Origin of the sequence: Emticicia sp. TH156, assembly GCF_002855535.1 — a bacterium.
Lineage (GTDB): Bacteria > Bacteroidota > Bacteroidia > Cytophagales > Spirosomataceae > Emticicia > Emticicia fluvialis.
The window spans coordinates 57,672-115,342 of record NZ_PKRS01000009.1 but is presented as its reverse complement, the minus strand read 5'-3'; the positions used below and the strand labels follow the sequence as shown (position 1 = coordinate 115,342).

44 protein-coding genes are annotated in these 57,671 nt (G+C 41.8%); 31 read left to right on the top strand and 13 right to left on the bottom strand.

The genetic code is table 11. The features are described 5' to 3' along the window. Positions 1-235: 235 nt before the first annotated feature. A complete protein-coding gene (locus tag C0V77_RS17195; protein ID WP_101727590.1) occupies positions 236-1,444 on the top strand; it encodes a chorismate-binding protein in 1,209 nt (402 codons plus the stop codon). An 80-nt stretch (positions 1,445-1,524) separates the two neighbouring features. On the opposite strand, the gene C0V77_RS17190 is transcribed toward C0V77_RS17195, so the two are convergent. The 3 genes from C0V77_RS17190 to C0V77_RS17180 all read right to left on the bottom strand — a co-directional run bounded on the left by C0V77_RS17190 (position 1,525) and on the right by C0V77_RS17180 (position 5,417). Beyond that, on the bottom strand, positions 1,525-2,382 hold the full coding sequence (locus tag C0V77_RS17190; protein ID WP_101727589.1) for a hypothetical protein: 858 nt from the start codon (positions 2,380-2,382) through the stop codon (positions 1,525-1,527). A 121-nt stretch (positions 2,383-2,503) separates the two neighbouring features. Then, positions 2,504-3,208, bottom strand: a complete 705-nt coding sequence (locus C0V77_RS17185; RefSeq protein WP_101727588.1) for a hypothetical protein — start codon at positions 3,206-3,208, stop codon at positions 2,504-2,506. 1 nt (position 3,209) lies between these two features. Next, the gene (locus C0V77_RS17180; protein ID WP_101727587.1) at positions 3,210-5,417 is read right to left on the bottom strand and encodes a carbohydrate binding family 9 domain-containing protein; all 2,208 of its coding nucleotides are present in this window, start codon (positions 5,415-5,417) and stop codon (positions 3,210-3,212) included. A 351-nt stretch (positions 5,418-5,768) separates the two neighbouring features. Between C0V77_RS17180 and C0V77_RS17175 the strand changes: the two genes are divergently transcribed. The 7 genes from C0V77_RS17175 (at position 5,769) to C0V77_RS17145 (ending at position 11,794) form a co-directional block, all read left to right on the top strand. Continuing rightward, positions 5,769-6,674 carry an alpha/beta hydrolase family protein gene (locus C0V77_RS17175; protein WP_101727586.1) on the top strand — a complete coding sequence of 302 codons (906 nt, stop codon included), beginning with the start codon at positions 5,769-5,771 and terminating at the stop codon, positions 6,672-6,674. A gap of 167 nt (positions 6,675-6,841) precedes the next feature. Next, positions 6,842-7,192 carry an aspartate 1-decarboxylase gene (gene panD, locus C0V77_RS17170; RefSeq protein ID WP_101727585.1) on the top strand — a complete coding sequence of 117 codons (351 nt, stop codon included), beginning with the start codon at positions 6,842-6,844 and terminating at the stop codon, positions 7,190-7,192. Beyond that, on the top strand, positions 7,189-8,169 hold the full coding sequence (locus C0V77_RS17165) for a lysylphosphatidylglycerol synthase transmembrane domain-containing protein (protein ID WP_101727584.1): 981 nt from the start codon (positions 7,189-7,191) through the stop codon (positions 8,167-8,169). The genes panD and C0V77_RS17165 overlap by 4 nt, the downstream gene beginning before the upstream one ends. 263 nt (positions 8,170-8,432) lie before the next feature. Beyond that, entirely contained in the window at positions 8,433-8,912 is a 480-nt protein-coding gene (gene rfaE2, locus C0V77_RS17160) for a D-glycero-beta-D-manno-heptose 1-phosphate adenylyltransferase (RefSeq protein ID WP_101727583.1), read from the top strand. A gap of 53 nt (positions 8,913-8,965) precedes the next feature. Next, entirely contained in the window at positions 8,966-9,664 is a 699-nt protein-coding gene (locus C0V77_RS17155) for a zinc metallopeptidase (RefSeq protein ID WP_101727582.1), read from the top strand. Between the two features lie 110 nt (positions 9,665-9,774). Continuing rightward, complete coding sequence (locus C0V77_RS17150; RefSeq protein ID WP_229236308.1) at positions 9,775-10,911, top strand: iron-containing alcohol dehydrogenase; 1,137 nt, start codon at positions 9,775-9,777, stop codon at positions 10,909-10,911. 133 nt (positions 10,912-11,044) lie between these two features. Then, on the top strand, positions 11,045-11,794 hold the full coding sequence (locus tag C0V77_RS17145; protein ID WP_101727580.1) for a hypothetical protein: 750 nt from the start codon (positions 11,045-11,047) through the stop codon (positions 11,792-11,794). A 56-nt stretch (positions 11,795-11,850) separates the two neighbouring features. On the opposite strand, the gene C0V77_RS17140 is transcribed toward C0V77_RS17145, so the two are convergent. Continuing rightward, a complete protein-coding gene (locus C0V77_RS17140; RefSeq protein ID WP_101727579.1) occupies positions 11,851-12,732 on the bottom strand; it encodes an EamA family transporter in 882 nt (293 codons plus the stop codon). 131 nt (positions 12,733-12,863) lie between these two features. Here C0V77_RS17140 and C0V77_RS17135 point away from each other — a divergent pair, with 131 nt between their 5' ends. Together C0V77_RS17135 and C0V77_RS17130 are read left to right on the top strand one after the other, a co-directional pair. Then, a complete protein-coding gene (locus tag C0V77_RS17135; RefSeq protein WP_101727578.1) occupies positions 12,864-13,364 on the top strand; it encodes a dihydrofolate reductase in 501 nt (166 codons plus the stop codon). A 109-nt stretch (positions 13,365-13,473) separates the two neighbouring features. Further along, positions 13,474-15,153 carry an amidohydrolase family protein gene (locus C0V77_RS17130; RefSeq protein WP_101727577.1) on the top strand — a complete coding sequence of 560 codons (1,680 nt, stop codon included), beginning with the start codon at positions 13,474-13,476 and terminating at the stop codon, positions 15,151-15,153. Positions 15,154-15,186: 33 nt separating this feature from the next. On the opposite strand, the gene C0V77_RS17125 is transcribed toward C0V77_RS17130, so the two are convergent. After that, positions 15,187-16,749, bottom strand: a complete 1,563-nt coding sequence (locus tag C0V77_RS17125) for an NAD(P)/FAD-dependent oxidoreductase (protein ID WP_101727576.1) — start codon at positions 16,747-16,749, stop codon at positions 15,187-15,189. A 22-nt stretch (positions 16,750-16,771) separates the two neighbouring features. Next, complete coding sequence (locus C0V77_RS17120) at positions 16,772-17,467, bottom strand: gamma-glutamyl-gamma-aminobutyrate hydrolase family protein (protein ID WP_101727575.1); 696 nt, start codon at positions 17,465-17,467, stop codon at positions 16,772-16,774. 309 nt (positions 17,468-17,776) lie between these two features. Here C0V77_RS17120 and C0V77_RS17115 point away from each other — a divergent pair, with 309 nt between their 5' ends. The 3 genes from C0V77_RS17115 (at position 17,777) to C0V77_RS17105 (ending at position 23,955) form a co-directional block, all read left to right on the top strand. After that, positions 17,777-20,956 carry a PAS domain S-box protein gene (locus tag C0V77_RS17115; RefSeq protein ID WP_101727574.1) on the top strand — a complete coding sequence of 1,060 codons (3,180 nt, stop codon included), beginning with the start codon at positions 17,777-17,779 and terminating at the stop codon, positions 20,954-20,956. 134 nt (positions 20,957-21,090) lie between these two features. Then, on the top strand, positions 21,091-22,506 hold the full coding sequence (locus C0V77_RS17110) for an inorganic phosphate transporter (RefSeq protein WP_101727573.1): 1,416 nt from the start codon (positions 21,091-21,093) through the stop codon (positions 22,504-22,506). A 132-nt stretch (positions 22,507-22,638) separates the two neighbouring features. Next, positions 22,639-23,955, top strand: a complete 1,317-nt coding sequence (locus tag C0V77_RS17105) for a porin (protein WP_229236307.1) — start codon at positions 22,639-22,641, stop codon at positions 23,953-23,955. Here the strand turns inward: C0V77_RS17105 and C0V77_RS17100 are convergent. After that, positions 23,952-28,436 carry a translocation/assembly module TamB domain-containing protein gene (locus C0V77_RS17100; protein ID WP_143706120.1) on the bottom strand — a complete coding sequence of 1,495 codons (4,485 nt, stop codon included), beginning with the start codon at positions 28,434-28,436 and terminating at the stop codon, positions 23,952-23,954. The two genes, C0V77_RS17105 and C0V77_RS17100, sit on opposite strands and share 4 nt — an antisense overlap. 199 nt (positions 28,437-28,635) lie before the next feature. Between C0V77_RS17100 and tsaD the strand changes: the two genes are divergently transcribed. Beyond that, positions 28,636-29,634, top strand: coding sequence for a tRNA (adenosine(37)-N6)-threonylcarbamoyltransferase complex transferase subunit TsaD (gene tsaD / locus C0V77_RS17095; protein ID WP_101727737.1), 999 nt, complete (start codon positions 28,636-28,638; stop codon positions 29,632-29,634). A gap of 62 nt (positions 29,635-29,696) precedes the next feature. Here the strand turns inward: tsaD and C0V77_RS17090 are convergent, their stop codons facing one another. Then, complete coding sequence (locus C0V77_RS17090) at positions 29,697-31,055, bottom strand: vanadium-dependent haloperoxidase (protein ID WP_173830562.1); 1,359 nt, start codon at positions 31,053-31,055, stop codon at positions 29,697-29,699. 407 nt (positions 31,056-31,462) lie between these two features. Between C0V77_RS17090 and C0V77_RS17085 the strand changes: the two genes are divergently transcribed. From C0V77_RS17085 to C0V77_RS17065, 5 genes are all read left to right on the top strand, one after another. After that, a complete protein-coding gene (locus C0V77_RS17085) occupies positions 31,463-32,701 on the top strand; it encodes an HD domain-containing protein (RefSeq protein ID WP_173830565.1) in 1,239 nt (412 codons plus the stop codon). A 132-nt stretch (positions 32,702-32,833) separates the two neighbouring features. After that, positions 32,834-33,892 carry a UDP-3-O-(3-hydroxymyristoyl)glucosamine N-acyltransferase gene (gene lpxD, locus C0V77_RS17080; RefSeq protein WP_101727734.1) on the top strand — a complete coding sequence of 353 codons (1,059 nt, stop codon included), beginning with the start codon at positions 32,834-32,836 and terminating at the stop codon, positions 33,890-33,892. A 32-nt stretch (positions 33,893-33,924) separates the two neighbouring features. Further along, positions 33,925-35,316: a bifunctional UDP-3-O-[3-hydroxymyristoyl] N-acetylglucosamine deacetylase/3-hydroxyacyl-ACP dehydratase gene (locus tag C0V77_RS17075; RefSeq protein ID WP_101727733.1), complete on the top strand. Its 1,392-nt coding sequence runs from the start codon at positions 33,925-33,927 to the stop codon at positions 35,314-35,316. A 58-nt stretch (positions 35,317-35,374) separates the two neighbouring features. Next, positions 35,375-36,175: an acyl-ACP--UDP-N-acetylglucosamine O-acyltransferase gene (lpxA, locus tag C0V77_RS17070; protein WP_101727571.1), complete on the top strand. Its 801-nt coding sequence runs from the start codon at positions 35,375-35,377 to the stop codon at positions 36,173-36,175. Beyond that, positions 36,165-36,788 (top strand): ATP-binding cassette domain-containing protein, encoded by a 624-nt coding sequence (locus tag C0V77_RS17065; protein ID WP_173830561.1) that lies wholly within the window; start codon positions 36,165-36,167, stop codon positions 36,786-36,788. The genes lpxA and C0V77_RS17065 overlap by 11 nt, the downstream gene beginning before the upstream one ends. Positions 36,789-36,795: 7 nt before the next feature. Here the strand turns inward: C0V77_RS17065 and queG are convergent, their stop codons facing one another. Beyond that, entirely contained in the window at positions 36,796-37,734 is a 939-nt protein-coding gene (gene queG / locus C0V77_RS17060; protein WP_101727569.1) for a tRNA epoxyqueuosine(34) reductase QueG, read from the bottom strand. Positions 37,735-37,900: 166 nt separating this feature from the next. Here queG and C0V77_RS17055 point away from each other — a divergent pair, with 166 nt between their 5' ends. Next, positions 37,901-38,518, top strand: coding sequence for a hypothetical protein (locus C0V77_RS17055; RefSeq protein ID WP_101727568.1), 618 nt, complete (start codon positions 37,901-37,903; stop codon positions 38,516-38,518). Here C0V77_RS17055 and lpxK read toward each other — a convergent pair. Beyond that, complete coding sequence (lpxK, locus tag C0V77_RS17050; RefSeq protein WP_101727567.1) at positions 38,499-39,548, bottom strand: tetraacyldisaccharide 4'-kinase; 1,050 nt, start codon at positions 39,546-39,548, stop codon at positions 38,499-38,501. The genes C0V77_RS17055 and lpxK overlap by 20 nt on opposite strands. 121 nt (positions 39,549-39,669) lie before the next feature. Between lpxK and C0V77_RS17045 the strand changes: the two genes are divergently transcribed. Beyond that, positions 39,670-40,758, top strand: coding sequence for an o-succinylbenzoate synthase (locus C0V77_RS17045; RefSeq protein WP_101727566.1), 1,089 nt, complete (start codon positions 39,670-39,672; stop codon positions 40,756-40,758). A gap of 22 nt (positions 40,759-40,780) precedes the next feature. Here the strand turns inward: C0V77_RS17045 and C0V77_RS17040 are convergent, their stop codons facing one another. Beyond that, positions 40,781-42,289, bottom strand: coding sequence for an McrB family protein (locus tag C0V77_RS17040; RefSeq protein WP_158237973.1), 1,509 nt, complete (start codon positions 42,287-42,289; stop codon positions 40,781-40,783). Between the two features lie 160 nt (positions 42,290-42,449). After that, positions 42,450-43,769, bottom strand: a complete 1,320-nt coding sequence (locus tag C0V77_RS17035) for an alkaline phosphatase (protein WP_101727564.1) — start codon at positions 43,767-43,769, stop codon at positions 42,450-42,452. A 79-nt stretch (positions 43,770-43,848) separates the two neighbouring features. Between C0V77_RS17035 and C0V77_RS17030 the strand changes: the two genes are divergently transcribed. From C0V77_RS17030 to miaA, 7 genes are all read left to right on the top strand, one after another. Further along, positions 43,849-44,739, top strand: coding sequence for a diacylglycerol kinase family protein (locus tag C0V77_RS17030; RefSeq protein WP_158237972.1), 891 nt, complete (start codon positions 43,849-43,851; stop codon positions 44,737-44,739). Between the two features lie 130 nt (positions 44,740-44,869). Further along, positions 44,870-47,266, top strand: coding sequence for a TonB-dependent receptor (locus tag C0V77_RS17025; RefSeq protein ID WP_101727562.1), 2,397 nt, complete (start codon positions 44,870-44,872; stop codon positions 47,264-47,266). Between the two features lie 8 nt (positions 47,267-47,274). Next, positions 47,275-48,273, top strand: a complete 999-nt coding sequence (locus C0V77_RS17020; protein WP_101727561.1) for a DUF4249 domain-containing protein — start codon at positions 47,275-47,277, stop codon at positions 48,271-48,273. A gap of 86 nt (positions 48,274-48,359) precedes the next feature. Beyond that, entirely contained in the window at positions 48,360-48,737 is a 378-nt protein-coding gene (locus C0V77_RS17015) for a DUF3127 domain-containing protein (RefSeq protein ID WP_101727560.1), read from the top strand. A 120-nt stretch (positions 48,738-48,857) separates the two neighbouring features. Beyond that, entirely contained in the window at positions 48,858-50,078 is a 1,221-nt protein-coding gene (lysA, locus tag C0V77_RS17010) for a diaminopimelate decarboxylase (RefSeq protein WP_101727559.1), read from the top strand. 36 nt (positions 50,079-50,114) lie between these two features. Then, positions 50,115-51,326, top strand: coding sequence for an acyl-CoA dehydrogenase family protein (locus C0V77_RS17005; protein WP_101727558.1), 1,212 nt, complete (start codon positions 50,115-50,117; stop codon positions 51,324-51,326). A 76-nt stretch (positions 51,327-51,402) separates the two neighbouring features. Next, entirely contained in the window at positions 51,403-52,332 is a 930-nt protein-coding gene (gene miaA / locus C0V77_RS17000) for a tRNA (adenosine(37)-N6)-dimethylallyltransferase MiaA (protein ID WP_101727557.1), read from the top strand. Positions 52,333-52,729: 397 nt separating this feature from the next. Here the strand turns inward: miaA and C0V77_RS16995 are convergent, their stop codons facing one another. Then, positions 52,730-53,341: a DJ-1/PfpI family protein gene (locus C0V77_RS16995; RefSeq protein WP_310587041.1), complete on the bottom strand. Its 612-nt coding sequence runs from the start codon at positions 53,339-53,341 to the stop codon at positions 52,730-52,732. 109 nt (positions 53,342-53,450) lie between these two features. Here C0V77_RS16995 and cmk point away from each other — a divergent pair, with 109 nt between their 5' ends. The 3 genes from cmk to C0V77_RS16980 all read left to right on the top strand — a co-directional run bounded on the left by cmk (position 53,451) and on the right by C0V77_RS16980 (position 57,615). Beyond that, entirely contained in the window at positions 53,451-54,152 is a 702-nt protein-coding gene (gene cmk / locus C0V77_RS16990) for a (d)CMP kinase (protein WP_101727556.1), read from the top strand. A 4-nt stretch (positions 54,153-54,156) separates the two neighbouring features. Then, complete coding sequence (locus C0V77_RS16985; RefSeq protein ID WP_101727555.1) at positions 54,157-55,227, top strand: FAD-binding oxidoreductase; 1,071 nt, start codon at positions 54,157-54,159, stop codon at positions 55,225-55,227. A gap of 63 nt (positions 55,228-55,290) precedes the next feature. Beyond that, entirely contained in the window at positions 55,291-57,615 is a 2,325-nt protein-coding gene (locus C0V77_RS16980) for a hypothetical protein (RefSeq protein WP_229236306.1), read from the top strand. The last annotated feature ends 56 nt before the right edge of the window (positions 57,616-57,671 follow it).

Below are 57,671 nucleotides of genomic sequence, written 5' to 3'. Positions count from 1 at the left end.
TAATTGTATGACGCAAATTGAGGGTTTGTTAGTCATAATGTGCTTAAAAGGAACGAAGTTTTAAAGAAATGCCAGCCGAATTTGGTACATTTTAAATAAAAAACAACCAAAAAACTTATATCTTAAAAACTTCTGCTTTTTTTTGAGAGGTTTTCAAATCATATTTGTTGTATATTGTAATTGCATAAATAATTACCACATATCTTAGCTTGTGCATAAGGTATAGTTTCAGGATATGACAACAGCGACTTCAAGGACAAACAGTTTCAGGCAAACCCTTTGGAATGCAGCCTTACAAGTAGGATTACCAACCGTGATGTGGCGTTTGCCTAAACAAAATGACAGACATTTTCTTACTTCTTTTCTTAAAAACCCGGAACAGGTAAAGATTGATTTTGAGGAGTTCGGCCCCGGTTTTGCGTTTTCTCCTTTCACCAATCCAGAGGGTAAAGACACCTATTTTATCAAAGCTGATTTACATTACGTTTTTGCAGATACTTCAAATCCTGATAGTTTTGAGGAGATTATCAGCCCGTCTTCAGTTGACCCCGGTTTTATTGAATTAATTACTGCTCAGAGAGCCGGGTTAAAACCTGCCCATACCCATGCCGATGAATCACAGGAAGCATCTACAACCTATGAAGATTTTACTGCCGAAGTGAATGAAGCCATAAGACAGATTGAGGAAGGCAGGTTTCAGAAGGTGGTGTTGTCTCGTATAAAAAAGATGGGTATTCCGGCAGATTTTGAGATTGTTACCTTATTTGATAAACTTTGTACTGCATACCCAACCGCCTTTGTCTCTGTGGTGTCGATACCAAGTTCAGGTATTATATGGATTGGGGCTTCGCCGGAAACTCTGGTGAGCCAGGACGCAGAAGGCAAGTTCCGCACGATGGCACTTGCAGGTACTCAGTCGGCCTATGATGCAGACGGCCACCTGATTAAAACATCAGAGGCACTCTGGCGACAAAAAGAAATAGAAGAGCATGCACTGGTGAGCAGGTATATTGTCAATTGCTTTAAGAAAATAAGGGTGCGTGAGTTTGAAGAAGACGGCCCCAAAACCGTAATTGCCGGCAACCTGATGCACTTGCGAATGGACTTTACAATTGATACCGTTGATATCAATTTCCCACAACTGGCTACGGTTATGCTAGATTTACTGCACCCGACATCAGCTGTTTGTGGCATGCCCAAAGAGCCTGCCAGACAATTCATACTGGATAACGAAAAGTATGACCGCGAGTTTTACAGCGGTTTTCTGGGCCCGGTTAACATCCAGCAGGAGTCACACATCTTTGTTAACCTGCGTACTATGAAATTACAGAACGACATTGCCACACTATATGCCGGATGCGGGATTACCGTAGATTCAAACCCTGAAAAAGAGTGGATTGAGACCGAATTAAAATTGCAGACTCTCGGTAAATACCTTGCCTAGTATTTCCGGATTTCACAAAAAGCGTGCAATAGTAATAGATACCATTGCACGCTCGTATTTAAACGTAAAAAAGCATCCAATTATTTTTTTCCAAATAAGCGGCTCCAGAACCCTCTGGCTTTTTCGGTAACTTTATCTGCCGCTTCAGTTGCTTCATTGGCCAGTTCCTGTGCTTTTACCTTAGCTGTTTCTATGGCATCGGCAGCATCTTCTTTAATATCTTCCAGTTTTTCAGCCGCCTGATTCTTTAACTCATTAATTTTTTCTTCTGAAGCATACTTATTCTTTAATTCTTCAATTTGTTCGGTAGCTTCAGCAGCAAACTCCTGCACCTTGGCTTTTGCCTTGGCAGCTGTTTCTTTTGCTTCTTCCTTAAAGTCTTCAAATTTCTCTGCTACCTCGGCAGCCACTTCTTTGGCCTTTGCAGTTGCCGATGCTGCTGCTTCTTTGGCCTCTGCCTTTAAATCCTCAAACTTATCAGCAGCCTCAGCAGCTGTTTCCTTAGCTTTTCCTTTCGCAGCTCCAATAGCTGTTGCCACATCTTCTTTTATATCTTCCACCTTCTCGCTTAGCTGTTCTTTTACGCCTTCCGCTTTGGCCTCTGCTGTTGCAATGGCATCACTTGCATCAGATTTTAATTCTTCCAACTCAACTGCGGCTTCTAATTTTACTTCAGCCAGTTTTTCTTCTAAAGCTATGGCGGCGGTTTCTGCCTCTGCTTTAAACTCTTCAGCTTTTTCAACAACTTCCTCCTTAACTTCTTCCACTTTTGCTTTAGCTTCGTCTACTTTTTCTGAAATTTCAGCTTTCACTTCCGCCAATTTCTTTTTCCCCTTTCCAACTTTTTCTCCTATGGCAGCCTTGGTATCAGATACTGCATCAGACGTTGTTTCTAATTCTTCTGTCTTATCGGTTTCGGTTTTCTTTTTGGTTGCCATGTTGTAAATGGGTTTAAGCTATTATTGTTTGATAGTGAACTTAATAAACAGATTACAAATAAAAAATAAACAATTGATTTTTAAGCCATTAAGACATTTTTTTATTATTAAAAATGTAATATTACCTGAAACTGATGATAAAATGAGACACATACGGATTCAGTTTTTGGGCATTAGGATCGGTTGAGTCAAAGGCAGAATCACCCAGCAGTTTATCAGCTACGGTTTGTAAGGCGGGATTCTCAAACTCATAAGCAAGAATAACTGACAGCAAACCAGGCGAATGTGGGTCAGCCAGCTTGCCTCCCGCCCAGTCAACCACGGTGCCGCCGTAGTCCCAACCAAACCCGGAAAACCTGAAACTGCCTACGTTTATCTGTTCCAGTTCTTTCAGGGTAGTACCCACTTTTATACCGGTATTAGTAAACCACTTGATCTGGCCTTCTTGTCCGGTTGGGGCAAAGCCTAATTCAACGTATTCGGGGTTTCTGAAATGGGTGGTATCTTTCCATACTATCTGGGCTTCATTTGGTGTACCTTTAAAAAGGATGGTACCAATAGAAAAAAAGCCCTCAGCCCCAAAAACAGTATCATGCGCGCTTACATTCGCGCTACCCAGTTTCCCAATCAGTTCTTGTTCGCTGGTAATAGCAGTAATCACTCCTGCCTTTTCACCTGCAATACACTCCCAGTCTTCTTTGGCCAAAGGCGTAGTGCCGGTGGTGTTGGTTGGCAAAGCAACCGAATCTGGTTTCTGTTCTTTATTTTTTGATGAACACCCATTAAAAAGGCAGATAGTCACAGTTAACAGCAGCAAAAGTCTCATATCAGAATTGTTTTAAATAACTCAATTTGGCAATTACATGGTCTTCTGTCTGCATTTGTTTCAGTTGCAGATTGTCGAAACCTCTATGATTAAAGACAATGTAAATATACGATAAGGGTTGGTATTCCCAAGACAAACGTATATTATAATTCTGCGACCGGTTCTCTGAATTTTTCTGATAAAATCCGATTAACTGTACACGCGGATTAAGTGCAAACCGACCTTCAACACTATAAAGGTCTACGTTGGTGGTAGTCTTCTGCTCGCCTACATTTCTGAAATGATTACGATTATACCTAGCCACAACTGACACATGTGGTATGGGCGCCAGCTGCATACGTATATCGTGCCCGTTTAAACGGCCGTCAAAGTAAGTACCCCAGTTAAACTCTGTATTCAGACTGATAACCTTTGAGGGGTCTGTACTGGCATAAATCTGGTGGCGCACATAATTGTACTCGCCCGGCCCTATGTAAACGCCCAGCGGTTGAAAAGGCTCTGTAAGCCGCTGATAGGTGGGATTAACCAGATAACCAAAATAGCCACCGCGCTGGAAATTAAACCAGATGGGGTTCAGATTCAGCTGGCGCTCAATGAGCTTACCAGTAGAAGCCTGATGATAAAACTCTGTCATGATGCCAGGCTCAAAGGCTCTAACAAATTTCTTGAACGGAATCCACTTACCCCTGTTATAAAAAAATATTCCGGGGGTGGTACCTATAACATCACTTCTGGAAACAAAGCCCAGTTCAGGATTGAAATCTTTGGATACCACAGACTGTGTCCACCACACTTTCAGCTGATTGGTGGTGTAATAGTATTGCGCCAGACCTGAAAACCCCTGTTTACCTCCGTTAGTAGAAGTAGAATAAACCGCCATTGTGTTTAAGGAGTGAGACTCTCCTAGCCGGAAGAACCCGTCAATGGTACCCGTAATATTAGAACCATCAGGCCTGTTTTTTACCGTCATTAATCCACCCAGACGGTTTTGCTTTCCAAAGTTTTCTGAGTACCTGCCTACAAAATAGTTTGTGCCGGGGGTATCACCTACTTCACGCTGGCGCATAGCTATGGCACCATAATTTCTTTTAAGCGAACGGTAAACGAATCGGCCTCCCACATCAATCGGAATCGGATTACCGCTATCATCCAGGCCTATTCTTCGGCTAAAAAATGGCTGTACCCGCATCGTTCCGCCAGCCAAATCATCGCTGGGGCCTATACCTACTCCAAACAAAGAAGCATTTTCAAGAAAAAACTGCCGTCTTTCAGGGAAAAACACAGAAAACCGTGTTACGTTGTTTACCTGCCTGTCGGCATCGGCCTGTGCAAAATCTGTATTGGCTGTCAGGTCAAGAATAGCATTGGGGTTAATGGCCCATTTTATTTCGCCTCCAACCTTCAAATTATTGTCATCAGGTCTGTTGCTGAAATTCCGGTATCTGTCAAATGAAGTCAGCACATAAGGCTGCACTCTGATATTGGTTGATGGTGGCGGTGGCTGCAGATTGGTTAGCGTGCCGGCATAGTCCATGCGTGTATATCTGAACGAGCGCGGATAGGGCGAAAAAGCAGTATGCTCGTTAGTAAGCCTGCGGATTCTATAGAAATTAAAGCCCCAGTCCTGAGTCTGTTGAGCGGTTTTCGGATACCGTAACGTTTGCCAAGGCACTGCCATTTCAGCTACCCAGCCAGAGTCAGTTCTGGTGGTGCGTACGCGCCACAGGCCGTCCCAGTCAAGGTCATAATAAATATCATCAAAAGACAACAGGTCTCGCTGCACACCATAGGGGTTAGTTACAAGCGCCATGGCATTCCGTTTATCATTGAACCCATCAAACGATAAGGCCACCAGGTCGTGCTGTCTGATATTAAAATCTCTTTTAAAATCAGTAGCTCTGATTGCCTTTTTCCCCAGCGAATCGCGGGCAAAAATTCCAAAATAGAGGTAATGTTTATTATACAAAACCCTTACCTCGGTTTTATTACTGGGCTGTTTGCCCTGAAAAGGCTCAATCTGAATGAAATCAGAAACAGGCCTCGCCAGTTTCCATTCGGCATCATTCATTATGCCGTCTACTTTCAGCGAAGAGGTAATTGCTTTGGCTTCAATTGTCTTTTTTATTGAATCAGGCTTGAATACCGATGCGTCCTGAGCAAAAGAAAGATGTGTGATAATAAACAAAAAAGGAAGTAGTTTTCTAATCATACGTGTGTAGCTTTTCAAGGGTGCAAAAGTAATAATAAAGTGGTAAGCAACAGCAGGTTAAATAACAAAAGAAAAAAATATTCTTCTGGTGTTATTTACATTAAACTATGCCTCAGACCAGACTGCCCAAAGTTGGTAAAACCAACCATTTGTTAATTTTCCAATTTGTACAATTCTTATAAACCCGCTTACAGAAAATCGACAAAAACAGGGCAATAACTGGTGTAGATTCGCTATTATGTTTTATTTATTCAATGAAAATTTATATAAATTCAATAAATTTGCCAGTGTTACCAGTCTGCTTGCCTTATACTGGGCAAAGCACCTACAGAAAACAAAAATCACCTGATAATGACGATAATAAAACAAACTTCAACACCAACGCTATGGAGTTTTCTGCTGATGTTGCTTATTTCAAGCTACTATGCAAGCGCTTCAACTGTTGATACCCTCGATGTACCCAGCAAGGTTATGAATAAAGCCTATAAAGCTGCTGTGGTATTACCGTCTTCTTACACAGGCAGCAAAGCTTCTTATCCTGTTTTGTATTTACTCCATGGAGCTTCTGCACACTTCCGCGACTGGCTGAACCAAACGCCAGATAAAATGACTGTAAGAAACCTGGCCGACCAGTATAATATGATTATAGTAATGCCTGAAGGAGAAATATTCGGGTGGTATCTTGACAGCCCGTTTGATGCCGGCAGTAAATTTGAAACCTATATTACCAAAGAGGTAATTCAGAAAATAGATGCCACCTACCGTACTGTAAAAAGCAATAAAGGACGTGTAATAACGGGGCTGTCAATGGGTGGGCATGGCGCTATGTATCTTTCAACGCGGCACCCTGATTTGTTTTGTGCCGCAGGAACCATGAGTGGTGCCATGGACATGAACTGGACGAAGTTTAAAATCAGTGCCGATTACGCCAAGTCAATTAAAGACCGGTTTAACAAACTACTGGGTACCGATAATCCGGAAGATGAGGTTTACACTAAAAACTCGATCATCAATATGGTTGAAATCATCAAGAAAAATGGTATGCCTATCATTATAGATTGTGGTGTAGACGATTTCCTGATTGATACCAACCGGGAATTACACAGAAGGCTACTGTATGCCAATGTTCCCCATGATTACACAGAAAGACCCGGTGCTCATACCTGGCCATACTGGCAGAACTCTTTGCCCTATCATGTGCATTTCTTTTACCAGATTCTGAAAACCAATGGTGTTGTAGTGGCGACTTCAAAATAACCTTTATACATGTTTGTAAACAAAATGAAGGCTCCTTTGGGAGCTTTTATTGTATCCGGGCTGGTGAGTCAGCCTAAATGAGGCGAAAGGAATTTTATTCAATCCCTCAACGTTTGTTTAATGAGCAATTTTATAATTTTGCACCACATTCAAAAAGGAAGATAAATATGCTTGTTAATATTTTTAAGTCGAAAATCCATAGAGTAAAAGTAACTCAGGCCGAGCTCAACTATGTTGGGAGCGTTACAATTGATGAAGATTTGCTTGATGCCGCGGGTATTATGGAGAACGAACGGGTGCAGATTGTGAACAACAATAATGGCGAACGCCTTGAAACGTACGCTATTAAAGGCAAGAGGGGTTCTGGTATTATATGCCTGAACGGAGCCGCGGCCAGAAAAGCCGAAGTGGGAGACATAGTGATTATTATTTCTTATGCCTGGATGTCGCCAGAGGAGGCTAAAACCCACAAACCACTGGTTGTTTTTCCTGATGAGAATAATCGTCTTGTAAAATGAAAAAAATACTGCAGTATGTTATCTCACTGGCTGTAGCAGCAGGCTTATTGTGGTTTGTTTTTAAAGATATAGACCTGAATGCCCTCTGGGAAAAAATCAAACAGGCTGATTATCGCTGGGTGGGTTTATCTGCCATACTGGCACTGGCTGCGCATTGGAGCAGGGCATACCGGTGGGTGTTAATGCTTGAACCCCTGGGCTACAAACCTTCGGTTTTCAGAACAACGCTGGCAGTTCTTGTGGGCTACCTGGCCAATCTGGTTTTTCCGCGGGCAGGCGAATTTGCCCGTTGTGGTACGCTTAATAAGCTGGAGGATATACCTTTTGAAAAATCGTTCGGAGCCGTGGTAGCAGAACGTATTGCCGATGTGCTGGTTTTACTGGTGCTCATTCTGCTCAACTTGCTTCTGGAATTTGACAGATTAAGCACTTTTTTCTTTAATTTCTTTGGTAACAAATTCAAGAATCCGGTTCTGTTGGCAGGTATTGGAACTGCCCTGGTAGTTCTGGTTATTATGGCCTATTTTACCTTTAAACATAATATTGACAGCATTTCGAAACTACCGCTTTATCAGAAAATAAGCGGGTTTATTGGTGGGCTTGCCAGTGGTTTTTTAAGTGTGCGCAATCTTAAAAATCCGGGGGTATTCGTGTTCCATACCGTATTTATCTGGACACTCTATTATATAACCACATACGTATTGTGTTTTGCTTTACCAGAAACCGCTAATCTGTCTCCATTGGCGGCATTGACCATTTTTGTGATGGGCTCTATTGGTATGGCAGCACCCACGCAGGGAGGTATTGGCAGTTACCATTTTCTGGTTGGCAGTATTGTAGTTTTATATGGGCTTTCAGAGCAGGACGGCATCACGCTGGCTACTTTTTTACACGCCATGCAAGGACTGTTCTTTGTGGTTATCTTTGGTGTTACAGCCTTTTTGCTGACGTTTATATTGCCCAGGAAAAAGGCGTAAATTGTTTGATTTGAGGGTAGATTTCTTTAACTTTCTAATAGATTGACAATATTTTACCACAGAGTTACACCGGGTTCAGCACGGAGTTATACTGCTAATTCTGTTCAAAGTCTTTCAACTGTTGCTTCGTGGAACTCAGTGCATTCAACTTTGTGCCACTCTGTGGTTCAAAATTTTTACTGTAATTAATACTTTCTCTTTATTCAATATACAAAATATAAGTACAAGCCTTTAGTTATCATTATTTAGCAATTATAAATCACATGACAGAATCGAAAATACTAAATAAAGAAGAAGCACAAGAACAAATAAAAGAGTGGCAATCTGAAGGCCAGAAAATCGTTTTTACAAACGGATGCTTTGATATTGTGCATCTCGGGCATATCGATTATCTGGAAAAGGCACGTAATCTGGGCGACAAGCTGGTGCTTGGGCTGAATACAGACGCATCGGTAAGCAGATTAAAAGGGCCGAGCCGCCCTGTTGTGAACGAATACGCCAGAGCACGCATGATGTCGGCTCTTGCATTTGTAGATGCTGTCATTTTGTTCGATGAACCCACACCGCAGGAGTTAATTGAGACACTTTGTCCGGATATTCTGGTAAAAGGAAACGATTACAGCATTGAGAACATTGTTGGAGCAGATTTTGTTATAGGCAGAGGAGGAGAGGTAAAGACTATTTCGTTGGTTGACGGATACTCAACTACCTCAATTATTAAAAAAATAAAGGATTTAGGCTGATACCTTAAGTCAAAATCAGTCGTTTAATTAATTATTAACGAAAACTTATCATTATGATTTTTGTAATAAGTATTGTTTTCATGTTACTGGGTCTGGCGGTTTCGTCGAGGCTTAAAAGCAAATTTGCCCAATACTCACAGATTGGCTTATCTAATGGAATGACCGGCGCTGAAATTGCACGGAAAATGCTTAACGACAACGGTATATATGATGTACGAATTACGCAGGTAGAAGGCCAGCTTACCGACCACTACGACCCGCTCAATAAAACCGTAAACCTGAGCTATGATGTGTACAATGGCAACAGTGCTGCTTCTGCTGCCGTAGCGGCTCACGAATGTGGGCATGCCGTACAACATTCTGTTGCCTATGCACCGCTTAAAATGCGCTCGGCACTGGTACCTGTTGTGAATGTGGCCACCAACGCCATGAACTTCTTCTATATGTTCGGGTTCATGTTTATGGCATATATTTTCTCAAGAAATACCCCAATGGCGCAAATGGTTTTACTGGGTTTAATTGCGGCCAACGCTATAATTGCTACGTTTGCCTTAATTACACTTCCGGTAGAATATGACGCCAGTAACCGGGCTTTGGCCTGGATGGAGTCAAGGGGTGTAGTAAACACCCGTGAACACGAAATGGCCAAAGATGCCTTGAAATGGGCTGCCCTTACGTATGTGGTATCGGCGGCGGGTGCAGTAGCTAACCTGCTGTATTACCTGAGTATGTTTCTGGGCAGACGAGACTAAGCCTGTAAGCAAAAAAATAGTGCGAAACCATCAATCAAACGAGCATATTAATTACTTTTGTTTGATTGATGGTTTTTCTGTTTTTTATTCATTCTAATCGTTTTCTCATTGTGATTTTAACCTACAACTTCCCCACTAAAATACGCTTCGGAGCAGGTGCAGTAGAAGAACTTGCCGATTACCTGAAAGACAATAATCTTTCAAAGCCCCTTATTGTAACAGACCCCGTAGTAGCGCAATTGCCCTTCCTGAAAAGAATTGTTGAAAACCTAAACGCCAAAGGTATCAGTACAGAGGTTTTTTCCGACATCCATAAAAACCCTGTCAAATCAGACGTTTACAAAGGAGACGAAGCTTTTCATAGCACCGAAAGAGACAGCATTATAGGTATTGGCGGCGGTGCAGCTATGGACGTTGCCAGAGCCATTGTGCTACGTATTAACCACAGAGAAGACTTATTTAAATATGATGATTTAATTGGTGGAGATATCTACGTTACTAACGATGTGCCGCACTTTATTACCATACCTACTACTTCGGGCACCGGAAGTGAGGTAGGCAGAAGCGCAATCATTGCCGACGACGAGACCCACCAGAAAAAAATACTGTTTTCGCCTAAATTACTGGCAAAAATTGTCTTTGCCGACCCATTATTGACAATGGACCTCCCTCCTTTTGTTACAGCAGCAACAGGCATGGATGCACTCACGCATAATATGGAGGCATTTCTGGCAAAAATGTACCATCCCATTTGCGATGGCATAGCCTTGGAAGGTATTTCATTGATTCATCAGTCGCTTGAAAAAGCAGTGAAGAATCCTGATGTTGAGGCCCGCAGTAAAATGCTTTTAGGCTCAATGATGGGCGCCATTGCATTTCAGAAAGGGCTGGGCGTGGTGCATTCGCTGGCACATCCGCTTTCTTCATTGCTTGATACACACCACGGGTTAGCTAATGCAGTAAACATACCTTATGGCATGCGTTTTAATATAGCAGGCTTTGAAGGAAAATTCCGTAGAATTGCGCAAACACTAGACTTGAAAGATGAATCAGGTGAAGCCGTTGTTAATTATCTGTTTGACCTCAACAGCCGTGTAAATATCCCGCATCGCTTAAGAGACATCGGCGTACGAGATGAACACATAGAAACATTAGCCGACCTGGCCATTGCCGACTTTGCGCACCCTAACAATCCGAAACCGGTTAGCAGAGCCGATTTTAAAGCTTTGTATCTGGAAGCCCTCTAAAAGAGCGAAGTCTGCGCATAGATATTTAAGAATACAACAGCAACCTCCGGAAATACTCAAAGAGTTTCTAGGAATAATGCTTTTTTATCTGTTATTTTTGTTATCGATATTTATTCGTATTCTTTTCAAAACTATGAAAGCACTTCTACTTTTGTTGGCTATGGTGGTTTTGCCACTGTATATTGCAGCGCAAGAATTATATAATCCTGCCAGAAGTTATAATTATTTTATCAGAGAGGCAAAAGCATCTGATAACAACGACACGAGAATTGTTGTGAATGAAAAAGGCGACACTACTCTTGTTGCGCATTATAAATTGCAGCATTCGCTTAATAACTCTTTACAAGAATTTACGAAGGTTTTTAAGGGTACGCCCTTTTTTAAAAACGGGTGGTATAAAGGTAAATTAAGCGCCAAAAGCGGGCAGGATGTAACCTTTCTGATGGCCTATAATATTGAGCAGAATGTGCTTTATATTGTAAAAAATGCCGGTGCTGATGCCGTGGCCATAAGACCAGATGAATTTACTATTGAAGGCCATACTTTCCGCAAATATGACAATGTATTTCTGGAAACCCTATACCTGAGAAAGAACATCTTACTGAAAGGCTATGATTGTGTTTTAAGTTCACGTTTTACTGATAAAACCGGATATGAACCATCAGGAGGCGATGCTGGCTATGAAGGAGAATTCAGGAAATCTCATAAATTTTTTACCATCCAGGATGATATGCTACAGGTAGTATCAACTGGCAGAAAAGCCCTGCAGAGTTTCCCCAAAACACAAAGACCCGTGCTGGAGCAATTTGTGAAACAAAATAACCTTAACCTGAAAACCGAAGCAGGGCTCATTGAGCTTTTCAGATACTACGATACTTTGTAATTTTACTTATTATTCATCAGGCTTATTTCAGCACGTATAAGCCTGATGTTTTTATATCAGAACAAAATTATCAGTACAGAACCTGCAATCATTATAATGGCGCCTATCAGCTTCTTTAGAATATCTTCTTCCTTAAAAATACGGTAACCCAGAAATATATTTACCAGAACCGACAACTGAAACAAAGACAGAGCATAGCCAACGGGCATTCGGCCAAATATAAATCCGGTAGAGAATTGAGCAATACCAATGCAGCACACCAGCAACCAAATGTAAGTTACTGCCCTGGGGTTCAGCTTTTGCATCTCCGCTTTCAAGGGTATTTTATTAAATAACAATAACACAAAAGAAAACAAAGCGCCAAACCAGCACCAGCTGAAAAAGGCCTGCGTAACCGACGAAACCAGAATTACCTTTTTTACAAAAATTGCCTCAGTGGCTGTCAGTATCATGGCCCATATTCTGTATTGTATTTCTTTGCGCTTAAACAGGGCCCACGAGAATCCGTCTTCTGTAGTATTCAGCACAAAATAACTGCCTGCAATTATCAGACCTACTCCTGCCAGCCCTAACACACTTGGGATTTCATTTAAAACAAAAAGCCCGATAAGCATGCTTATTACAGCCTTATAGGCATTAATTGGCCCTAAAACAGAAAGGTCGCCCATCTGCAGCGCTTTTACAAGATAAAGGTTACCCAATGCGCCTAACAATCCCATAATAACAGAATAGACGTAGTATTCAGCGTTAATAGTGTGCCAGTCAAGCCTCAAGCTAAAAATAAGGCAGGCTGCACCTAAAATGAAGTAGGTTAAAAAATTGACCATTAACGCCGAAACCCCGCTAACTGTTAGTTTCTTTTGAAAAACATTGGCCAGCGGATTAGCGACAATTCTTAGCAAAACAGCCAGTAAAAGTATGAGCGTATTGCTGTACAATAGGGTAAAAGGTTAACAGGTGTTCTAGAGCGTATAGCAGCAAAGGTAAAAAAATCAGACACTCAACCGCTTGTTAAAACACAAAAAATGGATATTTTTAAACTTTGTTTTACCTTAACTACTCTTTACACATGCCCGTTGTCTCGTTAATTGCTGCCATGAGTGAAAACCGGGCCATTGGTCTTTACAACGCTTTACCCTGGGAGCCCATTGCTGCCGATTGGGATAATCTGAAAAAGGTAACAAAGGGTAAAAAGATGATTATGGGTCGTAAAAGCTACGACAACCCCCACCGTATCTGGTCTGACGCAGGCAATTATGTTATTACCCGTCAGCTGGATTATGAGGTAGACCCGGGCTTTGAGGTGGTAAACAGTTTAGAAGAAGCCATTGAAAAATGTAATGACCAGCAAGAAGTATTTGTGCTGGGTGGGGAAGAAATCTTCCGGCTGGCTATACCTGTAGCAGACAAAATATACCTCACAATTGTTCATGCCATTTTTGAAGGTGATGCGTTCTTCCCTCTATTTGATGAAAAGGACTTCATGATAACTGAGCGGAAAGAATTCAAGGCCGGCGAAAACACACCTTATGCTATTTCTATACTGACTTATGAAAAAAAACCTGATTAGGCCTATTTAAAAAGGTTTTATGGCATCTATTCCCAAAACTTCCGATTGAATGTTTTAAAGGTCTCTTTCCACCTGTTAACTTGTTTTATGCTTCTTAAACTTTAGCCACATGCGATACCTTACTCTTCTGAACAGCTTGCTTATTGTTCTGATACTTACCTCCTGCCAGCAAAAAGCCAGTTACGATATCATCATCAAAAACGGAATGGTATATGATGGCAACGGCGGTGAACCTCAAAAAACCGATATCGCCATTAATGCCGATACCATTGCTTTTATAGGTAATTTATCGGGCCAGTCAGGTTCCAAACAAACAATTGATGCGCAAGGCCTGGTGGTATCACCTGGTTTTGTAAATATGCTGAGCTGGAGTACCGAAAGCCTGATTCAGGACGGCCGTTCTATGGGCGAAATCATGCAAGGCGTTACGCTTGAAGTAATGGGAGAAGGCACTTCGATGGGACCCTTAAGCGATTCGGTAAAGGCCTATGAACAAAAACTTCAGGGCGATATCAAATACAAAATTGAATGGACAACATTGGGTGAGTATCTGAAATACCTTGAAAAAAAAGGCGTTTCTACCAATGTGGCGTCGTTCGTAGGGGCAGCCACTGTGAGGGCTAACGAGCTGGGTTATGCCAACAGACCGCCAAAACCTGATGAGCTTGAAAAAATGAAGCAGCAGGTTAGAACAGCCATGCAGGAAGGAGCCATGGGCGTAGGCTCATCGCTTATTTACATGCCCGGCACCTATGCCAATACGCACGAGTTAACCGAATTAGCCAAAGCCGCTTCTGAATACGGAGGTATGTATATATCACACATCAGAAGCGAGGGTAATAAGCTGGAAGAAGCCGTAGATGAAATCATTAAGATTGCAAAAGATGCAAAAATACCCGCTGAAATTTACCATCTGAAAGCAGCCGGAAAAGATAACTGGCATAAAATGGATAAAGTAATTACCAGGATTGATAGCGCCCGTAAGGCTGGTATTACCATCACTACCGATATGTATAACTATGTGGCCGGAGCCACTGGTCTTGATGCTGCCATGCCGCCTTGGGTACAGGAAGGAGGCCTGCCTCAATGGCGCAGAAGGCTGAAAGAAAAAGCTATCAGAATAAAAGTTGGTGAAGAAATGCAGGCCAGGCAAAAAGAATGGGAAAACCTATGCCTGGCTGCCGGGCCTGACAAAACCTTACTGATTGGCTTCAAGCAGGATTCCCTTAGAAAATACATAGGTAAAACATTGACTGAAGTAGCAGCCCTAAGAAATAAAACATGGTACGAAACAGCTATGGACTTGGTAATTGAGGATGACTCACGCGTAGACGTGGTATATTTTCTGATGAGTGAAGAGAATGTAAAAAAGCAAATGCAATTGCCTTATATGAGTTTCGGTTCAGATGCCTCCTCAATGGCTCCCGAAGGCGTATTTATTAAATCGAGTGCTCACCCAAGAGCTTACGGCAACTTTACACGCTTAATTGGCAAATATGTACGAGACGAAAAAGTGATTAGCCTGCAGGAAGCCATCCGGAAGCTAACATCTTTACCATGCGACAACCTGAAAGTAAAGAAAAGAGGACGCCTGAAAGTTGGCCACTATGCCGATGTACTGGTGTTTGATTTGGCCAGAATGCAGGATAAAGCCACCTTTGAAAAACCACATCAGTTGTCTGAGGGCATGGTGCATGTGTTTGTAAACGGGCAGCAGGTAATAAATAGCGGCACCCACACAGGTGTTAAGCCGGGAAGATTTGTAAAAGGCCCCGGCTGGAAACCCTAAGATTTGACATAGAAGCGGCTTTATGAGCCGCCCTTATTCATTTATTAATAGCTTTGCGGCATTTCTGCCGGGTATGCCGCTTACTGCACCACCTCTGGCCGCGCCCGAGCCGCAGAGTAATATTTGGTTGCAGGGTGTCTCTACACCCCATTTTCCAACAGCATCATCACTTTCAGCATAAAACCATGACAACCCGTTATGAAAAATATTGCCCCGTGGCATGCCCAGTTCTTTTTCAATATCCACAGCGCTTTTGGCTTCAATGCACCAGTTGCCGTTTTTATCCTGAGCAAGACAATCTTCAATAGGCTCGGCTAAATATTCGTTAATTCCTTTCAGAAATTTGTCTACTACTTCGGCTTTTGCCGCTTCATTGTCTTTAATAAACAACTCATACGGCAAATCAAGCCCGAATACGGTCATGGTATGATAGCCTTGGGCTTGCAGGTCATCTGACAAAATAGATGGATCTGTAAGTGTATGGCAATAAATCTCACAGGCAATGGTATCAGGAATTTTACCTGATGCAGCCTGCCTGAATGTCTCCTGCATTTGAGTAAATGACTGATTGATATGAAATGTACCCGCGAACGCCTGTTCGGGCGTTATGCTTTTGTCTTTTAACTGAGGCAATTTTTTCAAAAGGAGATTTATCTTGAAAGCCGTGCCTTCTTCAATACTTACAGGTGGTTGAGCAGAGTTGCCAAGCAGTTTTTCCAGCACTCGTGGTGCAGCGTTTACCAGTACATCTTTTGCCTTTACCATTTGCTGACTGGTTTGCCGGCTGAATGTTATTTCGGCAACCTCCCCTGTTTTTATGCGCTCGACTGATGCGCCCGTCTTTAGTTCAACTCCCAATTCTTGTGCTTTGTTAATCAGTTGTGCAACCAGATTCCCCATGCCACCCTGTGGCACACGCCACTCACCGGTTTTATTGCCAACAACATGGTAAATAAACGTTCGGTTCTGTAGCAAACTATGGTCGTGCGCATGTGTGTAAGACCCAATCTTGGCATCAGTCATCAGCACTCCGCGGAGTATATCTGACTGCACATTGGTTTCAATTAATTGCCCGATTGGCTCTTCTACAAAGCATTTCCACAGCTCTGCGTGTCCCTTACATTCAAAAAAGGTTTTCCATTCTTCTTTACTTTTCAGTGGCTGCAAAAAAGAATCCCAAATCAACCCGGCAAAAGTTTGTTGTTTTTGCAGTATAGCCTTATACCCCTCCCACTCTGCTTGGCCATATCCTAAATCTAAAACTGATTTTCTCGATACCTCTTCATCTACATTGCTTATCAGTAAGCCCTTGTGCACTCCATCCTGAACGTATGGCGTATAAGAAGCCACTGCTCTGCGGAATAGCTTCACATAAATATTCAGTTCATCAAATATCTCTTCAGGAAATAAACTTACCAGATAAGAATATCGCGACAGGTAGGCCTCATAATCCGGAAATACTCTTTGCGAAGTTGTGCCTCCGCCTATGTAATCATTTTTTTCAAGCACCAGCACCTTCTTGCCTGCTTTAGCCAGATAACAGGCAGCCACCAGCCCGTTGTGTCCACCACCAATAATAACCGAGTCGTAAATCATAGATACATTCAATTATAATAGCTCATCTACCAGAAGCGGCGTTGATAAAAACTTCTCTTATACGGTAATTGAACGGGTTATGCTCATTTTCAATCCGCTCCGGGTGCCACTGCACCAGCGTAAGCGCATGGTCTGACACCGCTTTCCACTCCAGCCCTTCCACAATACCGTCTTCAGACATTGCATTAATTTTCAGGGTTTGGGCAGGAATATCTACCGACTGATGATGCGCTGAATTAATTTCTCCACTGGTGGCTCCGGCAATACCTGCCAGCGTAGAATCAGGAGATACTTCAATCAGATGGTATCGGTCTTTTCCTTCATAATATTTTGAATGATTATTCTTGCCAATACTCGGTATATCACCTATAAGCGTACCGCCTAAAAACACATTCACGAATTGCAAACCTCTGCAAATCCCTAATAATGGCACCTTATTTGCGAAAACGTACTCACATATCTTCCACTCAAATTCGTCCCTTTTTTCATCCATAAATTCAGAGTTGCATAAGGGCAGATTCTCTGGTTTAAAATAAAACCGCGGATTCACATCTTCTCCGCCCGTCAGTAGCACACCATCGCAAAACTTTACATCATCCAGATTATTCTGCCGGTATCCCAGCCTGATTATTTTTATGTCTGCATTTTGCCTCAGTATCCATTTTTCATAGATAGGGTGTTTGTCGCCGCAGTCAGTAATGCCAATTGTGATGCTCATTTATTAGTTTATTTTTACTATGTATCCTCTTAATAAGTTATTCAGCGTTTAGTATCATAAAGGCTTATATATTCAAAAAAAAATATCCAATGGTATGATTTTTGTTAATTTTACGTTTACATTATTCGCAAAAATTGCAATTAATTGTGCCAAAAACAAGTAATGCACATCAGGCTTTTTGATTACAAAGACTAACATCCTATTTAAATTAGTTTACAATCTACACTTAAGAAAAATTTGTTTTGATCAATTTAAAATCAAGGTTGAATACGTGCACCATTAATCAAATTTTGTAGAATTGAAATTGACATGGATAAAGATATACCCGTACCCCAAAATGAGAAAGAAAGGCTTGAGGCACTCAAAAGCTATTGCATTCTTGATACGCCCTTTGAAAAAGAGTTTGATCGCCTGACCACGCTGGCATCAGTTATTTGTGGGGTTCCGATTTCAATTATTACTCTGCTCGATGAGAATAGGCAATGGTTTAAATCAAACATCGGACTTAATGCCCCAGAGACAGCAAGAGATATTTCTTTTTGCCAGTATACCATACTGGGAGATACAGTAATGGAGGTTGAAGATGCCACCCAAGATAATCGTTTCTGTAATAACCCTTTGGTACTGGAATACCCGCAGATCAGGTTTTATGCCGGTTACCCCTTGATTGACCCAAACGGATTCGCTTTGGGTTCTTTATGCGTGATAGATCAGAAACCGAATAAGTTAAATGACGATCAATTACTGACGCTTGAAATTCTTGCCCAGGAAGCCATCAGCCATATTGTATCTAAAAAGAAAAATGCAGAACTCGAAAATTATGAAAGACTATTCAAATTGTCGAGTGATTTAATCTGTATTACAGGGGAAGACAAACATTTTAAGAAAGTAAACCCATCTTTTAGCAAAATACTGGGCTGGACAGAAGAAGAATTAAAATCTAAACCAGCTATTGAATTTTTAAAACCGGACGACAAAGATGAAACCTTAAACTATGTATATAGTTTAACGGATGACAGCCAGACTATCTCGTTCGATAACAGGTTCTCTGCACAAGACGGAACCTATCGATTAATAAACTGGTCAGTAAACAGAGATAATAACACCAAAGAGAATTTCGCTATCGGAAGAGATATCACCAATCAACGTAAAGTTGAAGCAGAATTGATAGAAACCAAAAATTTGCTTGAGGCGGCCAACCGGGTTGGCAGAATCGGTAGTTGGAAGCTGGACCTTGAAACCGAAGCCGTAACATTCTCTGAAATTGCAAGGGAGATACTTGAAACCAACCCTGGCATTCCTGTAACTTATGAAGATAGCATAGTTTTCTCAAAAGACCCACAAACGAGGTCAAATATTGAAGCGCTCATTGACCATGCGATTCATACAGGCGAACCATTTGATACCGAATTAGAAGTTATAACTGCCAATGGAACCCCAAAATGGATAAGAGCCATGGGCGGCATTGAGTATAAAGCCGGCCAGCCGAGTTTCATTTTGGGAACGATTCAGGATATTGATAAAGAAAAGCACATAAATATTGAGTTTAATAAAATATATACCGAGCTTAAAGCTATTATGGATGCCGATTCCGGCATTGCTATTATTACCACTCATTATGACGGCATTATCAAGACTTTTAATAGAGGTGCGGAAATAATGCTTGGCTATACCGCTGACGAAATGATTGGCTTAAAGCGTGCCGATGTATTTCATGACCAACAAGAAGTTGAAACTTATGCCCAAAAGGTTTCAGAAGAATTAGGTATTCAACTGAATAGCGCCGGGGAATCCCTGATTGCCAAAGCCCGCCTCGGAAAAACAGATTTTAATGAATGGACCTACATCAGAAAAGATGGTACCAGAATTACGGTCGAATTATCATTGACACCGCTCAAAAACTCGGAAAATCAAATATCTGGGTTTCTTGGCATTGCGAAAGATATAACCGATAAAAAATACTCTGAACGACTACTTCAACTAAGTGAAGAGCGACACCGAGGGTTCTTTGAACACTCGCAAGGGTTAATGTGTACCCACGACCTGAAAGGGAGGTTTCTTTCAGTAAACCCTGCAGGTGCTTATTTGCTGGGATACTCTGCTTCTGAAATCCTCCAGAAAACCCTTTATGATTTAGTACCACCAGAATATACAGACAGAGTAACTGAGTATCTGCGCGATATTCATGAAAAGGGCTACTTCAAAGGCTTAATGCTTGTTCATCATAAAGATGGTACCCTCAGAACCTGGATGTATAACAATGTATTATCTGAACTTCTGGAAGGTGAAAAGTATGTTATTGGCAATGCGGTTGATATTACCGACCGCATTGATATGGAACAGCAACTTATCAAAGCAAAAGTGCAGGCAGAAAAAAATGCACATGCTAAAGATGTGTTTCTTGCCAATATGAGTCATGAAATCCGGACTCCGATGAATGCCATTGTCGGGTTTGCCAATTTATTGAAAGACAGCACGCTGACAGAGGAGCAGTCTGAATACTTATCTTATATTATTATCTCAACCCAGAATCTACTGGGTATCATTAACGACATCCTGGACCTGTCAAAAATAGAATCAGGCCATATAGTTATAGAAGAAGTACCATTCAGTATTAAAGATATCGTAAAAACAGTAAAAAATATCTTGCAGGGCAGAGCCAACGAAAAAGGGCTTGAACTTACATGCACTATAGACGAAACAATACCTGAAAATGTATTGGGCGACCCAACCAGACTGAACCAGATTTTACTTAATCTGGCCAACAATGCAGTAAAATTCACAAATGAAGGCGTGGTTAATATTGAAGTTCAGCCGGCTGATTGTACTGAAACAGAAGTAACTGTATTATTTAAGATTTCCGATAGCGGTATTGGTATTCCACAAGATAAGCTATCCATGATATTTGACCGGTTTACTCAGGCTAATTCAGATACTACGCGCAAATTTGGAGGAACCGGCCTTGGTCTTAGTATCTCAAAATCATTGGTAGAACTTCAGAATGGTAACATTTTTGTTGAAAGTAAAGAAAACCAGGGTTCTACTTTTGGGTTTTTAATTACTTACAAAAAAATTGCTGCTTTGCCACAAAAAGCCCAGGGCAATAGCACCAACACACTCACAACCAACAAAGAGATAAAAGTATTGCTTGTAGAAGACAATGTTTTAAACCAAAAACTGGCGTTAAGGGTACTTGAAAAGTTTGGCTTTGAAGCCGAATTGGCCCCAAACGGAAAAATTGCAATTGAAAAGGTAAAGACCCACAAATTTGATATTATTCTTATGGACCTCCAGATGCCTGAGATGGACGGGTATCAGGCTACTGTAGCCATTCGTGAAGATTTGAAAGATGAAACCCCCATTATTGCCATGACGGCCCACTCGTTGGTTGGTGAAAAAGAAAAATGCCTGAAAATTGGCATGAATGAGTACATAACCAAACCGTTTAACCAGCGGGAGTTATTCGACAAGGTTGTGAAATTTGCCTGATACAGCCGGCAGCCCTACAACCTTTACAATTTCTTAACATGGTTTTTTTCGGGTATGGAGGAAACTTTCGGATTTTTGCGACCAAATAAAAAACACCAATATAATCGTACTGTTATAACTAAACCCAATAAATCATGTTTGGCTTAGAAACCGACATTTTCCTACTACTCTCATTCTGCCTTCTGGCAGCCTGCGCTTTTGAATTTATTAACGGTTTTCATGATACTGCCAACGCTGTTGCCACTGTTATTTATACCAATTCACTTAAGCCAACACAGGCCGTTGTCTGGTCTGGACTAATCAATTTCATTGGTGTATTAACCGGTGGTGTTGGTGTTGGTATGAGCATAGTAAATCTATTGCCCGTTGAGCTACTGATAGACCAGAACGTATATCATAGTATTGCAATGGTACTGGCTTTACTGTTCAGCGCTATTATCTGGAACTTCGGCACCTGGTATTTTGGGATACCGGCGTCCAGTTCTCATACACTTATTGGCGCTATATTAGGGGTAGGTCTGGGTTACGCCCTTTTGCCAGATAACGCCTCAGGCGTGGCTGCCGTAAACTGGGACAAAGCAAAAGAAATTTTCTATGCGCTCTTTCTATCGCCGTTGGTTGGTTTCAGTTTAGCGGTTATCCTGATGTTTACACTTCGAAGAGCCTTGAATAAAGATATCAGAAAACAGATTTTTGATGAACCCAAGAAAAACGAAGAACCTCCGTTCTGGGTAAGAGCCATACTTATTACCACCTGTACTCTCGTAAGCTTTTTTCATGGCCGTAACGACGGGCAAAAAGGTATAGGTCTGGTAATGCTTATTCTGATAGGCATATTACCGGCTTACTTTGCCATTAATAATACGATTGATTTTAAACAGATTAAGCCTGACCTTGACACCATATCGGCCAAAGTGGCGCTGATTGATACCGCTAAGACCTCAGTAATCGAAAAAGGAAGAATAGCCCAGATTAAAACAAGTGTAAGTTTTCTTCAATCGCTGGCTGATAGTAACAAAGTAAGTAAAGCTAATGCATTGGCTGCCCGTAAGGCTTTATTAACTATTAGTGGCAACGCTAAAAAACTGGTTGACGACCCTGATGTAATTTTAAGTGACGCCAACAAAGCAGAATTAAAAGCAGCCGCTGTACAGGAAGAAAAAGGAATCAGAAAATATACCGACCATGCCCCAATGTGGGTTATCCTGATGATATCGATGTCGTTAGGCCTTGGCACCATGATTGGCTGGAAGAGAATTGTAGTTACCGTTGGCGAGAAAATCGGCAAATCGCACCTGACTTATGCACAGGGTGCATCTGCCGAACTGGTTGCGGCTACAACCATCGGGCTTGCCTCATGGTTTAAACTACCGGTTAGCACCACCCATTCGTTGTCGTCTGGTATTGCCGGTACAATGGTTGCCAGCAAGGGTATTAAAAACCTGCAGTCAGGCACTATCAAAAACATTGCGTTGGCGTGGGTTCTTACGCTTCCTGTAGCCATTATTTTGTCTGCAACATTATTTCTGTTTTTCCGCTGGTTGTTTTAACAGATTTTCTGGTAATTGCAGTCAATTACAGATTTCAGGAAAATCCGGGAATCCGGAGGGGGTTGGGACTCCCTCCGGATTCTTATTATTTTAATTAAGTGTTCAATTGTTTTATTGAACCCAAACACCAATATGAAATTTTATTTGAATCCATTCTTAAAGGCAGGCTTTTTCTGCCTGTTTTTAGGCTTGCAGGTACCCTCCGTATTGGCACAAGACCATGGCTCACTGACAGAAATTGATACTACCACTGCCCGCAAACTTCTTTCTACATTCCGTAAATATGAGTACATTGGTATTGGGGGGTACATTCAGCCTCAGTTTCAATGGATACAAACCAAAGGCGCCAGAAACTTTAACGGTGGCGATTTCCAACCCAATGCCAGCAACAGGTATATGATGCGCCGTGGCCGTATCCGCTTCGACTATGCCCGTTATGATAAATTCAATAATCCGAAACTATATTTTATTTTCCAGTTTGATGGTACCGAAAGAGGCATCTTTATCCGTGATTTCTGGGGGCGCATCTATGAGAATAAATTCAACTCTTTTTATCTTACTACAGGTATGTTTGCCCGCCCGTTTGGTTTTGAGGTAGGATATGGCTCGCCAGACAGGGAATCACCTGAAAGAGGAAGGATGTCTCAGATACTCATGAGGGTTGAACGTGATTTTGGCTTTATGGGAACCTTTGAACCCCGAAATAAAACCGGTTTTCTGAAATATATAAAATTTGATGCAGGCGTATTTAACGGGCAAGGTGTAAATGCCGTAGCCGACTTTGATAATCATAAAGATGTGATTTCCAGGTTATCGCTTAAACACTACAAACTTGCACCAAAGTTAATAGTAAGTGGCAGTATATCTGGTTTTTTTGGTGGAATGGAGCAGTTTACCAACAAAATTTACAGAATAAACGGAACTGCCAAACAATTTACAGTTGATTCTTCTGCTTCAAACCTGGGCAAAATTGCACCCAGAAATTATTATGGCGCCGATATACAAGTCAGGATTCCGAACCGAAGAGGCGAAACGGAGTTCAGGGCAGAGTATATCAGAGGTACCCAGACAGCGGTGCAAAGTACCACTGAAACACCTGCTGTAATACCAATGGAGAACAGTAAACCTATACCGCTTTATATCCGTAATTTTGATGGTGCCTATTTTTATTTTTTACAACAGCTTGGCAGCAAAAAACACCAGATTGTACTGAAATACGACTGGTATGACCCCAACAAAAAAGTAAAAAACTCACAAATAGGCACTGGTTTTACTGCGGCCGACATAAGATTCAATACTTTTGGGTTTGGTTACCTTACTTATCTGAACGAGAACGTAAGACTGATGCTTTGGTATGAAATGCCCAAAAATGAAAAAACTAACCTGAAAGATTATACTGAAGATTTGAAAGACAACAATTTTACCTGCCGCGTGCAATATAGATTTTAATTTCTTTTAAAAGTAATCGTATCTTGATTGGATTTTTTTGATGTAATACCAACCGGTACCACTCTGGCCGGCCGACGTCTGAAGATAGTATTGAAATTACGCGTATGCTGCAGGCTTACACCATTAACAGTAACGTTATTGTTGAAGTTATAAAAATAGTTGGGTACATTTCGGCTGTAGGCCTTTAAACGCCAGCTACCCTCTTCGTTGAGCATCCATTCTACCTCACCACCATAAAAGTAGTTGCTGGCTGTTTGTTCCTGGTTTTGCAGTATGGTATTATTTACACTCAGTTTCAGACGATTGTTGCTGAAACGGTATGAAAAGTTGAGTTGCATGTTATTAAACAGGCTTTGACGCACGTTGCTCAGCACACCTAACTGAACCCCGACTTCAAGATTTGGGTCAAGTTTTGATGCAATAGTACCCAATTGGTTGGTAAGTAAATTACTTACGTTGTCTAGCAATAGCTGAGAATCAACCGCATCTTTAAAGCTGTTGTCAGAGAAGAGCCTGTTCAGGGCGGTAATGCCTACAAAGTTATTTGCAAGTAATTGTTCATCATTCCTTAGGCGTTGCTCAAATGCAATTACCTGCGGCTGCAGGTTGAGAGGTATCCGGCGTAAATCAAACTTGATGTCGTACTTAATTGACGGCTTCATCAGCTTGTCTGTCAGGGTTACATAAGCATTTACCGGATACGGCGTTTTTAATTCAGCACTGTTTGTAGTTGCCGACACGATACCATCTGGCAATAAAACATTAGCAGTTACAATGGCATTGATATTCACATCGGCATCGTAGGGGTCGCCAGACCACCTGATCCAGCTACCTTCCGCAATATCAAATTTTCTCACTCTCGATATATTCTGCAAGCTAAAATCGTACTTTCCGCTTTTGATAGTATAGGGGCCTGTCATTGTAAAACCTCCACGCGTATCGTATTCAATGCTCAGGCGTCCGCTTCCTACGGCTGTTAGCATATCTTTGTTGCTACGGTCAAATATCACCTCACATATAGCATCTGGCGTAAAGGTAAAGTTAAAAGCCATCTTTAAACTTCCGGCCTCGCTGGTTATAACCGAATCACTCTTGACGTTTTTTTCCTTAGGTAACTTTGTATTTTTACTTACAAAGCTGATACCATCCGTTTCGGTGTCAACGCTGGTGGCTCCGTCAAGCGGTATGGTAATTCTGGTTCCGGGTTTGCTTGTCAGGTTGCCCGTAATAGCTACGTGCTTAAAGTTTCCGGTTATATGCATATCGCCCGCCGCATAGCCAACACCATAAAAATCTTCATTATCTTTAATACCTGTATTCATTATTCTGAAACCGTCTCTACCCCTCATGTAAGCATGTAAACCGAGCATAAAATTGCCGCCACCACCATTAAAAATACCTCCGGCCAGTTCTGCTTCATTACCGTTGATGAGGGCATCACGCACCTTGAAACCCTTTTCAACCACAAAGCCTTCTTCATTAAAATTAACCTTGTCATCAAAATATACTAGGGCTTTCAGCTCATTCACTACAAGGCTGCCTTTATCTATGTCAATACTTCCGCGTATAACGGGGTCACGAGGGGTTCCTCTGACAGACAGTTTACCAGAAGCATAACCATGAATATCTGAAAAAATATCATCAACAAATGATTCAGAAATTTCAAGGTCGGCCTTATTTAGCCCGGCCTCCAGGTTAAGCGAATTTAACTCATTTTTAGGGTCATAGGTACCTGCAACTCTGAATATCTCCTTATCAAGCCTGATAATATTACCAATAATGTTCAGTTTCTGTACCTGATTGTCCCATAGGGCTTCACCGGCAATTGTTCCTATCAGGCTTGTTTTATAGATAAGGTCATCTACATCAAATTTACTGGTAACCAACGCATCTTCAAATACATCGGTCATTACCAGTTTGCCATTCAAAATACCTTTCAGGTCAATATTAGACAAGGGCTTAATGGTTTGTAAATCAAAGTCATGTATATCTACGTAGGCTTCTTTTCTGCTATCGGCTGAAATAAGGCCGTAGACAGATATACTTTGCTTTTTGTTAGACACCACCACATCACGAAACTCAATATCACCACCGCCAAACTTAATAATATTGTTTTTGTCTATTTCCCAAACATCGCCAAGTAAATCCAGGCGCGTATTTCTGGCATCAAAAGCCAGGTCAATTCCTTCAGGCAAAAATTTAAGCTCGCCAAAAACCTGTGCCCTGTTGGTACTTTTTTGCTGCCTTATTTTAGAATCAAATTTTATGATGTTGTCAAGCCCCCAAACGCCATTTACCTCCAGGTTTTCAGTTGGCTCCATGCCACCCAGTTTCTGCTTTTGTGAATTAAAAACCAGAGAAGACAATATGCCCGGAGCATTAATCTCTTTTGATGTAAAGAAATCAAGGTCGTTATTATACAAGGCAAAACTTCCGTGTCTGAGCGTATCAATTTTACCATTAAGAGACACCTCAATGGTATTTCTGATGTTCATTTCTCCGCTTAAATCTGTATTAGGCGACACGTAGAGATCAGGATAAAAATAAGCAAAGAATGGCTGAGACTGCTTGAATTGAACTTTATACGACAGGTTGTATCGGGGTTGAGCGTTTTTGCCCGGCAATTTTGAATAATACGCAAGACGACCGGCTTCAGTATCTGAAAAGTACTGGATATACTCTTTAGAAAACCTCGACACATCATTAATAACCTGGCTCGGAGTAAATTTGCCGGATAAATCAATATTAAAAAACTCTGATAACAAACTAATACGTCTTGAATTGTTTTCAAGGGCTGAGGTAACAAAAACCGAATCGATACCCAGTAATCGCTTATCATATTGCATTACCGTATGCAAAAGCTGCGCCTCGCCTATCCAGTTATCTAATTCATTGCCCTGAAAATCAAGATTTAGCTCCGACTTCAATTTTACATCGTTGTCTGTATACCCAAGGGCTTTTAGATTAGCGTTCTGAAGCTTACCGTTGATATCGAACTTGTTGAGCGCCTTGCTGAAATCAATACTGCCGGTAACATCAAAGGTAAGGTTAGTGTCTTTTACGCTTACGCGGCCGTCAAACAAAGACTGGCTCATGGCGCCGTTTACGTCTATATTCTTGAAGTCATATCCATTAAAGCCAATATGCTTTATGTTACCGTCAAAATTGAGTAGCGCATCTTTAATTGTAAGGCCCTTACCTTTTATGGCACCGTTGAACGACATTTTCTGCAGGGTCTTTTCCTGATTCACCAATTTGCCGAGGTCCAGATTATCAACTCTAAGGTTACCCGTGTATGTGGCCAATGCTTTGTTATCAGGAATCTTCATGGCAATTTTACCAGAAACCGACCCTATCTGGGTTTTAATATAGGCCGTAGTTGAAAAATCATCATAAGGCCCTTTAAAGGTACCAGAAAAGTTAACTACCCCCAGTTTGTAAATATGTTTGGTATATACTGAGTCTCCGGCATACTGGCGGGCATCGGGCGCATCTATTTGAGACGGCCGCCAGTTTAAATCCATTACGGCTTTCCTTAGATCGGGCATATTCCTAAACGCGATATCGCCGTTCAGGTAACTGTTCTTTCCGAATTTCAGGTTAAAATTATTCACTCTGAAATTGTGTACTGTGCCTTTAAAATCACCATTGAGCAGATAATTTTCATGATACTCATACATATCGGGTGCAAATCTGGCTAAATCCTGGGCATCTATTTCACAATCATGAAGGTCGCCGGTCATTTCTACTTTTTCATTAAAGTCCTGAAAGTCGCGGGGTGTAATGTACTTGAAATGAACCGACCTGCGAAGCACAGAATTATTGATGTGCGCATAGAGGTCATCAAACCTCATGTGCTGACGCGAGTAGAAAAAGCGGGTCTTCAGGTCTTTAATTTCCAAATTACTGCGTCTGTCAACTCCCTTTAAATCTTTAAGGCCGAATTTTATGGTATCTCCCTGAATAAAAAAGTTTTTTAGCAGGCCCTGTACTTCATGTACCGTAAAGTTGTTGTAGTCAAACTCTTCTTTAGGAAACCGCTGTTCGTCGGGGTCTTGCAGTGTAAAAGTTCCCCCCTGTATATAAGCCTCGTCTATCGTAAACGGGATATTGCGTTCTACATAAGGTTTGGTGGTATCTCTTGGCGGTGTTGTAAGCTCTTCAATTCTGGCAATCCATTTATCAATGTTCAGGTCGCCGTCTTGTTCATAAATCAGCTTCACACGCGGGCTCATTACCATCACGTAGTCAAGATTATTATCAAAAGCCAGAAAAGTATCCCAGTCAAATTTAAAGTTGGTTTTGGTATTTACGTACAGCTCCTTCACAAAAATCATTTCCCGGTTTTTGTAGTCGTAAATAGTAATGTTCTGAAGGGTAATCTCGTCAAGCCAGGTGAGTTTGGCTTTTTCAATAGTAACTTTTGAACCCAGTTTTTTTGAAAGATACTCAGTTGCGCTTTGCAGTGTAAGTGTTTGCACTACCGGTAATTGTATGGCGTAGAAGATTATCAATATCCCCAGAAAAGAGCAGAGAATAAGATTGGGTAGTAGTCTTGCTAGTATTTTAAACGCCTTACGCAAAATAATTGACAAATAAATTAATTAGTGAATTACTCTATAGTAATTTTGCAACAGAAAAGGTTTTTTGACCTTCGAACACAAAATTTTGTCTAAAGTATTGAATATCCTAGCAATTGAATCGTCCTGCGACGAAACATCAGCAGCTGTTATTTCTAACGGTAAAATCTGCTCTAACATTGTTGCCGGCCAGTTAATTCACGAGCGTTTTGGCGGTGTAGTACCCGAGCTGGCCTCGCGCGCTCACCAGCAGCATATACTTCCGGTGGTAGAAAATGCCTTAAAAAAAGCAAATATAACAAAAAATCAGCTAAATGCTATAGCTTTTACGCGTGGCCCGGGGCTTCTGGGCTCGCTGCTGGTAGGCACTTCGTTTGCCAAAGCCATGGCATTAGGGCTTGCTATACCGCTTATTGAGGTTAATCATATTCAGGCACATGTACTGGCACATTTTATTGATAAGCCTGCGCCGTCGTTTCCTTTTTTGTGCCTCACTGTTAGCGGCGGCCACACCCAGATTGTGCTGGTGAAAGATTACCTGCAAATGGAAATAATAGGCGAAACTCAGGATGACGCCGTTGGAGAAGCCTTTGACAAAACCGCCAAATTGTTGGGTTTGCCGTATCCGGGCGGGCCGCTGGTTGACAAATATGCCCAACAGGGAAATCCTAATGCTTTTGAGTTTCCGTTGTCTGAAATGCCGGGTTACAATTTTTCATTCAGTGGTATAAAAACTTCTATTTTGTACTTTTTAAAGGCAAATCAGGCTAAGAACCCAGATTTTATTGAAGAAAACATAGCTGATATATGTGCAAGTGTGCAGCACACTTTAGTAAAAATGCTTTTACAGAAACTACGCAGGGCAGCCCGCGAGCTAAACATTAAAGAAGTTGCCATTGCAGGAGGGGTGTCGGCCAATTCAGGATTAAGAAAAGCGATACTTGAAATGGGAGAAAAGGAAAAATGGCAGGTGTATATTCCGGCATTTGAATACTGTACAGATAACGCCGGCATGATTGCCATGGCTGCCCATTTTAAGTATCAGAAAGGCGAGTTTACGTCGCAAGAGGTAAGCCCACTGCCACGTATGGAATGGTAAAATACAATAAGCGCTCTTAAACAAAGACGAGCCTCGTTTTCACAAGGCTCGTCTTTGTTATACTATTTGGCAGCAACACTGCTTTTTCTTCTGGTTTGGGCAACCTGCAATACGTGCTGCCCGATTTTTATACCACATTTATTGCCTTCGTCGCATCCTGACCAATAGTGAATACCACCATATAAACGGCTGACACTGGCCATAAGTGCGGCTTCTCTGAACGACTGGAACGACATAACCCCGTGGCCGTGCTTGTATTCTGTAGAATCGGTAAAGGCTACCTTATCTCCATGCACAAAACTTAACACCTCTGCTGCCGCTGCCGATATGGTGCTATGCCCGCTTGTATATTCAGGAAATGGCGGTGTTTGTAAAAATGGCTGCCATTTGGGGTCTAGTTCCTGATTGATTACGGTCTCTGGCCGAACTTTTACGCTGCGGTATTTTTCTCTCCAGCAACTGATAAAGCCATCAAGTAGTGCCACTGATGCAAGCATGTATCCCTCAACGCTTTTCTGAAAAGAGGCCTTAGTTTTGCGCGAAACCGTGGTGTGAATGGCAAGCCAATGGCCTCCGGGCGTCATTTTTTTATTGGCAAACATCACGTGTCCCATTACGTTCATCACAAAAGGATTATCATCCCAAAACCACGCAATGCGTTTTTGCTCTTCGGTTAGTTTTTTGCCAAGCTCATACACCTCAAAGGTTTCTTTCCAGAAAGCACTTTTTCTGTCTTTATTATACATGGGCGGTGGTGGTGGCGGGTATTGACCTGACGAGTCAAGCGCAAAAGCACGAATTTTGTTCCATTCGGGTTCGCAGGCATCGGCATAGGCCGGTGGTGTAGGCACCCAGGTACCCGGCTGGTTGGTTACAGTAAATCTGATACCGCGGGTCTGTTTATATTTATCGCCACCCGAATAACGCATTACATGAGCAGCTACACTGTCGCCATAGGCCATTGAGCGCTGCATCACATCTTCGGGTATACCCATGTCTTCATATTTTTTAAAGAAGCCTTTTTCGTAATCATCAAAGAAGTTACCTGAAAAAGTAAGCGTTCTGGCCACTTTCAAAAAGGCTTTGGTACTGGCAAGCGGAAAACAGTATTCTTTACCTGCCTCGGGCTGTGGGCCTTCTTTGTATCCTTTCAGCCTACCTCCCATTGTCTGATACTCCGGAAAACCCGGCACCATAGCTTCGTACCCGGCCAGATTGGCGTAGGCATAAATGCGGCTGGCCACAGGCGGTTTAAAAATGTCATGGATAATAACATCCGTAAGCAATTCTACTGACTGGTGATAAAGCTCTGGGTCAGCAGCTTTAGCGTTGTAGACTTTAGCATCGCCTTTTGGTTTACAGGCATTAAACAGCAAGCCCATCAGAGCAGCGCTCAGAATGAGAGATAATTTTTTAATCATGAGTAGTGTAAAAACTAAAACTAAAAAAAACACAATTATTAAGTGCAAATCTACAAAAATTACTTTTTAAAATTTGATGATTTTTATCATTTTAATAATAATTGCTAATCATTAAAAATTTCAGAGCGATATTCCGGTTACATCACAAATTTCTGGCTTTCAGTAGTATAAAACCCACAATTTTTAAAAACCTAATCTTTAGCAGGCCATTAGCCTGTCTAATTATTTGGTGGGTTTTTGGCGTCAATTTCACTTATCAGAAAAATAAATTATAAATTTCATTATCATTTTCAGCCTTTTCACAACCAATTACGTCTTGTTTATGTTGATTGTCTGAAAACCTGACAAAATTCATTTATACATTTGCGCCCAATGCCGATATCGGAAGCGGCCATACCAGATACTCTTTGATGACGACCAATAAAAGAAAGATATTCAATGACCCGGTTTATGGATTTGTAACAATTTACTCTGACTTAATCTATGACCTGATTGAGCATCCTTATTTTCAACGCTTACGCCGTATCAAACAACTGGGAATGGCAGAGCTGGTTTACCCCGGCGCCCTGCATACACGTTTCCACCATGCCATGGGTGCCATGCACCTCATGCAGGAGGCCCTGTTGGTATTGCAATCTAAAGGAAATATTATTTCTGAAACCGAGTTTGAATCTGCACAAATAGCCATTCTGCTGCACGACATTGGCCACGGGCCGTTTTCTCATGTCCTTGAATGCTGCATTCTGCAGGATGTATCTCATGAAAAAATCTCTGCCCTGCTGATGGACCGCCTCAATAAACAGTTTGACGGACGTTTGACTATGGCTATACAAATGTTTAAAGGCAACTATGCGCGTGATTTTTTCCACCAGCTGATTTCAAGCCAACTGGATATGGACAGAATGGACTATCTGAACCGGGACTGTTTTTTTACAGGCGTAGCAGAAGGAACCATTGGTGTAGACAGAATTATAAAAATGCTTAATGTGGCAGGCAATAAGCTGGTTGTAGAAGAAAAAGGTGTATTGAGCGTAGAAAATTTCCTGAATGCCCGCAGGCTAATGTACTGGCAGGTGTATTTGCACAAGACCGCCATTTGCGCCGAAACCATGCTGATTAAGATTATAAGCAGGGCAAGAGAGCTGATTCGTAACGGAGAAACACTGTTTGCCAACCCGGCATTTATGGTTTTTCTGAAAGAAAATGTTACCTTGAAGGAATTTGAAAGCAATGATACTTATTTGCAATCGTTTACTCAATTAGATGATTACGACATCTGGGCTTGTATAAAAATGTGGCAGTTTCATTCTGACAAAGTTCTGTCAACCATCTGCCGTGATTTGATGAACCGAAATTTGTTTAAAATCAAACTTTCAAATAACCCGATAGACCACACACTCATTAGTTCATTAAAACAGTCGCTGCTTGACAAAGGCATACCTGAAAATGAGCTACATTGTTTTATTATTGAAGGCGATGTAAGCAACAAAGGATACGTTCATGGAGACGAGACCATTTACATCAGCACCAAAAATAAAGACGTGGTTGATATAGCCGATGCCTCTGATTTACCGACCATCAAGGCATTAAGCAACATCGTTAAAAAATACTATGTATGTTGGGGCAAAAATGTATATTTGCAATGATTTTGCTATGTTGTAAGGTATTTTTGCATTATTCTAAGAATATTTTCGACAAAAATTATTTTGCCGACACTTAATAAAACAAAGTGGTATATTTTCCAACTCATGCAAAGTTTAAACTCGCTGAAGTATTATATGCAATTTACAATAAAGCAAATAGCACATCTGCTAAATGGAGAAGTAAAAGGAGATGAATCCCTGACAATCAGTAATTTAGCAAAAATAGAAGAAGGTAAAACTGGTGATATTTCGTTCCTTGCGAATCAAAAGTATGAGCAGTTTATCTACACCACAAATGCCTCAGCTGTAATTGTCGGCCGTGAATTTGAGCCCAAAAAAAGTGTTTCTGCCACGCTTATTGTTGTAGAAAACCCCTATTCATCATTTACTCTGCTACTTGAGGAATACCAAAAGTTTTTGAATTTTTCTAAGATTGGCATAGAACAACCCTCTTATACAGGCGAAGGAGCCGAACTCGGAGAGGGTATTTATCTGGCCGCTTTTGCTTATGTAGGTAAAAATTCAAAAATAGGTAAAAACGTTAAAATTTATCCGCAGGTTTATATTGGAGACAACGTAACCGTGGGCAACAATACCATTATCTATGCAGGTGCAAAGGTGTATAGCAACACTGTAATCGGAAATAACTGCGTTTTGCACGCAGGTGTAGTAATTGGCAGTGATGGATTTGGTTTTGCACCACAACCTGACGGTTCGTATAGGGCTATTCCGCAATTGGGGAACGTTATTTTAGAAGATAATGTAAGTATAGGAGCCAATACCACTATTGATTGTGCCACTATGGGGTCTACAATTATAAGGCAGGGTGTAAAGATTGACAACCTGGTGCAGATTGCCCATAATGTAGAAGTTGGCAAAAATACCGTTATTGCAGCACAGACAGGCGTAGCGGGGTCATCAATTATTGGCGAAAACTGTGTTATAGCAGGCCAGGTTGGTATTGTGGGCCATATAAGTATCCCGAATGGCACCAAAATTGGAGCCAAGTCTGGTATTAACAGAACTTTTAAGAAAGAAAATACTTCAGTCTCGGGTGTACCAGCCTTTGAGATTAACGATTATCTGAGGTCAACAGCTATTTTCAGAAAACTACCTGTTCTGGAAAAACAGGTACGAGAACTTGAAAAACGTTTGGAAGAGCTCACCAGCGAGGGAGCCTTTACAGAGGTATAGATTAGCTGACACCGAAAAATATGATATTGCCAATGAACGTAAAACAACAAACCGTAAAAAAGAAAGTTTCAATTTCGGGCGTAGGTTTGCATACAGGCGAAAAAGTAACGCTGACCATTCAACCTGCTCCGATTAATCATGGGTATAAGTTTCAGAGAATCGACTTAGACAACAAACCAATCATTGAAGCCGATGTAGATTATGTGGTAGACACCTCAAGAGGTACAGTGCTTGAAAAAGAAGGTGCACGCATACACACTACAGAGCATATTCTGGCCGCCCTGGTAGGTTTGCAGATTGATAATGTCCTGATTCAGCTTGATGGACCTGAAATTCCTATTCTTGATGGAAGCGCAATTCAGTTTGTTGAGTTACTGGAAGAAGCCGGTGTGGAAGAACAGCCCTCTTTACGTAACTACTATGAAGTTACCGAGGCTATTCATTACCGCAACGACGAACGCAGTATAGAACTGGCAGCATTGCCACTTAATGACTACCGCCTGACGGCAATGGTTGATTATAACTCGGCCATCTTGCACAGCCAGCATGCCCAGTTACATAATATAGCGCTTTTCAAGAACGAAATTGCCCCTTGCCGTACTTTTGTGTTTTTGCACGAGTTGGAAGCCCTTTTTAAAGCAGGCTTAATTAAAGGAGGTGATATTGGCAATGCCGTTGTGATTGTTGACAAGGAGGTGTCGGAAGACGAAGTTGAAAATTTATCAAAGCTGCTTAACAAGCCTAAAATTCAGGTAGGTAAAACCGGCGTATTGAACGACACACCGCTGCGTTTTTCTAATGAACCTGCCAGACATAAGTTATTAGATGTAATGGGAGACCTGGCATTGGTTGGTCGCCCGTTGAAAGCCCATATTCTGGCCGCCCGCCCGGGTCACACGCCTAACGTAGAGTTAGCAAAGAAAATCAAAAAACAAATGCTTGACTCGGCCAAAAGTGCCCCACAGTATGACCCTAATACCCCTCCGGTGTTTAATGTAAATGATATTGCCAAGCTGTTGCCGCACCGTTATCCGTTTGCACTGGTTGACAAAATTGTTTACCTGGACGGCCAAACCGTAGTAGGTATCAAAAATATTACGATGAACGAGCCGCAGTTTACGGGTCACTTCCCGGAAAACCCCGTTATGCCCGGTGTGCTTCAGATTGAAGCCATTGCGCAAACAGGGGGTGTGCTTGTTCTAACCTCTACCGGAAACCCAGAAGCGTACTGGCCGTATCTGGTAAGTATAGATAACTGCCGTTTTTACAGAAATGTGTTACCGGGCGACACACTTATTATCAGATGCTCTCTAATAAACCCAATGAAACTGGGTGTAGCAAAAATGCATGGAGAAGCGTGGGTAGGCAAAACTCTTGTTTGCGACGTAAACATGACGGCCCGTCTTGTTAAAAAAGCTAAATAAGCAGGTATGAATACCAGTCTTATGAAGCAAAACATTCTAAAGCAATAATCAAACAATTATGAATCAACCATTAGCATTCATACACCCAGACGCCAAAATTGCACATAATGTAGTTGTAGAACCATTTGCTGTAATTAATAAAGACGTTGAGATTGGAGAAGGGACATGGATAGGCTCGCACGCCATTATTATGGAGGGTGCCCGAATCGGCAAAAATTGCCGTATTTTTCCGGGAGCAGTTATTTCTGCTGTTCCGCAGGACCTAAAATTTAAAGGAGAACAAACCGTAACAATTATAGGCGACAATACCACTATCAGAGAATGTGTTACTGTAAACAGGGGTACTGTAGACAAGTATCGCACTGAAATTGGTTCTAACTGCCTGATAATGGCTTATACACATATAGCCCACGATTGTATCGTTGGCAACAATGTAATTCTGGCCAACTGTGTGCAATTGGCAGGCCATATTACCGTGGGAGATTATGCCAATATTGGTGGGATGTCTGCCGTGCAACAATTTGTTAAAATAGGCAAGCATACTTATATTGGCGGCTGCTCACAAATCAGAAAAGATGTTCCGCCTTATATCAAGGCTGCCCGTGAGCCGCTTTCTTATGCGGGTATCAACTCGGTAGGTTTGCGCCGCAGGGGGCATTCAGATGAGAAAATAGCAGAAATACAGGACATCTATCGTTATATTTATCTGAAAGGTTTAAATAACAATGAAGCTGTAACACAGGTTGAGCTTGAGTTTCCTGCTACACCGGAACGTGACGAAATATTGAATTTTATTTCTAATTCTGAAAGAGGAATCATCAAAAGCCCGTTAAAAAAAGCCTTGGATAGTGAAAATTGAGCTGGCTAATATAGGCAAGAAATACAGAAACGAATGGATTTTTCGTAACACTAACCTGACCTTCTCAAGCAACGAGAGTTATACGTTTGTCGGGCCCAATGGAAGCGGAAAATCCACTCTTTTACAAGTAATTGCAGGTTCTCTGCCGCAGTCTGAAGGCCAGCTTGCCTATATTGAAAACGGAAAGGTTTTAAGTATCGAAGAGTTTTATAAGAAAATCACCATTGCTGCTCCTTACCTTGAATTGATTGAAGAATTTACCCTGCTTGAAATGGTAGACTTCCATATCAAATTCAAACCGCTTAAAAACAACATTTCTCCTGTTCAGTTTCTTGACTTGATTCAGCTTGCGCATCACAAAAATAAATCAATCAAAAATTTCTCGTCAGGCATGAAGCAAAGACTGAAACTCGGGCTTGCTTTTTATTCTGATTGCCCGGTTATTATGCTCGACGAACCGACATCCAATCTGGATGCGCAGGCTTCAGGATGGTATTTGAGCCAGGTAGAACAGCATACCCAAAACCGCCTGCTGATTATCTGCTCAAACCAGCCACAGGAATACACATTCTGCAAGAATATAATAGATATAAGAGATTATAAATTAAAATGAAGAATCTTTAGTCTGTTTTAAGAAACGTAATATTTCTTCGGAGCCCCTCCAGTTTGGTGCGTTTGACGGCTGACCGCCTGAAGATTTCCTGAAACAATTCTTCGGTAATTTCTTCCCAGTCTTTTCTGGTAAATTCTTTTAACTGTGGATTCACCTCAAACTGCGCCGTTTTGTGAGGCCGGGCAAAAGAGTTCCAGGGGCATACGTCCTGACAAATGTCGCAGCCAAACATCCAGTTGTTAAACTTCCCTTTCATCTCTTCCGGAATAGCCTCTTTCAATTCTATTGTAAAATAGCTGATACATTTACTGCCATTAACCACGTAAGGTTCGGTAATTGCATCGGTTGGGCAGGCGTCTATACAACGCGTGCAGGTACCACAGTAATCTTTTATAGGGCCATCTGGTTCCAGTTCCAAATCACAGATAATCTCACCGATAAAGAAAAAACTGCCAATTTCGCGGTTTATCAGGTTGGTGTGTTTACCTACCCAGCCTACCCCACTCTTTTTGGCCCAAACTTTATCCATCACCGGTGCCGAATCAACAAACACTCTGCCATTTACTTCCCCTATTTCATCAGCTATTGCCTCTACTAAATCTTTCAGTTTGTCTTTCATTACAAAATGATAATCGGTTCCATAAGCGTATTTCGACAATTTAAGGTCTGAGGCAGATTCAGACAGGGTTTGCTCCGGATAATAATTCAGAATTAGCGTAATAACAGATTTTGCGCCGTCAACCAGCTTACGGGGGTCTAATCGTTTATCAAAATGATTGGCCATATAGGCCATTTTACCGTGATAGTTCTTATTGAGCCAGGCCTCAAGGCGCGGGGCTTCTTCTTCCAGAAACTCAGCTTTAGATATGCCACAAAAATCAAAGCCCAATTCTGTGGCTTTGGTCTTAATCAGATTGGCATATTTTACAGCGTACGATTGAAACATACCGCAAATATAGAGTTAAACTGGCTGAAAGATTTTAAAAGGCATATTTTAAAGCACGCTTTACGCTGTACCGCAAAATAACAATCCGGCCAGAGTTCTAAAACTTTTGAATCGAAACACTATTTTTACTTCTTATTAATCAATTTATAACAACAAAATTTTAACTATGAAAAAGGTCTGCATTATTACTTTGTTTTTATTCTTATCAGTCACAGCTTTTGGTCAGGTAATTCCAAAAGGCACACGGTTTATTGGTGGTAATTTTGGTTTTAATTTCACTCAGCTAAAAAATAATGGCACTGTTGAGAGTAACGCTGTAAATCTGGGTTTAACACCGTCTTTAACTAAATTTATTAAAGATAATTTCGCCGTTACTTATTCGTTAGGCTATAACCTTGGAATTGGCAGACACAGACAAAATGCAACTAGTGAGTTCCATACTCTATATTCACATGCTGTTGCTGCCGGAATATCTTTCACAAATTACAAAATGTTATCAGAAAAACTTGGAGTTTCGGTCAATTATGGCGGTAGTCTGGTGTATCAGTTCCATGTTCATTCTGAAGGACTTTCTGGCACCCCTGGCAACATAAACCTGTACCTTAGTGCCGGACCAGGGATTATTTATCTACTGAACGAAAAATTTGCTATTGAAGGTTCTACCTCATTGGTTAGCCTTAATGCAGGCTACACGTGGTCTGAAAAAACCAAATCAGTAAACGTGGGTATGGGGGCAAACGGCAGCCCGGGTTTAGGCTTAGGTTTCAGATACTTTTTGAGATAAAACCTTTTACTTTAGCCAATATTAGTTCATTAAATGTATCTGCATCTGAGATAACCACCTCAATGGGTACATAAAAAAATCTATCAAGCTCTTGCCCGCTCAGCAAGGGCTTTATTTTTACCATGTCTTTCTCGGTGGTTACAACTTGCCGAGGCCGGCTATGATCAATTATTTTAGAAATTTCTTTTCCGGAAAACGCAAAATGGTCCGGGTACTCAAAAGTCTGTTCAATAACAAAACCATGCTGTTTTAAATGTTTCACCAGTACTTCCGGCTTGGCAATAGCGGTTACAAGTGTTATCGGAACCTGGGCATTAAAAACACTTTTGCCTGCATAAGATGCCACCGCTTTATACCGGATACCTGAAAAAAATACCGGTTTATCGGCACCTGCATATTTAGCAATGCCATTAATTATATCTTTTTTTGTTTTCTGTCTAATATTATCCGGGCATTTGGTTACAATTACGGCATCTGCTCTTCGGGCGCTTTGGCGAATATCGCGCAGCAAACCGGTTGGCACCATAAAATCTTTAAAAAATGGCCGGTTATAATCGCATAAAAGCAAATTCAAGTGCGCAGCAATTTTGCGGTGCTGAAAAGCATCATCTAAAATAACCAGCTCATTATCAGGCCATTGATGCTGAATCTGATTCACGCCTGTTACCCGGTCTTCACAAACCACTACTCTGATTTTATGGCTGAATTTCAGGTAATACTGCATCGGTTCATCGCCTATGGTTGAGGCCGTGGCGTTTTCATCAGCCATCACATAGCCTTTGGTAGCACGTTTATACCCTCTGCTAAGTATACTTAGCTTGTGTTTGTCTGCCAGCAGTTGTACCAGATACTCTACATGGGGGGTTTTGCCAGTGCCGCCCAGATTCAGATTCCCTACATTGATGGTAAATACATCCGGTCTGGTGCTATTCAGAATCTGTTTATCATACAGCCAGTTGCGAACACCAATAATACAGGCCATTATGACACTGAACGGGAAAAGCAATATTTGTAAAAGGGTGGTTTGCATGTAAAATTCTAATAGTGCTTGTGCTTTTAATATCGCTTAATAAGAATAAGGCACAAAACAGGTAATCTGTAGAGTAAAAAATAAAACTTTCTGTACTTTTGCCAAAATTAAGCATTTTTCAATGGGGCTGAAAGCTAAATGGTTTAAACACTTATTGAAATTCAAGTTCGAAGCCGGAACTTCACGCGGTGTTTATACAGAAAAAGAAACGTACTACTTAAAAATCGAAGACACTGAAAATCCGGAGGTTTTCGGTCTGGGTGAAATTGCCCCCCTTCAAGGGCTGAGCATAGACCATGTACCTAATCTGGAAGAGGTGATTCATAACACCTGCGTTACTTTTGACAGCCTAGACCTGGAGATTTTCCCCTGGAATCTGAATATTATTCTTTCTCAGCTTATTGATGATGCTTATCCATCGGTAAAATTCGGATTCGAAACCGCCCTGCTTGATGTAATGAATGGCGGCCGAAGAATTATTTTTGAAAATGATTTTTCGGCTGGCAAAAGAGCTATACCTATCAATGGTCTTATCTGGATGGGTAGTAAAGGGTTTATGTTGCAGCAGGTTGAAGAAAAACTAAATGGCGAATTTGATACTTTAAAGTTAAAAATTGGAGCTATTAATTTTGAAGATGAACTAAGTATTCTGGCTTTTATAAGAGAAAAATTTTCGGCCGGGCAAATTAGCCTGCGGGTTGATGCCAACGGAGCTTTTAGTGTGGCTGAAGCAGCACTCAAACTAGCTCGTTTAGGCACCTACCAGCTGCATAGCATAGAACAACCCATTAAAGCAGGGCAACCAGAGGCAATGGCTGCTTTAATTGAAAAAAGCCCGGTACCTGTTGCCCTGGATGAAGAACTGATTGGTGTAAGTGAATACGTACATAAAATGCAGTTGCTGAAAAAAATAAAGCCGCAGTATATTATTTTAAAACCCACTCTGTTGGGAGGTCTGCAACACTGCCGCGAATGGATTGAAATTGCGACCAGACTACAAATTGGCTGGTGGGTAACCTCTGCATTAGAATCTAATATCGGCTTGAATGCCATAGCACAGTTTACGGCCGAGTATAAAAACACGCTACCACAGGGTTTGGGAACAGGCGCATTGTACCATAATAATGTTGAAAGCCCACTGATTGTTGAAAACGGAAACTTAAGGTTTGACACCACCAAAGCCTGGGATTTGAACGCCATTGGCCTATAAAGCTTGGGCATTATGCCATTTATTATTGGTATATTTGTTTCAGACTTTCTGCTGTAAGTTCCTGATTTACCTGGTATCGGTAAGTTTCGTCGTCAAAATTATCAAGATTAGTGCCAAAAATACCTTTGGTTTTTATGGTCTCTCTTAAAATAACCTCTGACCCAAGAATCAGACGTATCTTCTCCCAATCGTTATAAAAGTACTCTTGTAATAACGGAATAACCTTTTTATGAAACACACCTGCTAATTCATCGGCAGTATCTACTCCTAAAAAATAAGCATGGCCTAAGGTATGATTTCTGTCGAGCAAAAACTCTATTCTCTGGTTAATTTTTTCCAGTAACCGGCTTAAGTCAATATCCTCTATGGTCTTCAGCAGAAAGGGCTTCGGCATTAATTCCTTAAACTCAAACCGGCGACGTAAAGCCAGATCCAGCAAAGCAATAGAGCGGTCGGCCGTATTCATAGTGCCTATAATGTGCAGATTACCAGGCACCCCAAAGGTCTCCTGCGAGTAAGGCAGCAGCAGAGACAGTTCATTTTCGGCGCCCAGCCGCTTATCTTGTTCTATCAGGGTTATCAGTTCACCAAATACCTTTGATAAATTCGCCCGGTTCAATTCATCAATAATCAGCACATAGCTTCCGGCCTTTTCAAATCTACCGGCGCGGTTTTCTCTGGTATCCTTCATACAGGCTTCAAAGCCGGAATATCCTGCCATTTTTAATGCTTCCAGGCAGACCTTATAAAAAATACCCTTTACTACCTCATAATATACCTGTCCGCCCCTTGCAATGGGTCTTAAACCTTCTATGAACTCTTCATAACTGTACGACTGATGAAATGCTATGAACTGAGCAGGGGCTCTGCCCGCAATGTTTCTTGCTTCAAATGTTTTACCTGTGCCCGGGGGGCCATAAAAAACCAAATTTGGTGGTATATTCAGCTTTGGCGCATAATTTACTTCTGTTTCGTTCAACAGTAGCGGGTTGTTATCAGTTATTTCAGAGGTGGTATCAGAGGTGCCAATTTCCCAGAAAAGCTCGTTTCTTAAATTTTCATTTTCTGCTATTTGGTAAATGTACTGATTGTGCCGCTCTTTACGTGCACTTGAAATGGCCATGGCTTTCAGTTCTTCCAGACACTCATGCCAGGCACTTCTTATTTTGATGTCTTCAATGATATGCTTTTGTTCAAAAGGTATATGGGCATATAGATAATCGGGGTTATTAAGGGGCGATAATTCAATGGTTTCGTACCTGGCAAATAGTTGTTCATGGCGTTTACAGAGTATAATATCATACCATAAGCCCTTTTTGCGTCTGAAATCCAAAGCCACATAGTTATTGATATTGGCAGAAATTGCTTTGTCTTTTCTGACTGAAAAAATTATTCTGGGATCGTCTATGCCTACATTGGTTACTTCTATCAGCTCTTTTAAAAGCACAAAAAACCATAAAGACGCCTCTTTATTATCAATTTCACGTAGTTTCTCAACAAGAAGCTCTTTATTAGACCCAGCTGTGCTCATATTTGGAAATGATTTGATCATTAAATGCTCTGATAACTTTTGCGGCTTTAAAAATAGTACAATAAAGATTCAGAAAAAAACCAAGCCCGGGTTATAAAACATAAGAAAAGAAAAAGGCCACGTAACTGGATGTGGCCTTTCTAATTACTGATTCTGGAAATTATTTCAATTCACTGGCTTTTATTTCTCTGGTCCAGAGTTCTTTACCGTCTTTATCAAGCACATTAATCTTCAGCACGCGGTCTGTGCGTTTGCCTGATATTTCAAGCAAACCGTAATTGTGTTTGGTAACTGTGGTGCCTTCCACATAAGGGCTATCAGCTTCTTCTTTTACTGGTTTTGAGGGGCCAGAGGTAAGCGCAGAAATAGTAAGGTCATATAATGGATAAGTGCCGGGGCGGTCTACTTTTGTCAGGGCTGTCCAGTGGCGGTCACCACTAATAAAAATTACCCCGGGTATTTTTTCTTTGGTAATGAGTTCAAACAGCTGGTTGCGTTCTTCTTCATAATTGGCAAAATTCTCGAATATCTTAGCCGGATTACCTACCTGCCCGCCAACTATAACAAATTTAAACGGTGCATTTGAGAACTTAAGAGCATCTACAAGCCATTGAATCTGCTTTTGCCCAAAATACTCTCTGCTTCCGGTTGTACGGTCGTTAGGCGTTCTCCACCAGCGGTCGTCCATGAGGAAGAACTGGCAGTCTGCCCATTGAAAAGAACCCGTTACGCCTTCATCCTTAAAGGTATAATTGAGGTTACCCCAGAAAAGCTTGAAGGCATCCAGGGTTTGTTTTTTACTTACAAAACCTCTGTCGGCATCGTTAGGGCCGAAATCGTGGTCGTCCCAGATAGCATAGTTATGAATACTACCGAGCAAGGGCTGCATTTCAGGCAATGAGCGCGTATGGGTATAGCGCTTCATGATACCCGTTTTGGTGTTCCAGTCCGGCTCACGCAGATAAATGTTATCGCCGCTCCATAACATAAAATCGGGCTTTGATTGATAGATACTCGTAAAGATTTCATACTCAGAACCATAAGGGGTACTCGGGCGGTCAAATTCTGTTTCATTGATATAAGCACAGCTACCCACCGCAAACTTAAAGGCCGGAGGGTCGGTACGCCATTGCCAGAGCGCCTGAGTCTGAAACTCAAGCGGATAACTGAGCGACACTTTCTTTTTATCTATCCATACCTCGTATGCGTATTTTTTTCCCGGCAATACCTCGTCTGCAATTAGTCTTGCAACAAAAGAATCTGATTTAGTGGTTTTAAACTCTTCCGTTGCAAACTTTATTGCGGGCTTTGTTTTGTCCCAATATACAAATTTCACAGAGGCCTCCTTTTTGGTCTGTACCCATAGCAGCACTTCTCGCATTTCTGAATACCCAAGCATAGGGCCAGACTGTATCTGTGCCATCAGGGTAGATACGCTAATTAGGCCTGCAAATAATAGCAGATTTAATTTTTTTATCATAATATTAGATATTGATTGTAAAATGAATCAATACAAATTTAACCTATTCAATAGAAACCCTATATTAACCTTCTGTAAAATGTGCAAAAAACTCCTTTTGCTTGTAAACCCCTATTCGGGTACGGGTAAAAGCCTGGCCGCCAGCGAGTACCTGAAAAAACAACTGGATAACTACGATTATACAACCATTGTGAGTGAGTACAGAGGGTATTTTATTCACTTTCTGCAAAGTGAAGACCTGACTACCTACGAAAAAATTATTGTTTTTGGAGGCGACGGCACCATGCACGAAATATGTAATGCCCTGGCCGAAAAAACTTCTCTACCCCCTATTCTGTTGTTTCCCTGTGGTGGTGGCAAAGCATTGAACCATGACCTGAAAAATCTTGACTGGGATAGTTCGCTTGCAAAATTCAGACAAAACAACATTAAACATATTGACATTTTCAAAGCCACTTTTCCAGCGGCACCGGCTCCGGAACAAATGAGCTACGGTTTTAATATTATTGGCTGGGGGCTGGTATCAGATATTAATAAAACAGCAGAGCAACTACGCTGGCTGGGTGGCTTAAGATACAGCGTGGGAGCCATCTTTCATATTTTCAGGAATCCTTCATTCAAGGCAACTGTAACGGTAGACGATGAAGTCTTTACCGGAGATTTCAGTTTTGTGCTGGCCTGTAATACGCAACACACAGGCAAGGCTATGAAGATTGCCCCGCTTGCGGTTCTGGATGATGGCCTGCTGGATGTACTGGTAATTAAGCATGTTTCGTTTTTTCATCTGCTGCGGCTGTTTCCTTTAATTTTCTCGGGCAGGCACATTCATTCCCCTTTGGTTGTTTACCGGAAGGCCAGAAAATTCAACATTGATGCCGACCCAATTATGCTGGTAATTGACGGCGAAACCAAAGGACAAAGCCCTTTGCAGGTAGAAATAGTAGGAAACAGATTGCCTCTGGTTGTGTAAGCAAATAAAGAGTTGCTTCTTTTTCCTTCTTAACTGCATCAAAATATCCATCAAAAATGAGTATATTGTCAATATATTGCTCTGAATCACGTTTATTAACCATAAACACCCCAAAGACAAACCCTAAACCATGAGCTTTAAATTTACCATTTTGCTCTTAATGGTTGCTGCTATTGCTTCTGCTCAGAATAAATTTACTGTGAGCGGGTATATCCGCGAAAAAGGAAGCCAGGAACAACTGATAGGAGTAAATGTGTATTTACAGAATTCGTCAATCGCCACAGCTTCAAATACCTATGGATTTTACTCACTTACGATTTCAGCTTCTGACAGCCTGACACTTATTTTCTCGATGGTTGGTTACAAACGAGTTGAAAAACAGTTAAGCCATCTGAAAAACCTGGAGTTGAACATTGAGATGGAAACAGCTAATCAGTTGCAGGAAGTGATGGTATCGGCCAGAAGACAACAAGATAAAGTAAGCGAAACGCTTCAGATGAGCAGCATAGACCTGCCTGTGCAGCAAATCAAAAAAATACCTGCTTTTTTAGGCGAAAAAGATGTGCTAAAGGTGCTGCAACTGATGCCCGGAGTACAGAAAGGCTCCGAAGGGCAGTCGGGCATTTATGTGCGGGGTGGCGGCGCAGATCAGAACCTGATTATATTAGACGACGCCATTGTGTACAATGCCAATCATCTTTTTGGTTTCTTTTCTACTTTTAACGGCGATGCCCTGAAAAGTGTGGAACTCACCAAAGGCGGCTTCCCCGCCAGATATGGCGGCAGGTTATCGTCAGTGATTGACTTAAATATGAAAGAAGGCAATAAGGAGAAACTGCATGGCGAAGGCGGCATTGGTCTGATATCGTCAAGGCTGACTATTGAAGGGCCCATCAGAAAAGGTAAATCATCGTTTTTAATTTCAGGCCGCAGAACCTACCTTGATGTAGTGGCCAGGCCGTTTATCAAGGCGCAGTCAGATGCCGGAACTGAAGATGACGGTGGTTATTATTTCTATGACCTGAATGCCAAACTGAACTACGATTTCGGCCGCAAAGACAAGGTTTATGCCAGCGCCTATTTTGGCAGAGATAAATTTTACAGCAAGTCAAAAACAGATACTGAAAAGAATGATTCAGACCTAAACTGGGGTAACATTACCACCACGCTCCGTTGGAATCACCTGTTTAATGAAAAACTGTTTGCCAATACTTCTTTTATCCTTAGTAGTTATCAATTTGGTATAGGCAGTTTTTATCAGGATTTTCAAACCAGTAGCGACAACTACACCCTGAATTATCAATCGCGCATTAACGACATAGGCCTGAAAAGCGACTTTGATTATTTCCCCAACCCTAAGCACTCAGCCAGAATTGGCATGGCGGTTACACGTCATCGTTTTATTCCGTCGGCCATTGTGCTCAAAAGCAACCAGACTAACCTGGAGCGTGAAGCCAGCCCGATTGATGTAATGGAATCTGGCATTTATGGAGAAGATACCTGGAAAGCCACCGACCATCTAAAAATGAATATAGGGCTAAGGCTCAGCTATTTTATTGCCCAACAAAAGAGTTATCTCCGGCCTGAACCCCGCTTCTCTGCTGCCTTGAAACTGGCCGAAAACCTGTCTACCAAAGCCTCTTATGCAGAAATGAATCAGTTTGTTCATTTGCTTTCTAACACGGGTATCGGGCTGCCTACCGATTTATGGGTACCTACCACCCGCAAGGTAGCGCCGCAAAACTCAAGGCAGGTGGCTGCAGGCATTGCCAAAGACTTTCCGAAGCAGAACCTGGCGCTTACGGTAGAGGGGTATTATAAATATATGCGTAATATACTGGCCTATAAAGAAGGTTCTACATTCTTAAACCTTGATGGCCTTGGCGCGCAGGAAGTAAACTGGGAAAACAACGTAACAGCCGGAAACGGCTGGTCTTATGGCGGAGAATTTTTATTGCAACGTAAATCAGGTCGTATGTCGGGATGGATTGGCTACACTTTATCATGGACACTCTGGCAGTTTCCTGAACTGAACGCCGGTAAAAAGTTTTATCCCAAATATGACCGCCGACATGACCTATCGCTGGTAGGCATATATGAGCTCACACCACGCATTACAATATCAGGCACTTGGGTATATGGCACAGGTAATGCCCTTACCTTACCGGTTGCCACTTATAGCGCCTACATTGACCGGTTCAATAGTGCCAGAAGAACCCCGGCCATTGTTAACCGGATACAGTGGAGCAGCCAGGATGCCAATGAATATGGCGAAAAAAACTCATACCGTGCAGAACCATACCACAGGCTTGATTTCGGTATTCAGTTTCATAAAAAGCTTAAACACCATGAGCGCACGTGGGAATTTAGCCTCTACAATGTATATAACCGTAGGAATCCGTTTTTTTATAACATAAGTACAGAAACCATAACTTATTCAGACAATGCCCTGGCCGAAAAAAATGTATTGAAGAAGTACTCGTTGTTCCCGATAGTGCCGGCGTTTTCTTATAATTTTAAATTCTGACAATACTGATGAAGTTTCTTTCCCTTTTATATAGTGTCATTTTATCTGCAGGATTGCTGTCTTGCGACAGCCTCATTAGCACCGTACCTGAAGACAAACTACCCCAAGGAGCCGGAAAACTCGTCCTGCATTCTTATATTTCTCCACAAGACACCCTCATTCTGGTAAAAATAACACTATCAAACCCTTTGCTTGGTATTCAGCCAAACAGCGGGTACACCTATACTGTTGTCGGCCAGGATACCATTTACCAGACCAACGTGCCAGTGGCAAATGCCAAAGTAAGTATCTCAAACTCAAAAAGGCAGTCGGCTGAATTACCATACAGTAAAACCCAGCAGGTTTATTTGCTTAGCACAAAGTCGTTCCCGATTCTTGCCGGTGAAACTTACACCATTAAAGCCAGTGCACCAATGGGTAATATTGAGGCAGCCTGTACCGTACCAAAAGATGCTGCATCTATTGTAAAATACAAGATTGACACCCTTACTGACTTCCGTGTGAATCCGGCCCGTATTACTTTCAGGATTAATTTTGACTGGAAAGACATACCGGGGCAGGAAAACTTCTATACCATGAAAGCCGAAATAAAAGCGCCGATGATTTTAACTCCTTTTCCTGACAATAAATCTCAGACTACCCTCATCAGAACAATCAGTTATACCAGTTATTGGGATGAAGAAAACCGGCAGGAGCAATACCAGACCGACGCAAGCCGTGATGGGCAGTTGCTCTCAACCCCCAATGGTATTATAACCCCGGGTACCGAGGCAGTAGCAGAAAACAATCAGCGCTATTATACTCGCTATGCAGGCAAAAAGAGCATCATCCGCCTTGAAATTCTAAACACCGACAAGAACTATTTCAATTATCACAGGGCTGTGCGTATTAACAACCGGCAGGATGGCAACCCGTTTGTAGAGCCGGTACCCATACCCACCAATATAAAAAATGGCTTAGGGTGCTTTGCTGCATCAAACAAATCGGTTCTTATTTTTACCTTTTAAGTGTTTAGTATTTTGGCAGTGCCGGTTTTATTTATGCCCTATGATTCGTATCTTTGTCGCTTTAGGACGAATATAATTTTAAAGAGATGGAAATTACAGGTAAAATAGTACAGTTGTTGCCTCTACAGACAGGACAAGGAAAAAATGGCGTTTGGAAAAAGCAGGATTTTGTAATTGAAACCGAGGGCCAATACCCAAAAAGAGTATGTATTTCGGCTTGGGGAGATAGAATCAGTGAAAGCCTTTTGGTAGCAGGCAGAGATGTAACTGTATCGTTTGACCTTGAAAGCCGCGAGTTTAACGGCCGCTGGTATACCGACGTAAGAGCATGGAAAGTAGAAGAGGCTTCAGCCGAAACCCCATATTATGCTGCTCCGGCGCAGTCGGCACCGATTGCCAGTAAACCTGCAGCACCTGAGTTTCTGGTTTCTGCCGAAGAAGGACAGGACGACCTGCCGTTTTAAAGCAAACACAAAAATATTGATTACATCAGGAAACACAGAGCGGCTATATCCTCTGTGTTTCTTTATATCAACATATAAGCATATTATAACCCATAAACCTCTGTTTCATACAGATAAGCTATGTTTTCAATTCAGAATTTCACAGTTGAGTCTCTAGCCGGCCAGTTCGGCACACCGCTATATGTTTATGACGGCCACAAAATTGAAGAGCAAATCGGTAAAATGCGTACTGCCTTTGCTGGTAGTAATCTAAAACTGAAATATGCCTGCAAAGCGCTTACCAACGTCAACATCATGAAGCTGATGCGAAAGAACGGCGTAGATATAGACGTGGTATCAACACAGGAAGCACATCTGGCAATTCTGGCAGGTTATGAGCCGCATCAGATACAATATACCCCAAGTGGTGTGGCGTTTTCTGAAGTTCAGGAAGCCGTAGCTATGGGTTTAAGAATGAATCTTGACTCATTACCTTTGCTTGAGAAATTCGGACAAACCTACGGAAATTCTCAACCTATCTGTCTGCGAATTAACCCACATATCATGGAGGGCGGAACCCTGAAAATTTCTACCGGCCATAAAGACTCCAAGTTCGGCATTTCTATTGAGCAGGCACCTGAAATTTATGAAATTGTACAAAAGTATGATTTGAAAGTAACAGGCTTGCATCAGCATACGGGTTCTGATTTCAAAAATGCCAATGTGATTATTGAGGCAGCCGAAAAACTATTTGAATTAGCGTTTAAATACTTTCCGAATCTGGAATTTCTTGACCTGGGTTCGGGCTTTAAAGTGGCCTATAAAGAAGACGACCATGTAACAGACATGGAAAAGCTGGGTAAAAGTGTAGTAAAAGTGTTTAACGATTTTTGCCGGCAGTATGGTAAAGATGTTCAGCTGTGGTTTGAACCCGGTAAATTTCTGGTAAGCGAGTGTGGTTATTTATTGGTAACAGCCAATGTGGTGAAGCATAATCCGGGCCGTAATTTTGTAGGTGTTGATTCAGGCCTTAATCACCTCATTCGCCCTATGATGTATGACGCCTACCATGATATCATCAATGGGTCAGATCCTGAAGGTAAAGAAAAAGAGACTTATGATATTGTAGGGTACATCTGCGAAACCGATACTCTGGGCAAAGACCGCACGATTCCGAAAGTAAAAGAGGGCGATATTCTGGTTATCAAAAATGCAGGCGCGTATGGCTTTTCTATGGCGTCAAACTATAATTCCCGTTTCCGCCCGGCAGAGATATTGATTTATAATGGAGAGGCGAAATTGATTCGTCAGCGTGAAACCATGGAGGATATTCTGCGCAATCAGATTGTGCTTGAACTCTAGTTTGCTTACATTTGAGGCCTCAACTTATTTACAATTATGATTGCTTCTCAACAAGACTTCCATCGCTCTAACAAAAGAGATGAGTTCGAATCGCCTGATTTTTATGGCATAGATGATTTACTGACCGAAGAACATCTGATGATTCGCTCGGCGGTGCGTAGTTTTGTAAAGCGTGAAATATCACCCATTATTGAAGATGCGGCTCAGAGATGCGTTTTCCCTGAACATCTGGTAAAAAGTATGGGAGAAATGGGTGTCTTTGGCCCTACTATTCCCTTAGAGTACGGAGGGCAGAGCCTGGATTATATATCTTATGGCCTGATGATGCAGGAAATTGAACGCGGCGATTCCGGCATGCGTTCAACGGCTTCAGTGCAGGGCTCGCTGGTTATGTTTCCTATTTACAAATTCGGCAGTGAAGAGCAGAAGCAGAAATTTCTGCCCAGGCTGGGTAGTGGAGAGTTTTTAGGTTGTTTTGGGTTAACAGAGCCTGACTTTGGCTCAAACCCTGGTGGCATGACTACCCACTTTGCAGAAGACGGAGACCACGTGATTCTGAACGGTGCAAAAATGTGGATATCTAATGCCCCCAAGGCAGATGTAGCAGTTGTATGGGCAAAAAATGAGCAGGGTCGCATCAAGGGCCTGATTGTTGAACGTGGCATGGAAGGCTTCAGCACACCAGAAATACACGGCAAATGGTCGTTACGTGCCAGTATAACAGGCGAACTGGTTTTTAATAATGTAAGAGTACCCAAAGCAAACATATTGCCGGAGGCTGACGGATTGAAAGCCCCGATGGCATGCCTTGACAATGCGCGCTACGGCATAGCATGGGGTGCCTTAGGAGCAGCGATGGATTGTTACGAGGCTGCCAGAAGATATGCCATGGAGCGCATACAGTTCGACAAGCCCATTGCTTCTTTTCAGCTTACGCAAAAGAAACTGGCCGAAATGCTTACCGAAATTACCAAAGCCCAACTGATTTGCTGGCGACTTGGGAATCTGAAAAATCAAGATAAAGCCACTACGGCACAAATATCGTTGGCCAAGCGTAACAACGTAGCCATGGCTTTAGATATAGCCCGTGAAGCTCGCCAGATTCATGGAGGCATGGGCATAACCGGAGAGTATTCGATTATGCGCCACCAGATGAACCTGGAGTCAGTTGTAACCTATGAGGGAACACATGACATTCACCTGCTTATATTGGGCCATGCCATTACGGGTATTGCTGCATTTAAATGATTAGCGATTGAGTGATTTTTGCTACATCAATTATTATTTTATCTAATTTTGCAGCCAGACAGTACTTCATATTCACTTGGCAATAACCTCTCAAAAATACCTTATTCTTATTGTTGGCCCTACTGCCGTAGGCAAAACAGACTTGTCTGTCAGGCTGGCACATTTGCTTCAAACTGAAATTATATCAGCCGATTCACGGCAATTTTATAAAGAACTAAGCATTGGCACTGCCAAACCAACCCCAGAAGAAATGGATGGTGTTATCCATCATTTCATTGATTCTCATCATATAACTGACTATTACAGTGCCGGTGATTTTGAAAGAGATGCCATCAGGCTAGTGGAAGAAGACATCTTTAAGCGAAAAGATGTAGCCATCATGACCGGAGGCTCGGGGCTTTTTATAAAAGCCATTACTGACGGATTAGATGAGATGCCCGAAGCACCCTTAGAAATTCGGGAAAATCTTATGAACAGACTTGAAACTGAAGGTCTTGAGGTACTGGCCGGGGAGTTAAAAAAACTAGACCCAGAGTATTGCGCCACCGCCGATTTACAAAACTCACAGCGTGTGGTGAGGGCTCTGGAAGTTTGCTTAAGTGCTGGCAGACCTTTCTCTGAATTTCATAAAAACCATAAGGTTGAACGAAGCTTTCAATGCATAAAAATTGGTATTGAACGCCCGAGAGAAGAACTCTACGACCGTATTAACCAACGAATGGATATGATGCTGGCGAATGGTTTGGTAGACGAAGTAAAAGGTGTAACGGCATTCAGAATTCATAATGCTTTACAAACAGTAGGCTATAAAGAAGTATTTGAGTACCTGGATGGGGCTTTTGACTACCAGACGATGATAGAGTTATTAAAACGCAATTCAAGACGATATGCCAAGCGACAAATGACCTGGTTCAAAAACCAGGATAATTTCCAATGGTTCAATGCGGATGATTTTAATGGGGTTTATGGATATATAAAACAGCATTTAAAGACAGCTAATAATTAAAACCTGACTTTAATTTTATAAACCTTAAACCACAGAGTATCCCGAAGTTTAACACAGAGTTGCGCGGAGGAATAATACACTACCTTGGTAATAAAATAACAACTAAAATTGAATACCTTATTACTTCATTCCTGTTGAGGCGGACGGCTAGTTCACAATTAAAAATCGTGGAATGTATATAACCATGCGAGAGAGATTGTCAGATTTTTGATTGTGCGAGTTGAAATGATGGGCTGCTTTGCAGACGGCTAGTCTTGCGTTACTTTTTGAGCTGCAAAAAGTAACAACCCGGGAATATAAAATACGAATAACTTTTTTGGTGCGGTTTCATAAAAACCCAGAAAGAATTATAGTGGAACCCGACGTAGAATTTGGTGATAAAATATAATTCACTTTGCTACTTCCAATAATCATACTGAATATACCTTGCCGTTTCATCAGCTACCTCCTTCCCATGCAGTTTAGCAACTACATACAAAGCCATATCAATACCCGCCGATACGCCGGCCGAAAGAATAATCCTTCCGTTATCAACCCAACGTTCATCCGGTAGCAACGTGGTGTCTGGTGCCACAGCCCGCATTTGTTCAACTGCTTTAAAGTGTGTGGTGGCCGCCAGCCCATTTAGCAAATTTGCCTTTGCCAGAATAAGAGAGCCCGTACAGACAGACAAAAGCAATTCTACTTTTTCATTCATTGCCTTTACCCAGTCAAGTAGTTTTTCATTATACATTTCGCGGCGGGTTCCGTAGGGTGTGCCATCCGGTTTAAAACCTCCGCCACCCGGTATCAAAAGAATATCAGGCACCGGGCAATTTTCTAAAGTATAGGTTGGCACCACCTGCAGGTTATTTCTGGCAGCTATCTGCGGTTTTTCAGCAACTGTAAATACTTCAAAAAAGCCGTCTCCTCCGCCTTGTTTCCCGGCAACACCAAAAATCTCGAAGGGACCGGCAAAATCGAGTACTTCTACCTCATCAAAAATAAAAATGGCTACAGTTTTCATCATTAAACATTTAAAATGACACCCATTGAGAATTTAAAATTCTACAAAACCTGTCCAGACAGATTGATACTCTCGCAAAATAGATTTTTCTTTGCAAAAACTTTCTGATTGAATGCAAAAAATTACTATTGCCGTTGATGGGTACTCCAGCTGTGGCAAAAGCACCACGGCCAAAAGAGTGGCAAAAAAACTGGGTTATACCTATATTGATACTGGTGCCATGTACCGTTCGGTAACACTCTATTTTCATGAACACCTGATTACCCTTACTAACGACAAAGAAGTTGAAAAAGCGCTTGAAAACATTCATATTGAGTTCAGGAGGAATGCGAACGACGGTCGGAATGAGACCTATCTGAATGGCCTTAACGTTGAAGATGAAATCAGAAAGCTGTACATTGCCAATCAGGTAAGTGAAGTAAGCGCAGTAGCTGCCGTAAGGCATGCCATGGTAGCCCAACAACGCCGCATGGGCAAAAAAAAAGGAGTAGTAATGGATGGACGCGATATAGGTACAGTGGTTTTCCCGGATGCTGAACTAAAGATATTTATGACCGCCGACCCACTGATAAGGGCTAATCGCCGCCAGATAGAGTTATCAGAAAGGGGAGATCTGGTTGACCTGGAAGATATTATTGAAAACATAAGAAAAAGAGACCTGATAGATACCACCCGTAAGGAAAGTCCGTTAAGAAAAGCAGATGATGCCATAGAAGTAGATACGTCTTTCATGACGCTTGATGAACAAGTGGATGTAGTATGCCTGCTGGCCGACGAGGCACTCAGCAAAAAGTTAAAGAACGGTTCAATGTAAATCTATGCAGGAGTTTGACTACATCATAGTGGGGCAAGGTATTGCGGGTTCAGTACTGGCTTATCAGCTCTTGAAGGCCGATAAGCGCGTAATTGTTCTGAATGATGAATCGCTCCCAACTTCATCGGCTGTTGCCGGTGGCATTTTTAACCCTGTAACCGGTAAAAACCTGGACAAAACCTGGCTGGCAGATACGCTTTTTCCTTTTTCCAGAGAGTTTTATCTTACACTCGAAAAAGAAACGCACACCCGCTTTTATTACGAAACCAATCTGTTCAGACCCTATGCCAACGAACAACAGCGAAGACATTTTCTGCAACTGACTGATGAATACGATTTATCCAAATATATTCAACTGGTAAAACCCAATCAATATCAGTCAATTGAAAACAGTCTCGGTGGCTTGTTTACCACATTAGCCGGGTGGGTAGATGTACCTCTCATGTTGAGTGCATTAAAAAAACTTTTCGTTCAAAAGGCTGTATATCAGGCCGAAAAATTTGACTACCCCGCTTTGGTGCTTACTAATGAGCAGGTTTCCTACAAAACTTTCAGCGCCCCAAAGATAATTTTCTGCGATGGGTACTACGCCATGCAGAACCCCTATTTTAACTGGCTGCCATTTAACCCCGCCAAAGGAGAAACACTAATTGCAACCATGACTGACTATTCAATTAAAGAAATTGTTAATCAGGGGGCATGGATTATTCCTTTAGGCAATCAACAATACCGTTTTGGGTCGACGTATAGCTGGAATCAGTTAGACTGGCTGCCGACACAAGAGAGCCGGGAAAATATAACCGGTAAAATTGATAAATTTCTCAAAATCCCGTACCAGGTTATTGACCAGCAGGCAGGTATCAGACCTACAACTAAAGACCGTCGTCCATTTCTAGGCAACCATCCTGCTTACGGCAACGTCTATTCGTTTAACGGTTTAGGCACCAAGGGGGTTTCTCTGGCGCCTTATTTTGCACAGGAGATGTTATATTTTTTAGAAAGCAAGAAAGATTTGCCCACGGAGTCTAACATTCGAAGATTTTATTCGTTATATTCGTTACAGGATAAAGTATAATACCTTAAACCAGAAAACAAAGTCTGAAACCCGAACCAAGGAGCGGGATATATACAGAGAGCTATGAAAAAAATCTCTACTTTTCAACGAAATATTGCTCGCTTGTTTGCCATTAACGCTCTTCTTTGCATTGGTGTATCATCTGCTTCTGCTCAAAACTACTTTGCCTCTACACAAGAAGAATTTGGCAAAAACCGTATTCAGGAAAAGAGATTTGAATGGGTAACGCTCACCAGCAATAATTTTGAATTCAATTACTACAGAGGAGGCGATAAAATTGCCCGCAATGCTGCCAAGTTTTCTGAAGAAGAATATGACCGTATTACCGAGTTGTTAGGCTACACGCCTTTTACAACCATGAAGATATTTCTTTATAATTCGCCTAAAGACCTGGCGCAAAGCAACATAGGCCTTACGGCACCTGTTGATTTAGACGGAGGTATTCTCAATCTGGCCAAATCGCGCGTGCAGATTGCGTACACTGGCAAAGAAGAAACCTTCAGGCAGGAGTTAATCAGACAAATTTCGCGCTTGTTTGTTTACGATATGCTTTACGGAGGCTCGCTGAAAGAAGTATTGCAGAGTTCTCTGCTACTTACCGTGCCTGAATGGTATATGGCTGGCATTGCGGCCTATATTTCAGAAAACAGCGAAAGCCCCGCAACCTTGGACCGCCTGCGGATTGCCGTATTGAAAAATAAAGACAAGAAAATTGCTAACCTGGAAGGTAAAGATGCCGAGCTTGTCGGGCAATCTATCTGGACCTATATTGCCTTGCGATACGGTAAAGATAACATCTCAAATATCCTGAACCTGACCCGAATCATCCGCACGGAAGAGTCGAGCATCACCAGTACACTGGGTATTTCATATAACCGCTTTCAAAAAGAATGGAAAGAATTTTATGTGAATGGCGCCTATGCCAATGCGACTCCGAAGATTGAAGAAGCAACCATAAGCCGGCCTTCGGTTTCTCCACGCATTGAATTAAGCAAGCCCAAAGAAAAACTGGTACTTCAAAAAGGAGAAGTAGATACCGATAACTATGAATTTGATGCTGAAAACGTCATGAAGTCGCTGGCCAATGAAACTGGCAAAAATAAGGTTGATGCAGGCGATAAAACTTCTCCAAAACCAGGTCGTTACCGTGAAACCCTGAAAATAAAAGGGCCTTTCGCTTATGAAAATATCATGATTGCCAATGATATAAAAACTGAATTTCTGATGGATCCGGTACGCCGTATTGGCATGAAAAACACCCTGGTGCTAAATGATTTACTTGAAAACCATAGTCTGAAAATCGGGTTGTTTATTGCGCCAATCATACGTAATCATGATATTCAGCTTGAATACAATAATAATGCAAAAAAGATTGACTGGGGCTTGGGCATCTTCCGCCGTTCAATATCACTGGGTGAGCTCGACAGCAGAAGTATGTACTTGTTCAGGCCTTTAAAAATCAATCTTCCTTCAGCAGCCACCGCGTCTATTGACCGCCGGTTATTCTATAACAAGTTTTCGGCTTATGCCAATTATCCTATAAGCAATAAACTTAGGGTAGGTATTTCTCCGTTTTTTCTTACTACCACAGATATTAATTTACTTGAACTAAGCACCAAAACGCTTACCACAAACTACCTGGGATATAAAGCAGAAGTTGTATTTGACAACACCACACCGCTTTATAGCAAAGTTCTTTTGGGTACAAGAGCCAAACTGCGTTTAGAGCGCAATTATAGTCTTGCTTCCAGCAGCGGTAATTTCAGCAGGCTGGTGGTTGATGCGCGGCATTATCAGCGCTTATTGAATACCTTTATTTTTGCAGCCAGACTATCATACAGCCGTTCATTGGGCAATTCACCTAAAGTTACTTTTCTGGGTGGTGTAGAAAATTCTGTTAACCGAACCATTGAACCATCTAACGGACAAATGGATGGTATACCGAACGATTTGCGCGACATTCTTTTCTTCGACTATGCCGGTAACCTGAGAGGCTTTAATTTTGCCAAATTGTTTGGCACCAGCCACTTGCTGACTAATTTTGAACTCCGGCTTCCGTTAGCTCAGTATTTTTCTAAAGGTTCGTTTTCTTCAAGCTTCCTTCGCAATATGCAGTTTGTGGGCTTTAGTGATATTGGCACTGCCTGGTATGGAAGTAAGGGACCTTTTAATCGCCAGAATAGCCTGAATACTGAACAAATCGGAGGTGGTGCAAATCCATTCAGTGCCCAGGTTACCAACTTTAAAAATCCTTTTCTGATTGGCTACGGCGCAGGAGTAAGAACTACTATTCTGGGTTATTTTGTAAAAGCCGATTACGCCTGGGGGCTTGAAGATGCAGAAGTAGGCAAGCCCAAGTTTTACCTGTCTCTAGGCTACGATTTTTAATTTACTTGATTGTACTGAATTACGACGAGATATAAACCCGTTCTCTAGAATGGGTT

What these genes read in the sequence shown, in the direction of transcription:
- C0V77_RS17020 (WP_101727561.1), top strand. Translation starts at nt 47,275, where the DNA reads ATGAAGTTTCTTTCCCTTTTATATAGTGTCATTTTATCTGCAGGATTG.
- lpxA (WP_101727571.1), top strand. Translation starts at nt 35,375, where the DNA reads ATGAATCAACCATTAGCATTCATACACCCAGACGCCAAAATTGCACAT.
- C0V77_RS16985 (WP_101727555.1), top strand. Translation starts at nt 54,157, where the DNA reads ATGCAGGAGTTTGACTACATCATAGTGGGGCAAGGTATTGCGGGTTCA.
- C0V77_RS17175 (WP_101727586.1), top strand. Translation starts at nt 5,769, where the DNA reads ATGACGATAATAAAACAAACTTCAACACCAACGCTATGGAGTTTTCTG.
- C0V77_RS17130 (WP_101727577.1), top strand. Translation starts at nt 13,474, where the DNA reads ATGCGATACCTTACTCTTCTGAACAGCTTGCTTATTGTTCTGATACTT.
- C0V77_RS17055 (WP_101727568.1), top strand. Translation starts at nt 37,901, where the DNA reads ATGAAAAAGGTCTGCATTATTACTTTGTTTTTATTCTTATCAGTCACA.
- queG (WP_101727569.1), bottom strand. Translation starts at nt 37,734, where the DNA reads ATGTTTCAATCGTACGCTGTAAAATATGCCAATCTGATTAAGACCAAA.
- C0V77_RS17005 (WP_101727558.1), top strand. Translation starts at nt 50,115, where the DNA reads ATGATTGCTTCTCAACAAGACTTCCATCGCTCTAACAAAAGAGATGAG.
- C0V77_RS17190 (WP_101727589.1), bottom strand. Translation starts at nt 2,382, where the DNA reads ATGGCAACCAAAAAGAAAACCGAAACCGATAAGACAGAAGAATTAGAA.
- C0V77_RS17045 (WP_101727566.1), top strand. Translation starts at nt 39,670, where the DNA reads ATGGGGCTGAAAGCTAAATGGTTTAAACACTTATTGAAATTCAAGTTC.
- C0V77_RS17025 (WP_101727562.1), top strand. Translation starts at nt 44,870, where the DNA reads ATGAGCTTTAAATTTACCATTTTGCTCTTAATGGTTGCTGCTATTGCT.
- C0V77_RS17125 (WP_101727576.1), bottom strand. Translation starts at nt 16,749, where the DNA reads ATGATTTACGACTCGGTTATTATTGGTGGTGGACACAACGGGCTGGTG.
- C0V77_RS17105 (WP_229236307.1), top strand. Translation starts at nt 22,639, where the DNA reads ATGAAATTTTATTTGAATCCATTCTTAAAGGCAGGCTTTTTCTGCCTG.
- lysA (WP_101727559.1), top strand. Translation starts at nt 48,858, where the DNA reads ATGTTTTCAATTCAGAATTTCACAGTTGAGTCTCTAGCCGGCCAGTTC.
- C0V77_RS17030 (WP_158237972.1), top strand. Translation starts at nt 43,849, where the DNA reads ATGTGCAAAAAACTCCTTTTGCTTGTAAACCCCTATTCGGGTACGGGT.
- C0V77_RS16995 (WP_310587041.1), bottom strand. Translation starts at nt 53,341, where the DNA reads ATGATGAAAACTGTAGCCATTTTTATTTTTGATGAGGTAGAAGTACTC.
- C0V77_RS17090 (WP_173830562.1), bottom strand. Translation starts at nt 31,055, where the DNA reads ATGATTAAAAAATTATCTCTCATTCTGAGCGCTGCTCTGATGGGCTTG.
- lpxK (WP_101727567.1), bottom strand. Translation starts at nt 39,548, where the DNA reads ATGCAAACCACCCTTTTACAAATATTGCTTTTCCCGTTCAGTGTCATA.
- lpxD (WP_101727734.1), top strand. Translation starts at nt 32,834, where the DNA reads ATGCAATTTACAATAAAGCAAATAGCACATCTGCTAAATGGAGAAGTA.
- cmk (WP_101727556.1), top strand. Translation starts at nt 53,451, where the DNA reads ATGCAAAAAATTACTATTGCCGTTGATGGGTACTCCAGCTGTGGCAAA.
- C0V77_RS17035 (WP_101727564.1), bottom strand. Translation starts at nt 43,769, where the DNA reads ATGATAAAAAAATTAAATCTGCTATTATTTGCAGGCCTAATTAGCGTA.
- C0V77_RS17155 (WP_101727582.1), top strand. Translation starts at nt 8,966, where the DNA reads ATGATTTTTGTAATAAGTATTGTTTTCATGTTACTGGGTCTGGCGGTT.
- C0V77_RS17075 (WP_101727733.1), top strand. Translation starts at nt 33,925, where the DNA reads ATGAACGTAAAACAACAAACCGTAAAAAAGAAAGTTTCAATTTCGGGC.
- C0V77_RS17165 (WP_101727584.1), top strand. Translation starts at nt 7,189, where the DNA reads ATGAAAAAAATACTGCAGTATGTTATCTCACTGGCTGTAGCAGCAGGC.
- C0V77_RS17120 (WP_101727575.1), bottom strand. Translation starts at nt 17,467, where the DNA reads ATGAGCATCACAATTGGCATTACTGACTGCGGCGACAAACACCCTATC.
- C0V77_RS17195 (WP_101727590.1), top strand. Translation starts at nt 236, where the DNA reads ATGACAACAGCGACTTCAAGGACAAACAGTTTCAGGCAAACCCTTTGG.
- C0V77_RS17110 (WP_101727573.1), top strand. Translation starts at nt 21,091, where the DNA reads ATGTTTGGCTTAGAAACCGACATTTTCCTACTACTCTCATTCTGCCTT.
- C0V77_RS17015 (WP_101727560.1), top strand. Translation starts at nt 48,360, where the DNA reads ATGGAAATTACAGGTAAAATAGTACAGTTGTTGCCTCTACAGACAGGA.
- C0V77_RS17040 (WP_158237973.1), bottom strand. Translation starts at nt 42,289, where the DNA reads ATGAGCACAGCTGGGTCTAATAAAGAGCTTCTTGTTGAGAAACTACGT.
- panD (WP_101727585.1), top strand. Translation starts at nt 6,842, where the DNA reads ATGCTTGTTAATATTTTTAAGTCGAAAATCCATAGAGTAAAAGTAACT.
- C0V77_RS17115 (WP_101727574.1), top strand. Translation starts at nt 17,777, where the DNA reads ATGGATAAAGATATACCCGTACCCCAAAATGAGAAAGAAAGGCTTGAG.
- C0V77_RS17145 (WP_101727580.1), top strand. Translation starts at nt 11,045, where the DNA reads ATGAAAGCACTTCTACTTTTGTTGGCTATGGTGGTTTTGCCACTGTAT.
- rfaE2 (WP_101727583.1), top strand. Translation starts at nt 8,433, where the DNA reads ATGACAGAATCGAAAATACTAAATAAAGAAGAAGCACAAGAACAAATA.
- C0V77_RS16980 (WP_229236306.1), top strand. Translation starts at nt 55,291, where the DNA reads ATGAAAAAAATCTCTACTTTTCAACGAAATATTGCTCGCTTGTTTGCC.
- C0V77_RS17185 (WP_101727588.1), bottom strand. Translation starts at nt 3,208, where the DNA reads ATGAGACTTTTGCTGCTGTTAACTGTGACTATCTGCCTTTTTAATGGG.
- C0V77_RS17135 (WP_101727578.1), top strand. Translation starts at nt 12,864, where the DNA reads ATGCCCGTTGTCTCGTTAATTGCTGCCATGAGTGAAAACCGGGCCATT.
- C0V77_RS17180 (WP_101727587.1), bottom strand. Translation starts at nt 5,417, where the DNA reads ATGATTAGAAAACTACTTCCTTTTTTGTTTATTATCACACATCTTTCT.